At 63.3% G+C, this 51,443-nt stretch carries 46 protein-coding genes, 1 tRNA gene, 1 rRNA gene and 1 pseudogene; 23 read left to right on the top strand and 26 right to left on the bottom strand.

The genetic code is table 11. The annotated features are described in order from the left end of the window. Positions 1 to 115 precede the first annotated feature (115 nt). From ACB033_RS21920 to ACB033_RS21910, 3 genes are all read right to left on the bottom strand, one after another. Positions 116 to 1,603 carry a diguanylate cyclase domain-containing protein gene (locus ACB033_RS21920; RefSeq protein WP_139726233.1) on the bottom strand — a complete coding sequence of 496 codons (1,488 nt, stop codon included), beginning with the start codon at positions 1,601 to 1,603 and terminating at the stop codon, positions 116 to 118. A 102-nt stretch (positions 1,604 to 1,705) separates the two neighbouring features. Then, positions 1,706 to 3,091: an ATP-binding protein gene (locus tag ACB033_RS21915; protein ID WP_005306091.1), complete on the bottom strand. Its 1,386-nt coding sequence runs from the start codon at positions 3,089 to 3,091 to the stop codon at positions 1,706 to 1,708. Positions 3,092 to 3,101: 10 nt separating this feature from the next. Then, positions 3,102 to 3,824 carry a response regulator gene (locus ACB033_RS21910; RefSeq protein ID WP_139726232.1) on the bottom strand — a complete coding sequence of 241 codons (723 nt, stop codon included), beginning with the start codon at positions 3,822 to 3,824 and terminating at the stop codon, positions 3,102 to 3,104. A 179-nt stretch (positions 3,825 to 4,003) separates the two neighbouring features. On the opposite strand from ACB033_RS21910, the gene ACB033_RS21905 reads away from it, so the two are divergent. From ACB033_RS21905 to ACB033_RS21895, 3 genes are all read left to right on the top strand, one after another. Continuing rightward, positions 4,004 to 4,177, top strand: coding sequence for a hypothetical protein (locus ACB033_RS21905; RefSeq protein ID WP_017765550.1), 174 nt, complete (start codon positions 4,004 to 4,006; stop codon positions 4,175 to 4,177). A gap of 70 nt (positions 4,178 to 4,247) precedes the next feature. Beyond that, positions 4,248 to 4,574: a hypothetical protein gene (locus ACB033_RS21900; RefSeq protein WP_139726231.1), complete on the top strand. Its 327-nt coding sequence runs from the start codon at positions 4,248 to 4,250 to the stop codon at positions 4,572 to 4,574. A 220-nt stretch (positions 4,575 to 4,794) separates the two neighbouring features. After that, on the top strand, positions 4,795 to 5,145 hold the full coding sequence (locus ACB033_RS21895; RefSeq protein ID WP_005306105.1) for a hypothetical protein: 351 nt from the start codon (positions 4,795 to 4,797) through the stop codon (positions 5,143 to 5,145). Between the two features lie 57 nt (positions 5,146 to 5,202). On the opposite strand, the pseudogene ACB033_RS21890 reads toward ACB033_RS21895, so the two are convergent. The 3 genes and pseudogenes from ACB033_RS21890 to ACB033_RS21880 form a co-directional block, all read right to left on the bottom strand. Continuing rightward, positions 5,203 to 5,496, bottom strand: a pseudogene (locus tag ACB033_RS21890) (hypothetical protein); the annotation flags it as partial. Between the two features lie 11 nt (positions 5,497 to 5,507). Beyond that, positions 5,508 to 6,509: a diguanylate cyclase gene (locus ACB033_RS21885; protein ID WP_019838612.1), complete on the bottom strand. Its 1,002-nt coding sequence runs from the start codon at positions 6,507 to 6,509 to the stop codon at positions 5,508 to 5,510. A 182-nt stretch (positions 6,510 to 6,691) separates the two neighbouring features. Then, positions 6,692 to 7,627 carry a helix-turn-helix transcriptional regulator gene (locus ACB033_RS21880; RefSeq protein WP_371140757.1) on the bottom strand — a complete coding sequence of 312 codons (936 nt, stop codon included), beginning with the start codon at positions 7,625 to 7,627 and terminating at the stop codon, positions 6,692 to 6,694. Between the two features lie 75 nt (positions 7,628 to 7,702). Here ACB033_RS21880 and ACB033_RS21875 point away from each other — a divergent pair, with 75 nt between their 5' ends. Continuing rightward, a complete protein-coding gene (locus ACB033_RS21875) occupies positions 7,703 to 8,101 on the top strand; it encodes a VOC family protein (RefSeq protein WP_371140756.1) in 399 nt (132 codons plus the stop codon). A 428-nt stretch (positions 8,102 to 8,529) separates the two neighbouring features. Here ACB033_RS21875 and ACB033_RS21870 read toward each other — a convergent pair whose 3' ends face one another. Beyond that, positions 8,530 to 8,706, bottom strand: coding sequence for a hypothetical protein (locus ACB033_RS21870; RefSeq protein WP_371140755.1), 177 nt, complete (start codon positions 8,704 to 8,706; stop codon positions 8,530 to 8,532). 71 nt (positions 8,707 to 8,777) lie between these two features. Here ACB033_RS21870 and ACB033_RS21865 point away from each other — a divergent pair, with 71 nt between their 5' ends. Both ACB033_RS21865 and drt2 read left to right on the top strand, forming a co-directional pair. Next, positions 8,778 to 9,722 (top strand): LysR substrate-binding domain-containing protein, encoded by a 945-nt coding sequence (locus ACB033_RS21865; protein ID WP_371140754.1) that lies wholly within the window; start codon positions 8,778 to 8,780, stop codon positions 9,720 to 9,722. A 754-nt stretch (positions 9,723 to 10,476) separates the two neighbouring features. Next, a complete protein-coding gene (gene drt2 / locus ACB033_RS21860; RefSeq protein WP_371140753.1) occupies positions 10,477 to 11,751 on the top strand; it encodes an antiviral reverse transcriptase Drt2 in 1,275 nt (424 codons plus the stop codon). 60 nt (positions 11,752 to 11,811) lie between these two features. Here drt2 and recD read toward each other — a convergent pair whose 3' ends face one another. The 6 genes from recD to ACB033_RS21830 all read right to left on the bottom strand — a co-directional run bounded on the left by recD (position 11,812) and on the right by ACB033_RS21830 (position 22,507). Next, positions 11,812 to 13,851: an exodeoxyribonuclease V subunit alpha gene (recD, locus tag ACB033_RS21855; RefSeq protein WP_371140752.1), complete on the bottom strand. Its 2,040-nt coding sequence runs from the start codon at positions 13,849 to 13,851 to the stop codon at positions 11,812 to 11,814. Next, the gene (gene recB, locus ACB033_RS21850; RefSeq protein ID WP_371140751.1) at positions 13,848 to 17,453 is read right to left on the bottom strand and encodes an exodeoxyribonuclease V subunit beta; all 3,606 of its coding nucleotides are present in this window, start codon (positions 17,451 to 17,453) and stop codon (positions 13,848 to 13,850) included. Before recB ends, recD begins: the two co-directional genes overlap by 4 nt. Then, on the bottom strand, positions 17,453 to 20,800 hold the full coding sequence (gene recC / locus ACB033_RS21845) for an exodeoxyribonuclease V subunit gamma (RefSeq protein WP_371140750.1): 3,348 nt from the start codon (positions 20,798 to 20,800) through the stop codon (positions 17,453 to 17,455). The genes recB and recC overlap by 1 nt, the downstream gene beginning before the upstream one ends. A 224-nt stretch (positions 20,801 to 21,024) precedes the next feature. Beyond that, positions 21,025 to 21,417: a DoxX family protein gene (locus tag ACB033_RS21840; RefSeq protein WP_024941255.1), complete on the bottom strand. Its 393-nt coding sequence runs from the start codon at positions 21,415 to 21,417 to the stop codon at positions 21,025 to 21,027. A 40-nt stretch (positions 21,418 to 21,457) separates the two neighbouring features. Further along, entirely contained in the window at positions 21,458 to 22,144 is a 687-nt protein-coding gene (locus ACB033_RS21835) for a pirin family protein (RefSeq protein WP_005306141.1), read from the bottom strand. A gap of 30 nt (positions 22,145 to 22,174) precedes the next feature. Continuing rightward, positions 22,175 to 22,507 (bottom strand): hypothetical protein, encoded by a 333-nt coding sequence (locus ACB033_RS21830; protein ID WP_011707661.1) that lies wholly within the window; start codon positions 22,505 to 22,507, stop codon positions 22,175 to 22,177. A 257-nt stretch (positions 22,508 to 22,764) separates the two neighbouring features. On the opposite strand from ACB033_RS21830, the gene ACB033_RS21825 reads away from it, so the two are divergent. Next, positions 22,765 to 23,679, top strand: coding sequence for a LysR family transcriptional regulator (locus ACB033_RS21825; protein ID WP_010635876.1), 915 nt, complete (start codon positions 22,765 to 22,767; stop codon positions 23,677 to 23,679). Between the two features lie 445 nt (positions 23,680 to 24,124). Then, positions 24,125 to 24,889: a helix-turn-helix transcriptional regulator gene (locus tag ACB033_RS21820; RefSeq protein WP_336290147.1), complete on the top strand. Its 765-nt coding sequence runs from the start codon at positions 24,125 to 24,127 to the stop codon at positions 24,887 to 24,889. Between the two features lie 58 nt (positions 24,890 to 24,947). Here ACB033_RS21820 and ACB033_RS21815 read toward each other — a convergent pair whose 3' ends face one another. Further along, entirely contained in the window at positions 24,948 to 25,766 is an 819-nt protein-coding gene (locus ACB033_RS21815; RefSeq protein WP_024941253.1) for a UTRA domain-containing protein, read from the bottom strand. Between the two features lie 197 nt (positions 25,767 to 25,963). On the opposite strand from ACB033_RS21815, the gene ACB033_RS21810 reads away from it, so the two are divergent. The 6 genes from ACB033_RS21810 to ACB033_RS21785 are packed head-to-tail and all read left to right on the top strand — an operon-like array spanning position 25,964 to position 31,235. Then, positions 25,964 to 27,010, top strand: coding sequence for an ABC transporter substrate-binding protein (locus tag ACB033_RS21810; RefSeq protein WP_005306158.1), 1,047 nt, complete (start codon positions 25,964 to 25,966; stop codon positions 27,008 to 27,010). 10 nt (positions 27,011 to 27,020) lie between these two features. Continuing rightward, entirely contained in the window at positions 27,021 to 27,854 is an 834-nt protein-coding gene (locus ACB033_RS21805) for an alkaline phosphatase family protein (RefSeq protein WP_042070970.1), read from the top strand. Continuing rightward, positions 27,854 to 28,753 (top strand): ABC transporter permease subunit, encoded by a 900-nt coding sequence (locus ACB033_RS21800; protein ID WP_005306164.1) that lies wholly within the window; start codon positions 27,854 to 27,856, stop codon positions 28,751 to 28,753. The genes ACB033_RS21805 and ACB033_RS21800 overlap by 1 nt, the downstream gene beginning before the upstream one ends. Beyond that, a complete protein-coding gene (locus ACB033_RS21795; RefSeq protein ID WP_010635871.1) occupies positions 28,746 to 29,522 on the top strand; it encodes an ABC transporter permease in 777 nt (258 codons plus the stop codon). Before ACB033_RS21800 ends, ACB033_RS21795 begins: the two co-directional genes overlap by 8 nt. Before the next feature lie 6 nt (positions 29,523 to 29,528). After that, complete coding sequence (locus ACB033_RS21790; RefSeq protein ID WP_336290148.1) at positions 29,529 to 30,536, top strand: ABC transporter ATP-binding protein; 1,008 nt, start codon at positions 29,529 to 29,531, stop codon at positions 30,534 to 30,536. Positions 30,537 to 30,575: 39 nt separating this feature from the next. Next, positions 30,576 to 31,235, top strand: a complete 660-nt coding sequence (locus ACB033_RS21785; RefSeq protein WP_017785516.1) for an HAD family phosphatase — start codon at positions 30,576 to 30,578, stop codon at positions 31,233 to 31,235. Between the two features lie 15 nt (positions 31,236 to 31,250). On the opposite strand, the gene ACB033_RS21780 is transcribed toward ACB033_RS21785, so the two are convergent. Then, positions 31,251 to 32,861: a diguanylate cyclase gene (locus ACB033_RS21780; protein ID WP_336290149.1), complete on the bottom strand. Its 1,611-nt coding sequence runs from the start codon at positions 32,859 to 32,861 to the stop codon at positions 31,251 to 31,253. Between the two features lie 109 nt (positions 32,862 to 32,970). Here ACB033_RS21780 and ACB033_RS21775 point away from each other — a divergent pair, with 109 nt between their 5' ends. Both ACB033_RS21775 and ACB033_RS21770 read left to right on the top strand, forming a co-directional pair. Further along, positions 32,971 to 33,411, top strand: coding sequence for a DUF2214 family protein (locus ACB033_RS21775; RefSeq protein ID WP_005306181.1), 441 nt, complete (start codon positions 32,971 to 32,973; stop codon positions 33,409 to 33,411). Positions 33,412 to 33,559: 148 nt separating this feature from the next. After that, complete coding sequence (locus tag ACB033_RS21770) at positions 33,560 to 34,459, top strand: DMT family transporter (protein ID WP_206221140.1); 900 nt, start codon at positions 33,560 to 33,562, stop codon at positions 34,457 to 34,459. 71 nt (positions 34,460 to 34,530) lie between these two features. Here the strand turns inward: ACB033_RS21770 and ACB033_RS21765 are convergent, their stop codons facing one another. From ACB033_RS21765 to ACB033_RS21755, 3 genes are all read right to left on the bottom strand, one after another. Next, positions 34,531 to 35,388 (bottom strand): GyrI-like domain-containing protein, encoded by an 858-nt coding sequence (locus ACB033_RS21765; protein ID WP_010635866.1) that lies wholly within the window; start codon positions 35,386 to 35,388, stop codon positions 34,531 to 34,533. Next, positions 35,385 to 35,870 carry a GNAT family N-acetyltransferase gene (locus ACB033_RS21760; protein WP_005306188.1) on the bottom strand — a complete coding sequence of 162 codons (486 nt, stop codon included), beginning with the start codon at positions 35,868 to 35,870 and terminating at the stop codon, positions 35,385 to 35,387. Before ACB033_RS21760 ends, ACB033_RS21765 begins: the two co-directional genes overlap by 4 nt. Before the next feature lie 446 nt (positions 35,871 to 36,316). Next, positions 36,317 to 36,643 (bottom strand): YnjH family protein, encoded by a 327-nt coding sequence (locus ACB033_RS21755; RefSeq protein WP_095591585.1) that lies wholly within the window; start codon positions 36,641 to 36,643, stop codon positions 36,317 to 36,319. 214 nt (positions 36,644 to 36,857) lie between these two features. Between ACB033_RS21755 and ACB033_RS21750 the strand changes: the two genes are divergently transcribed. Further along, positions 36,858 to 38,087 carry a hypothetical protein gene (locus ACB033_RS21750; RefSeq protein ID WP_336290150.1) on the top strand — a complete coding sequence of 410 codons (1,230 nt, stop codon included), beginning with the start codon at positions 36,858 to 36,860 and terminating at the stop codon, positions 38,085 to 38,087. Positions 38,088 to 38,232: 145 nt separating this feature from the next. After that, complete coding sequence (locus ACB033_RS21745) at positions 38,233 to 39,006, top strand: ABC transporter substrate-binding protein (RefSeq protein WP_258119195.1); 774 nt, start codon at positions 38,233 to 38,235, stop codon at positions 39,004 to 39,006. Positions 39,007 to 39,060: 54 nt separating this feature from the next. Here ACB033_RS21745 and ACB033_RS21740 read toward each other — a convergent pair whose 3' ends face one another. Next, positions 39,061 to 39,441 carry a hypothetical protein gene (locus ACB033_RS21740; protein ID WP_021469736.1) on the bottom strand — a complete coding sequence of 127 codons (381 nt, stop codon included), beginning with the start codon at positions 39,439 to 39,441 and terminating at the stop codon, positions 39,061 to 39,063. 196 nt (positions 39,442 to 39,637) lie between these two features. Here ACB033_RS21740 and ACB033_RS21735 point away from each other — a divergent pair, with 196 nt between their 5' ends. From ACB033_RS21735 to dhaR, 4 genes are all read left to right on the top strand, one after another. After that, a complete protein-coding gene (locus ACB033_RS21735; protein WP_371140749.1) occupies positions 39,638 to 41,017 on the top strand; it encodes a phosphatase PAP2 family protein in 1,380 nt (459 codons plus the stop codon). Continuing rightward, a complete protein-coding gene (ydiK, locus tag ACB033_RS21730) occupies positions 41,014 to 42,111 on the top strand; it encodes an AI-2E family transporter YdiK (protein ID WP_017785510.1) in 1,098 nt (365 codons plus the stop codon). Before ACB033_RS21735 ends, ydiK begins: the two co-directional genes overlap by 4 nt. Positions 42,112 to 42,308: 197 nt before the next feature. Beyond that, positions 42,309 to 43,013 carry an SDR family oxidoreductase gene (locus ACB033_RS21725; RefSeq protein WP_139726218.1) on the top strand — a complete coding sequence of 235 codons (705 nt, stop codon included), beginning with the start codon at positions 42,309 to 42,311 and terminating at the stop codon, positions 43,011 to 43,013. 242 nt (positions 43,014 to 43,255) lie between these two features. Beyond that, on the top strand, positions 43,256 to 45,166 hold the full coding sequence (gene dhaR / locus ACB033_RS21720; RefSeq protein WP_371140748.1) for a dihydroxyacetone kinase operon transcriptional regulator DhaR: 1,911 nt from the start codon (positions 43,256 to 43,258) through the stop codon (positions 45,164 to 45,166). A gap of 89 nt (positions 45,167 to 45,255) precedes the next feature. Here the strand turns inward: dhaR and ACB033_RS21715 are convergent, their stop codons facing one another. The 5 genes from ACB033_RS21715 to ACB033_RS21695 all read right to left on the bottom strand — a co-directional run bounded on the left by ACB033_RS21715 (position 45,256) and on the right by ACB033_RS21695 (position 50,518). Beyond that, positions 45,256 to 46,338, bottom strand: coding sequence for a glycerol dehydrogenase (locus ACB033_RS21715; RefSeq protein WP_279462514.1), 1,083 nt, complete (start codon positions 46,336 to 46,338; stop codon positions 45,256 to 45,258). A 152-nt stretch (positions 46,339 to 46,490) separates the two neighbouring features. Continuing rightward, positions 46,491 to 47,207: a dihydroxyacetone kinase phosphoryl donor subunit DhaM gene (gene dhaM / locus ACB033_RS21710; RefSeq protein WP_208201385.1), complete on the bottom strand. Its 717-nt coding sequence runs from the start codon at positions 47,205 to 47,207 to the stop codon at positions 46,491 to 46,493. Between the two features lie 2 nt (positions 47,208 to 47,209). Further along, complete coding sequence (dhaL, locus tag ACB033_RS21705; protein ID WP_005306235.1) at positions 47,210 to 47,839, bottom strand: dihydroxyacetone kinase subunit DhaL; 630 nt, start codon at positions 47,837 to 47,839, stop codon at positions 47,210 to 47,212. 9 nt (positions 47,840 to 47,848) lie between these two features. Next, entirely contained in the window at positions 47,849 to 48,919 is a 1,071-nt protein-coding gene (dhaK, locus tag ACB033_RS21700) for a dihydroxyacetone kinase subunit DhaK (RefSeq protein WP_371140747.1), read from the bottom strand. 240 nt (positions 48,920 to 49,159) lie between these two features. Continuing rightward, positions 49,160 to 50,518 carry an NCS2 family permease gene (locus tag ACB033_RS21695; RefSeq protein WP_162519967.1) on the bottom strand — a complete coding sequence of 453 codons (1,359 nt, stop codon included), beginning with the start codon at positions 50,516 to 50,518 and terminating at the stop codon, positions 49,160 to 49,162. A 226-nt stretch (positions 50,519 to 50,744) separates the two neighbouring features. Between ACB033_RS21695 and ACB033_RS21690 the strand changes: the two genes are divergently transcribed. Then, positions 50,745 to 51,077, top strand: a complete 333-nt coding sequence (locus ACB033_RS21690; protein ID WP_005306245.1) for a cupin domain-containing protein — start codon at positions 50,745 to 50,747, stop codon at positions 51,075 to 51,077. Between the two features lie 92 nt (positions 51,078 to 51,169). Here the strand turns inward: ACB033_RS21690 and ACB033_RS21685 are convergent. After that, positions 51,170 to 51,246: transfer RNA gene (locus tag ACB033_RS21685), tRNA-Asp, on the bottom strand. 98 nt (positions 51,247 to 51,344) lie between these two features. Beyond that, a 5S ribosomal RNA gene (gene rrf / locus ACB033_RS21680) occupies positions 51,345 to 51,443 on the bottom strand; the annotation flags it as partial.

Raw genomic sequence — 51,443 nt, 5'->3', positions numbered from 1 at the left:
AATGGAAAGAGGGACAACAGGTGTTGGAAGGCTGGGGTATCCATGATGGAGGTCCTCATGGTGATGACCTACTTCCAGATTAGCCTTCCAACACATAATTGGGACAGCGCCTTTTTTATTGCCCCGCCTCGTCTGCCATCTCTTTCACATAGCTTGCCGCCTGCCAGGTGTTGCGCCCCAGCGACTTGGCGCCATACATCAGCTGATCCGCCTGCAGCAGCACTCGTCGGCCCTCTGCCCTCACCTCGGCCGGCACCCACACCGCCCCCGTGCTGATGGAGATGCCAAGCTCCCCGGCGCTGGTCGACAGCTTGCGGCCATTGACCTCCCGCCCGATCCGCTCGGCCCACTGCTGCAGCGTTGCCATGTCGACCACCAGCAGACTGATGCAGAACTCCTCGCCGCCGATGCGGGCGAACAGGGCGCTGGCGGGCAACACCCCCTGCACGCACTCCACCATGGCCGACAGTACCTCGTCGCCGACCCCGTGCCCGAAGTGATCGTTGATCCCCTTGAAGCGATCGAGATCGAACAGCAGCAGGGCACACGGCTCGCCGCTGCTCAGCCGTTGTTCCAGCAGCGGCAAGAAGGCGCGCCGATTGAGGATGCCGGTCATGGAGTCGGTGCTGGCGAGGCGCTCCAGCCTGGCGTTGGCCTGGATAAGCTCGGCGGTACGGCTCGCCACCGCCCGCCGCAATTGGATGATGTAGGCCATCAGCACCAGGCCGCCGACGGCCAGCAGCCAGGGCCAGAGATGAGCCGGGTAGACGGTCTCGATATGCATCCACTTGCGGATGATCCGTTCCCGATCCGCCTCGCCGATGCGGGCGAAGCCTTGCTCCAGCTCCTGCAGCAGCGCCTGATTGCCCTTGGCGACGGCAAAGCGGACGTCATCGCTGTAGAGGTGGCGCACCGGGATGAAGCGGGTGGGATCCGCCGCGGTGTAGATGTAGAAGTTGGCCACCTGCAGGTCGGCGATGAAGGCTTCCAGTTCGCCGTTCAAGGCAGCCCGCAGCATGGCGTCGTTGTCATCGAAGGTGCGCAGCCGGGTGCGCGGGAAGTTCTTGCGGGCGTAGTACTCCTCGAATCCTCCCGCCACCACGCCCACGCTCTCGTGCAGCAGGTAGTAGTTCACGTCCGAACCGCGCAGAGAGTTGGCGAAGAAGAGCTGGGCGTCGAGGTGGGAGAGGGCCTGGCCATAGTCGTAGACCCTATTGCGCTCCGGCGACCAGAGCAGGCCACCATGGACATCGGCCTGGCCGTTGCGGACCAGATCCAGCGAGCTCTGCCAGTCCACCAGCTTGAACTGGATGGGGCGACCGGTGACGCGGCCATACTCGCGCCACAGATCGATCAACAGGCCATCGGGCTGACCCGCTTCATTGAGATAGGAGAAGGGCTGCCAGGCCTTGGAGTTGGCCACGATGAGCGGTTTGGGCGCTGTGTTCGCCCATACCGGCAATACCAGCGCACAGAGCAGCAGCAACCACCCGTATCCGACTCGCCACCAGACTCCCGACTCACCTGCCATCCCTGTACCGACCCTGCTGTTTGGCCGTCTGCGCGGCCATCGATTATCACCATCTTCAGCATAGGAGAACAAGCATGAGCGAGTATGAAACGAGCGTGATGCCGGCCGGACCAGTACAAGACCAAAAACGAACAGGGCGCCCGCAGGCGCCCTTTCCATCGACTCGTTCGCCCCTCACAGCGGCAGGCTGATGCGAGCCTCCAGCCCGCCCTGCTCCCGGTTGTGCAAGGTCAGCTCGCCCCCGTGCTGGTGCACCAGGGTGCGGGCGATGGAGAGCCCCAGCCCCACGCTGCCGGATTCGGTGTTGCGGGCCTCGTCGAGGCGCACGAACGGCTTGAATACATCTTCCAGCCGTGCCGGATCGATGCCGGGCCCCTGATCGCAGACCCGGATCACCAGCTCGCTGTCGGTGCGTTCCAGCGACACCTCGGCACTGCCGGCGTACTTGATGGCGTTGCCGATGAGGTTTTGCAGCACCCGGCGCAGGGTGTTGGCGCGGCAGGCATAGACCTGCTTGCCCTCTGCCAGACAGGTAACCGGCTGACCGGTGTCGGCATAGTCGTCGCACAGGCTCTCCAGCAGGCTGACCAGGTCCAGCTCCCGGGTCGCCTCCTGCTGCCCCTCCTCCCGGGCGAAGCTGAGGGTGGCCGCCAGCATCTGTTCCATCTGTTGCAGGGTCTGCTGGATCCGCTCCTTGTCCTCCCCCTCGTCCAGAAACTCGGTGCGCAGCCGCAGGCTGGTGATGGGGGTACGCAGATCGTGGGAGATGGCCGCCAGCATACGGGTACGGTCCTGCACGAAGCGATCGAGCCGGGTGTGCATGCGGTTGAAGGCCTGGATGGATTCGCGTACCTCGGTCGGCCCCTCTTCCCGCAGCGGCTCTATGTCCTCGCCGCGGCCGAGCCGGTCCGCGTTGGCGGCCAGCTGCTTGAGCGGCCGAGTGGCACGACGGAACAGCCAGATCATCATGCCGATCACCAGGCTCGCCACCAGCATCAGGTTGAAGGTGGTCTGCCAGGACCAGCTGGCCGACTCCTTGTCCACCAGCGAGCTGAACTGCAGCCAGCCGCCGCGCGGCAGCTGGATGGAGCCATACAGCCGCATGTCCTGCGGTGGCGGCACCCCCTTGCGGTCCTTCATCATCCGGTTGTGGTGCTGCCAGGCCCGGCTGCGCTGGGCATCCTGCTTGAGCTCGGCGCTGATCTCCACCATCAGGGTCGAGGGGTAACCCAGTCGGGAGCGCACCAACTGCTCGAAGCGGGGGCTGCGGTTGTCCGGCTGCAGCGGCTCGTCGGCGATGCGCAGCAGCAGGGTCTCGCTGCGGCTCGCCTTGAGGATCTCGTCATAGAGGGAGGGGGGCGAGAGGGCCAGCAGCCGCACCACCGAGACGATGCGCTGCATGGCGTTGCGGCTGTTGACGTAGCCGAGCGCCTCCTCCCGATCGGTACGATAGATCTGGATGCTGAGCAGCTGGATCAGCACCAGCCCGGCCAGCGCCACCAGGATGATCTGGCCGGTCAGCCCCTTGGGCCACAGCTTCGACCAGCCGCGTCTTAACATCCCCACCGCCTTATACCTGGGTCACATCGGCAGCAAACAGATAACCGCCGCCCCAGATGGTCTTGATAAGCTCCGGATTCTTGGGATCCCGCTCCAGCTTGCGCCGCAGCCGGCTCACCAGGGTGTCGATGGCACGGTCGAACGCCACCGCCTCGCGGCCGCGGGCCAGATCCAGCAGCTGATCCCGGCTCAGCACCCGCTGCGGGCGCTCCAGAAAGACCCGCAGCAGGTCGAATTCGGCGGTAGAGAGGCTCAGGCCCACCCCTTCCTCATCCACCAGCTCGCGCCGGTTGATGTCGAGCAGCCAGCGATCGAAGCGCAGATCCCGGGTCAAGGACTCGGCCACCGGCTGCGGCTCGACCTGGGTGCGGCGCATCACCGCCTTGATGCGGGCCAGCAGCTCGCGCGGATTGAACGGCTTGGCGAGGTAGTCGTCGGCCCCCATCTCCAGCCCTATGATGCGGTCGGTCTCCTCCCCCATGGCGGTAAGCATGATGATGGGCAGGCTGGACTTGGCCCGCAGCTCGCGGCACAGGGTCAGGCCGTCTTCTCCCGGCATCATCAGATCCAGCACCAGCAGATCGAACTCCCGCTCCTCCAGCAGCCGCTTCATCTCCTTGCCATCGCGGGCACAGCTGACCCGCAGGCCGTGCTGTTCCAGAAAACGTTTCAGCAGATCGCGGATCTCGCTGTGATCGTCGACCACCAGAATGTGGGTGCTGTTTTGATTCATGGGGACCTCCTGTTAGAGCTGGCACGAGTATACGAAAATCCGCCGGGCGGTTTGTGTCAAAGTGTGCCAGATCAGCAAGATGCCACACTCTGCTACAAAAAAGCGGCCGCTCGGCAAAGTTGAGACACAGACCGGCTGTTTACTGTGACCACCCCATCGGTTGCAGGAGCAGACAGGCCATGCTGGCCCTCACCACCCCCTTGCTGCTGGCCTTTGCCGCCAGCGAAGCCCTTGCCAGACAGGCAAGGCGCACATCCGGCCAGACCGACCCGGTGCAAGCCGGCGCCGTCGACGCGGCAGCAGACGATACCGGCGTGCCCCCCGACCAGGCGACCGAGCCCCCTTCGTCATGATGCGCCCCCTCCGGTGCGCACCTTGACCTTCCCGCCGCCCCTGCGGCATCTCATCAAGGAGAATCGACTCATGATCAACAAGACCATGGCCCTGTTCATGCTGGCCGGACTGGCCCACACCGGGCTGGTCCAAGCCGCCCTGCCAGCCGACGTCAGCGTTGCCCCCGGCCTGCTGTTCGTCAACTGGCACGACACCGCCAGCAGCAGCGATGCCCATCCGACCCTGGAGGTCCACAATGCCGCCGGCGACCTGATCAAGCGGGTCCCTGCCCGGCTGAACGGCATGCAGCAGGTACGCCTGCCAATGCGGGCCCAGGGTGACCTGACCCTCAGCCTGGATGGCGAGAACAGCAGCTATCGGATGCCCTACAACGTCGGTAGCGGTCGCCAGCGCTAAGCCCGCCCATCCGGAAAAATACCCCGCCAGCGACCAACGCTGACGGGGTATTTTTATTGCCCATCCAGCATGGACCCGGTCAATGTCCGGTACAGGGTCATGGTGTCACACTCTGCTACAAAATAGGCTTCAACTGGCAAAGTTCAGACACCTGTCTGGTGTGTAATCAGGGTCAAGGCGAGCAAGCCGACCCCGAACTCAATCCGCAAGGAGATAGACCATGAAAAAACTGACCAAGACTCTGCTGACCGCCACCCTGATCCTTGGCCTGCCGCTTGGCGCCTATGCCGCCAGCGAAGCCGTCAGCACGGCCCAGCCTGGCATGATGACCGACTGCCCGATGGACGGCAGCGGCATGATGGGCGGCAAGCACCATGGCGGCCGCCACGACAAGATGGCCCGCATGCAGAACATGACCCCGGAGCAAATCCAGGCGAACCTGCAGCAGCGTTACGACAAGATCGAAGATCCGGCCAAGAAGGCCGAGTTCGTGAAAAACCTGAATCTGCGTGCCGACGGCATGACCAAGCACGCCGAAGCGATGAAGCAGTTCGCCGAAGCGCACCAGTAATTCGAAAGCAGCAAAAAGGGGCCCGCGGGCCCCTTTTTTCATGCACGTCGTTCAGACTCAGGCCTTGGTCTTGTCGGCCAGGTTCAGGGTCTTGATGGTTTCGCCTTCGAACTTGATGAGCACGGTTTTCTGGGCCACTTCGGACTCCTTGAACAGGCTCTTGGAGGTCTCTGCCAGCATGGGGGAGACCTTGTTCAGGGCGCCCAGATCATAGGTCCACACTTCCAGACCGGCTTCGGTCTTGGTGCTGGCCGGTGCACCCAGCTTCTCTTTGATGGCCTGCTTGTTGGAGCCGCCTTCCTTGATGTCCAGCGCCTTCTTGATCGCCTCGTTGGAGGCGCTGTCCATGGCGGGGCAGCCAGCTACTGGCAGATCTGGTTCTTGCCCGTCTGCTTGGCCTGATAGAGGGCCCGATCCATTCTGACCATCAGCTGACCCATGCTCTCGTCCGGCCGGTACTCGGCCAGCCCGAAGCTCATGGTGATGGGAAAGTGCTCGCACACCGGCGTATCCATCAGCAACTGCCGCAGCTTGTCGGCCACCCGCCAGCCATCGGCCAGGCCGGTATTGGGCAGCACCACCATGAACTCGTCCCCGCCCCAGCGGGCAATCAGGTCTATTTCGCGAATGTGGCTGCGCACCAGCGCCACTATGTTGATCAGGGTCTGATCCCCCGCCTGGTGGCCGTGGCTGTCGTTGATCTGCTTGAAGTCGTCCACGTCCATGGCGATGACGGAGAAGGGTTGCTGAAAACGCTTGGCCCGCTCGCACTCCTGCCGAATGGTGCGCTCCAGCCGGTAGCGGCTGGCGGCACCGGTCAGGGCGTCGGTCTCCGCCAGCTGGCGATTCTCCTCCGCCTTCTGCTGCAGCGCCTCGTTGAGCCGCACCAGCTCGGCGGTGCGCAAGGCGATCTGCTGCTCCAGGGTGTGATTGCGCCGCTCCAGCTGCTCCAGCAGCAGCTTCTGGGCGTGGATGTTGCGGTGGGCGCCGATCATCCGGGCCACAGAACCGTCCGGGTTGCGGGCTATGATGCGGCCGCAATCCTCGATCCAGATGTAGTCGCCGCCGCGGCTGCGGCAGCGATACTCGACCCGGTAGTCGGGGGCGGCGCCGCTCAGGTAGGCGTCGAAGCAGGCCATCACCTGCTCCATGTCGTCGGGATGGATCACGCTCTCCCAGGTGAAGACCGTGTTGCCGAGGGTGTGGGGCTCGTAGCCCAGCATCCGGTACCAGCCGGGATTGCGATAGACGAACCCGGTGTTGGCGTTCCAGTCCCAGATACCGTCGCTCACCACCGCCAGGATGCCGTGCACCACGGCTTCGCTGACGTCCGAGATCCTGATCGTGTCACTGTCTTGCAGCATAGAGACCATCCTTGCCCTCTCACCCCCAACTGCGGGAAATTCACTCTGATTGAAGAAATATGGGGAGACGACTCCCATGAAACCCAACTCTGTCGCGGCCAGCCGGCTCATGGCCCGTCTCCGGTTATCGGCCGCAATCAGGTTCGTCTGAACAACAGTAGCAACCAGTGTGACTCAATACACTAGCCTTTTCCGGTTTTAAAGGCGGGATGATGCCGGTGGCGATAGTGGCTGGGCGCCAGGCCATGCTGGCGTTTGAAGGCGGTGGAGAAGTGGTACTCGTTGCGAAAGCCGCACTGCTCGGCCAGCAGCTTTACCGAATCGGCCCGGCTGGCCAGCAACAACGCCGCCCGTTGCAGCCGCAGCCGTTGCAGCAGCGCCATGGGCGCCAGCGCGAAGTGCTGCTGGCAGAGCCGGTAGAGCTGGCGCTCGGAGAGATGCAGGGCGCCGGCCATGCGCGCTATGTCCCAGGGCTCGGCCAGCGCCTCCTTGAGCAGCAGTTCGAGGCGCAGCGCCAGCCGCTCGCCGCGCCGCTGCCCCTCTCCTTTCTGCAACAGACGGCGCAGATAGAAGCCGAGCTGCTCCACCAGCAGGGCGCTGAGCAGCGGGTCCTGGTGGCGCTCCTGCTCCGCATAGAGATTCTCGATGGTGCGCAGCAGAGTGGCCTGCTGGGAGGTGCAACCCAACCGGGATTGGCTGGCGAAGGCATCCCAGGGGGAGTCCTTGTGCAGCAGCAGCCACACCAGCTCCCACTCGCTCGACTGCTGGCTCAACAGCTCGCTCGGTGGCTCACTAATCGGCTCACTCAGCTGCTCACTAAGCTGCTCTCTCAACTGATAGCAGAGCGGCTCCCCGGCCGGGATCAGCGCCCACTCCCCGACCTGCAGCCGCGCCATGCGATCGCCCACCAGCACCTCCCCCCCTCCCCCCAGGGTCAGCAAAAAGCAGTGCATATCGGCAAAGCGGCGCGCGATACGGTAGCGGGTCTTGAGGCGAGAGAACCCCGCCAACCACACCTGCTCCTGCGCGAGGGCCGGCAGCAGGCTGTCACAGCAGATCTGCTCGCGGCAGTCGGGGGAGACATCGATAAGCTCGGTGTTGGCAGTTTCAGACATCATCAGGACGGACTCAGCCATGTCGAAGGGGCAGGCCCCAGCATAGCATTAAGGGCATCAAGTCACAGGAGACCAGCCATGCATATCCATCACGTCGCCATCTGGGCGCAGGATCTGGAGGCGCTCACAACATTCTACTGCACCCTGTTTGGCGGGCAGGCCAATGAGCGCTACCACAATCAAGCCAAACAGTTCAGCTCCTACTTCGTGCGCTTCGAGGGGGGCGCCAGCCTGGAGCTGATGCACACCCCCATACTATTTCCGGCGGATCTGCGCCTGCCGCACCCGCTGCAGGGGCTGGCTCACCTCGCCTTCTCCCTCGGCAGTGTGGAGGAGGTGGACAAGATGACCGCCCGCCTCAAGCTGCTCAAGGGGGCCGAGGTGAAACACCTGGACGGCCCCCGCTGGACCGGCGACGGCTATTACGAGAGCACCTTCCTCGACCCGGAAGGCAATCGGCTGGAGCTCACCATCTAATACCTGAATGCTCCCCTCACCCTGCCCTCTCCCAACGGGAGAGGGGATCAAGCAGCATCGAAGATATGATCGCCAGCCATGTTGATTCGGTTGATGGCAAAAATAGCCAGCCAAGTAGGTTCGATTAGCGAAGCGTAATCGGACAGCGTATTTGCTCCCTTCTCCCCTTGCGGGAGAAGGGTCGGGGATGAGGGGGGAGGAAAAAGAGATTACACGGTAAACGTTGGGCTTCGCTACGCTCAGCCACCACCTTCGCACCAGATTGATTGATGCGGGTCTCGAGCAGAAATATATACGGGACTACCAATCGCCAGATCATATCACCTGAGGCGCAATACCATATCTCAGACAGGGTGACACCAGCGCCGCTCAATATCATATTCAGAAAAATAAATATTAATTTTGCCCGCGGTACAAAAAACAGCGTCTCAATATTTAATCCTGTCTCTGGCGTGATGCTGCTTTTGATTGTCATCGTTGTGCAGCCCCATATCGTGTCGCAACCAGTCTGGCATATTCTCCTGCTTGAATGTGCGGGTCTTGTCGGCACTTCTGGTCAATATTTTCATGATCGCTTCGATCAGATTGCTTCCTGCCGTTTCCATGATAACCTCGCCTTGATTTCGCCGTTTGATTGGACGTCGAGTGTTATTAATCCGGGCCAGGAAGGCCAACGATGAAAGCTAACCAGACACATAAGCGCAAGTTATACATCGCCCAGATCGGCGCCCTGCACACCTTTGAGGCGGCAGCCCGCCACGGCAGCTATTCCCGCGCTGCCGAGGAGCTGTTCATCACCCAGGCGGCGGTCAGCCAGCAGATCCGGGGGCTGGAGCAGAGTCTGGGGGTCAAGCTGTTTGTTCGCGAGGGGCGCAACATGCGCCTGACCGAGCGGGGTGCACGCCTGCTCCCCTGGGTCAGCCAGGGCATGGCGGCGTTCGAGCAGGGCATGGCCTCCCTCGAGTGTGAACCGCTGGCAGGGGTGCTGAACGTCACCGTCATTCCCTCCTTCGCCAGCCGCTGGCTGATGCCGAGGCTCTGGCGCTTCGTCGAACGCCACCCCGAGGTCGAAGTGCGCCTCAACGCCAATCCCCAGGTGCAACCCATAGGCCGGGGTGGCATGGATCTGGCGATCCGCTACTGCAACCGGGTCGACCCCGAGCTGAGCTCCTGCCTGCTGATCCGGGAGTGCGTCTTTCCGGTCTGCTCGCCGGCCCTGGCCGAGCGGCTGCAGCGTATCGAGGATCTCTACGACACCGTCATCGTCTCCGGGCCCGACTACGCCGGAGTCTCGTGGGAGAAGTGGCTGCAGGAGTCGGGCTATCGGCTCGACCTGAGCCGGATCAAGCGCTTCGAGGTCAACAACAACAGCCTGGCGATCGACATGGTGCTCTCCGGCAAGGGGGTCGCCCTGAGCCGCAACGTGCTGGCGGGGGATCTGATCGCCAGCGGCCTGTTGACCCGCCTCTTCACCAAGAGCTACAACCCCGACAACGACTACCACCTGATCTGGGATCCCGACTCTCCCCGACTGACCCGGATCCGCTGCTTTATAGACTGGCTCAAGGAGGAGGTCGCCCAGGGCCCCGGCTGCCAGCCGGATATGCAGGCCGAACCATAAGACAGAGGCGGTTGGGGAGTGTGGATATCCGACACTCGAATCTCTGGTCTGTCGAAACAGCCTCCAATTAGGTGATCGTCGGATTACGCGACCATCCGGTTACGCTATTGTCCGATTACGCGACCGTCCGATTACGCGACCGTCCGATTACGCGACCGTCCGATTACGCTTCGCTAATCGAACCTACAAGTCCCCAATAAACCAATCATCCGAATCAGATCAAAGGAGGCCAAATCTCCCTTCTCCCTTGCGGGAGAAGGGGTAGGAATGAACGGTTGGTAAAAGAGATTTTCAGAAAAATTGGGCTTCATTATGCGGAACCACAACCCACGCAACTTGTAGACTAGCACTAAACCAACGAAGCCCAACTTACCATTTTTTAAAATATAAAAAATAGTTTTGGCAGATAGATTTAAAATCCCTATCAATATAAAAACTTCTTATTGAGTTTACTCTCACCGTTCTTTATCATGGTTTCGCTTACTTATTTAGGAAGTAAGGTGTATCACAAGCTGTCAAGTAGAACGCTCACCAGTACACTGGCTAGCAGACGACTTGCATGGCCGCAGATGGCTAGTAGACTCACGTCGAACACTCCTGCGATGATGGTATCATATATCATATCTGACATTCGTGGCCGACATCATATCGGTGTTGTGAATGCGTATTTAAGTACGTTTGTTAAGCCCGGATTGGGAATCGGATGGCCACAGTCCTTTACCTTTCCGGGTTTTGCAATTTAAGGCTCAATATGATGAACTCAGAAAATCAATGGTTTCGGAGTCGTGGTTACTTACATTTTGATTCTCCAGTAAAATTACGAAAAGCATGTCAAATTGTAAAATCGCCCCTCAATGTTGCCCACCATGCTTTCCTCCCGCTAATAAGTTACGATATACACAGCTTTAAAATATCAATAGACAAAGATGGTAATGTTCAAAAGAAAATAAAAGAAAGGCCAATTTCATATGCATCACATATCGACTCTCACATTTACTCTTACTATGCAGAGTTATTGTCTAATGTATATGAGAAGGCTCTCCACGAATTGCAATTAAAAGAATCCGTACTTGCTTTCAGATCTCTTGGAAAAAGTAATATTGATTTTGCTAACACGGCCTTTGAAAAAATAAAGGCTCATGGTGATTGCACTGCAATCGCGATGGATATCTCTGGTTTCTTTGATAATTTAGATCATGTAATACTCAAATCAATGTGGTGCAAATTACTCCAAGAAAACTCATTACCAAATGACCATTTCAATATATACAGATCTCTAACCAAATCGTCTACAGTCAATAGAGACCTATTGTATGCAGCACTTAAAATATCGAGAAACAATCCAAAATCTACAGGGGCAAGGCTTTGCGATATAAAAACCTTCAGAGATAAAATACGAGGCCTAGGGCTAATAAAAACCAACTCGACTGGAAAAGGTATACCACAAGGAACATCTATAAGTGCTCTTCTGTCTAATATATACATGCTAGATTTCGACAAGAAAATAAAAGACATAGTGGTATCTATTTCAGGAGAATACTATCGTTACTGTGACGATATGCTTTTTATCATCGATAGTGATAAAACCAGCGAGTTAATATCTATAGTGACAAAAAGCATCTCCGAGCTAAAGATAGAAATAAATGATAAGAAAACAGAGGTTAGAAACTTCCACGTATACAGCGGAGTTCAAAAATGCGACAAGCCGCTACAGTATTTAGGGTTCATTTTTGATGGCGAAAGAAAACTAATTAGATCAGCAGCCCTAGCTAGGTTTTCAGGCAGAATGAAAGCTGGGGTTAGGTTAGCTAAAAAGACGCATCAAAAAGCCAACCTTATTGAAGAGAAAAATGGTGTAGCGAAAACACCACTATTTAAGAAGAAAATTTATGAGCGTTACTCGCATTTAAGCAAGCGAAACTTCATCACATATGGCCATAAAGCGGCAAATATAATGGGTTCTAATGCGATCAAAAAGCAATTAAAACCCCTTTGGGGGCGACTACTCAAAGAGATGAATGAGCAATAATTTTTCACTCCTAAAAACATACGTTGACGGCGGCAACTCCCTTCACCGCCGTCCAACCCATCACTCCCCCAACCTCTGTGCCAATCCAGAATAACGCTCGGTCTTTTTCCTTACCGCCTGTGCCAGCAGGGCGCGATCGCCGTAGAGATCGAGGCGCGCCTTGGCGCGGGTGATGCCGGTATAGACCAGCTCGCGGGTCAACAGCGGGCTGGGGCTGTCGGGCAGCACCAGCACGGTATGGGCAAACTCCGAGCCCTGGGATTTGTGGATGGTCATGGCATAGACCGTCTCGTGGGGCGGTAGGCGGCTGGGCAAGAGGGCCCGCAGGGTGCCGTCCGGCTGCTCGAACCAGACCTTTAAGCGGCCTGTTTCATCGGGCAGGCAGAGCCCCATATCGCCGTTGTAGAGGCCGACCCCGTGGTCGTTGCGCACTACCATCACCGGGCGACCGGCATACCAGTCGCCATCGCGGGCAATCAGGCCAGCCCGTGACAGGGCCAGTTCCAGCCGCTCGTTAAGCCCCTCGACGCCGAACGGGCCGTCCCGCAGGGCGCAGAGGATCTGAAAGCCGTTGAACGCCTTGAACACGGCGGCGGGCGCTTCCCCCGCGCGGGCCGCCTTCAGATAGCTGCCGTAACCGACCACCCCCAGGGCAATCAACTCGTCGTAGGCCTCCCCCGCCCAGGGATGCAGGCTGATATCCATAAATCCTGCGCCCCAGACCGCCTCCACCGCCGCCGCATCGCCGCAGTTGCAAGCGCGCGCCAGCTGGCCGATGCCGGAGTGCTGATCAAAGCGCCAGCTTTTGGAGAGTAAACAGAGGCTGTCGCGCACCGGGGCCCCCGCGGGCGTGCCCTGCAAGCGGTAGCCGGTCTGGCGGGAGAGCCAATCCGCCTGGGCGGGGCTGATGCCCTGTTCGATAAAGCTGCAGATATCGCCGAGCACGGCCCCCGCCTCCACCGAGGCGAGCTGATCCTTGTCACCGAGCAGGATCAGGCGAGCGTGGCTTGGCAGCGCGTCCAGCAGGCGCGCCATCATCGGCAGGTCCACCATGGAGGCCTCATCCACCACCAGCAAGTCCAGGTGCAGCGGGTTGCCTTTGTGGTGGCGGAACTGGCTGCGCCCCGGGATCACCCCGAGCAGCCGGTGCAGGGTGCCCGCCTCGGTGGGGATGGCTTCCACCCACTCAGGGGGCAAGTCCAGCGCCTGCAGGGCAGAGCCGATACTCTCGGTCAGACGCGCCGCCGCCTTGCCGGTGGGGGCCACCAGCCGGATCGCCGGGGCCTTGCCCGCTTGCAGACCGGTCTCCACCAGAATGGCCAAGAGCTTGGCGACCGTGGTGGTCTTGCCGGTGCCGGGACCGCCGGAGATCACCGCAAAGGGGCGTGCCGCCGCCGTGGCCGCCGCCAGCTTCTGGCCGTTGCAGCAGAGCGCCTCGGGCACCAGCGCATCCAGTTTGCCAAGATCGCTGGCCGCCTGGGCACCGGCCAGCAGCGCCTCGATGGCGGGCCAATCCACCTCGTTCGGACACACCAGATCCAGGTACTTCTCGATAAAGTGGCGGGCCGAGAAATCCGGCGCGAGGCGGGCCTTGAGCAGGGCCGCGAACACCAGGCCGTAGTCGCGGGCAAAGAGGCGCGACAGGGCCGGGGCTATCTCCGGCCATTCGGCGCGCTCACTCAAGGCACGCAGATGGCGGGCCACCCCTTGCTCGTGATCGTGGTAGCGGGTGAGGTAGAGGCGGCCGTGCCAGAGCCGCAGCGGCCAGCGCGGGGCTTCCCCCTCATCCTGTTCGCCGCCAACCAAGGGGCTTGCCGCAAACAGGGCGGGCCAGCTCGCCGGATCCGCCAGATCGGCCAGCAGATCCCGGCCCTGATCCGGATCCAGCCCGAACGGGCGCAAGGATCCGGCAGATAACATCTCCAGCGGCAGACAGACATGGCCGCGCCCCAGCTCGAAGCAGGCGAGCGACGCCCCCAGCACCAGCTCGGGGCCGCCGCCAAGGTCGGCCACCAGCTTGGCAAATTGCAGATCCAGCTGGCGGATGCGCCCCGCCAGCGCCAGGGCCTTGAGCCGTTCGATCATCATTGCGCTCTTCATGCTTCTACCCCGTTATCCGAAACTTGTGCGAGGGCTGGCGCCGCCCCCTCGCTAAACAGCCGATCCAGCCCCAGCACCAGCTCACGGCTGGGCCGGGTATGGAAGATCCCCCCCTGTGGCATGCCACGCAGGAACAGATAGAAAACCCCGCCAAAGTGCTGGTCGAAGTCGTAGCCCGGCAGACGCAGGGCGAGCAGCCGGTGCAGCGCCAGGGAGTAGAGCTGGTATTGCAGGTCGTAGCGATGCTCCACCATGGCCTGCTCCAGCGCCGGCCGGCTGTAGTCCGCCGGGCTCATGCCGAGGTGGTTGGATTTGTAGTCGAGCAGATACCAGCGCCCCTGCCAATCGAACACCAGGTCGATAAAGCCCTTGAGCATCCCCTGCACAGTGGCGAAGCTCAGCGGCTTGTTGCCCCGCGACAGCGGGTCGTGCTGCTGGCAGAGAGCGGTCAGCGCCGGGGCCGTCACCCGCCCCATGGGCAGGAAGAACTCCAGCTCCACCTGCTTGCGCTCGGGGGCCAGATCCCGCAGCCGCACCGGCTCGCCAAAGCCAGTTTCAAGCGGGGTCTCCAGCACCGCCTCCACCTGCTGTTGCAGCACTTGGGCCCAGCTCTCGTCGAAGCCGTCCTGCGCCAGCAGGGTGGCGATATGCTGTGCCAGCGGCTCGCCTGCGGCACTCTCAAAGTCGATGGTCTCGAACAGGCTGTGCAGCAAGGTGCCGGGGCGCGCCCCCTTGGGGAAGGTGAAGATGGAGGGCTGGGGCGCCTGCACTGGCTCTTCGGCAGCCAGCGCGGCTGCCTCGGTGGCCACCTCGTCATCGAAGCCGGGATTGGCCAGCACCCCCTTGCTGTGGCCGTGGCCCTGGGCCGCGAGACCAGAGTAGGAGCTGATCCACCAGTCCCGCTCAAGGGTGCCGCCAAAGCGGCGCACCCGGGGCTCGCCCAGTTGCTCCTCTTCTGGCGGCAGCGGGGCCGGGCGGGTGAGCGAGGGCTCACCGACGGCCACCCCGGGCAGATCTTCAGCAAGCGCACTGAGGGCGGTGGCCAGGGTCGCGGCGTCCCCCTCTTCGCCCTTTTGCAGCAGGTAGCCGATGGCGGTCTGGTGCAGGTCGGTCTTCTCCGACTTGCCGTTACCGGAGCGCACCGGCGCCAGCCCCAGCCAGGTGGCGTAGACGCCCCGAGTCAGCGCCACGTAGAGCAGGCGCAGATCCTCGGCGAGGCGCTCCTTGTCGGCCTCTGCCAGGGAATCCTCGGCGCCGGTGAGATCGAGGATGGTGCGATTGCCCGCCTCATCGGCCTCGTGATAAAGCGGCGTGTCGGCGCTGCGGTGGCTGCAGATAAAAGGGAGGAACACCAGCGGGTACTCCAGCCCCTTGGATTTGTGGATGGTCACGATCTGCACCAGCTTGCGCTCGGACTCCAGGCGAAGTATCTGCTCAGCATCCTGGCCGCTCTGGCGGTTTACCGCCTCCCCCAGCCAGCGCAGCAGGGCGTATTCACCGTCCAGCTCGCTGCTCACTTGCTGGAGCAGCTCCCCCAGATGGAGGAAATTGGTCAGCCGCCGCTCCCCGTAGGGGCTCGCCAAGAGGGAAGAGGCGAGATTGCGCCGGTGCAGCAGGGCCCGCAGCATGGCCAGCACGCCGCGCTTGTGCCAGACCTTGCGATACTCCATAAACTCCTGCACCGCGTTCTCCCACGCCCGCTCATCCGAGGCAAGCTCGTCGAGGGCCTTGGCGTCCAGATCGAACAGGCCGGTGGCAAGCGCCGCCCGCAAACTTCTCTCCTCGCTCGGGTTCTGGCAGGCGTGCAGGATCAGCAGGATCTCCCGCGCCTCCACCTGCTCCAGCACGCTCTCGCGGTTCGACAGATAAACCGAGGCGATGGCGAGCCGTGCCAGCTCCTGCTGCACCAGCTTGCCCTCGGCGCCGGTGCGCACCAGCACGGCGATATCCCCGGCTTTCACCGGCTCGCTGCCGATCAGCGCCTTGCCCTCCCGGGCCAACATCAGCAGCCGGTGGATCTCCACCGCCGTGGCGCGGGCCATCTTGCTCTGGTAATCCCCCCGGTTGAAGGTGGGCTGGCCGGTGAGCTGCCAGCAGTGCAGCACGGGGGCGGCTTCGCCGTCGAGGCGCAGCGCCTTGCTCTTGCCCTGCGCCTCCACCGGCAGGAAGGGGATATCCGCCTCGTAGATAAAGGGATCCTTGGCCCGCTCGAACAGGCCGTTGACCGCCGCCACCAGGGCGCCGCTGGAACGCCAGTTGCGCCCCAGGGTGTAGTGGGCGCTCACATTTCGCCGCGCCTGAATGTAGGTGAAGATGTCGGCGCCGCGAAAGCCGTAGATGGCCTGCTTGGGGTCACCGATCATCAACAGCGCCGTGTCCTGGTGGCCGCCGTAAAGACGATGGAAGATGCGGTACTGCTGGGGGTCGGTATCCTGAAATTCATCGATCATGGCGACCCGGTAGGTGGCGCGAATGCGCTCGCAGAGCCGCTCGCCAAGGCTAGAACCCAGCGCACCGTCGAGGTCTTTGAGCAGGTCATCGAACGAGAGCTGATGAGCCTGCCGCTTGCTGGCCTGCATCCGGCTGCGCACTACCTTGGCCGCCCGTTGCAGGATCAGATCCCGAATGCCGGGGCGGCTCGCCAACAGCTGATCTATCTCGCTGAACAGCGGCAGGGTGGGCACTGCGCCCCCCTTCTTGAGGTTCTCCTCCAGCACCGTCTGGCCGAAGCGCTCCAGTTCCTTGGGAATGGCGTAGCCGCTGGCCTCGTCTTGCGCCCAGTCGGCTATCTTGGCGAGCCACCCCTCGTAGTTCTTGCCGGTGTAGCGGCTAATATGGCCATCGGTCTGACGGCGGATCTCGTCCACCTGCGCCAGCCAGACCTCCTTCACCGCCGCGATGCGACTCATGGCCGCCTGATGGCGGGCGGCCAGGGTCTCGTCCCCCGTCGGCGGGCGCATCTCCAGCTCGCTGTTGTCGAGCCAGCCGTTCATCTCCCGCAGCAGGGCGGCGGGGCTTGGCCAGAGCGCGCGAACCGCGCTCGCCAGGGTTTTATCCACCGGATAGAACTCGGCGCGCCAGTAGTCGCTCACCGCCTGCAGCCTGAGCTGGCTGTCGTCGGTGAGAAATTCGGTTTCGAAGAGGGCGCCCGACTCGAAGGCGTTCTGTTTCAGCATCCGCTGGCAGAAGCCGTGGATGGTGAAGACGGCCGCCTCGTCCATCTGCCGCTCGGCGGCCAGCAGGCGGCGGGCCGCCAGCTCGTGATCCGCCACCTCCTCCAGCAACTGGGCCAGCAGGGCATCGCCACTTTGCCCGCGCATAAAGGCGAGACGCGCTTCGTGGATGCGGCCACGGATCCGCCCGCGCAGCTCGGCAGTGGCCGCCTCGGTAAAGGTCACCACCAGGATCTCGGTCACCGACAGGGGCCGCTCGTGGGCGCTCGCCTGACCAGCATCGGCGCCTTCTTCAATGAGCGGACCATGACCCAACAAGAGGCGCAGGTAGAGACCGGCGATGGTGTAGGTCTTGCCGGTGCCGGCGGAGGCCTCGATCAGCCGCTCGCCATGGAGGGGAAAACGCAGGGTATTGAGCGGATTGGCCATTATTGCAACTCCTCCAGCGCCTTGATCAGCGGGGTCAGGTGTTCACGGGCCAGCGCCTGCAGCTGGGCCAGCACCTCGTCATCGAGTTCCGGGAAGCAGCGGGCGACGTAGACGTCCTGCCCCTCCCCCGTCACCATGTAGCCGCCGTTGAAGCGGGCGAGCGCCGCCTTGTCGGCGGCCTCCGGTTTCTCCGGATCCTTCTCGATCCCCTTGATCCACTCCCAGGCAGTGCTCGGGAAAAACGGCAGCGGCCGCTTCATCCCCTGCATCCAGAGCGCCACCAGCGCCGCCAACTTGGGCCGCGCCTCGTCAGCAGCGAGTACAGGCAGGCGCAGGCTCTGCTTGGCGTCAAACAGCAGGGTGTCACCGGGGGCATCGCTCAGGGAGAGGCAAAGGTGCTGGATCCAGCCCAGCAGCAGATCCTTGCCGTTGAAGCTGCCGGGTTTGATCACCAGCAAGCGCCCCTTCTGGGTGTCGATCCACCCCTGCAGCTGGCCCTGGGTCAGGGAGATATCGATCTCCACCGCCTGTTTGTCTGCCTCATTGGTCGCCACCCAGGGACGCAGCCGATCCGCCAGCTTGCCCATCTCGGCGTCCAGATCGTCCAGCAGCAGGCTGCCGAACCAGCCCTGGGGCAGCAGGCCGGAGAGCTGCAGGCGCTGGCGACGCTCCTCGCTTTCCCCCTGTGCCAGATGGGCATCGAGCAGCAACGCCTTGAGCTGGTAGTGCTGCAGGCCGTCCAGCTCGAACGGTTCGCTGTCCTCGATCTCGGCCTCGTCCAGCTCGAACCACACCTTGAGGCGGCGGTTGAGGAAATACTTGGCAGGCTGGCGATAGAAGCGCAGCAGCTCCGCCAGCTCCAGCCCCTGCTCTTTCCCCCATTCGGGGGGCAGCGGCAGCTCGCCGCTCTGGAAGTTGGCGGCCCCACGCTGCGGGCTCAGGGCCGGCAGCCAGTCGGCGGCATAGGTGAAGAGGCCGGAATGTGCCGCTGGATAGAAGTAGCTGCGGCTGTAGGGGGTGAGCGGGTGTTCGACGATCAGGTGTTCGAGCAGCCGCTTGCCTGAGGTCTCGTCAGCGAGCTTCTCATCCCCCGCCAGCACGAAGCCCTGGCGCACATAGTCGATGAGCTCCGCCAGCAACACGGAAGGCACCTTCTCGCTGTTGTCCTGGGCACTGAAACCCTGATAGCTGATGTAGAGCCCCTGCTGGGCGCTCAGCAGCGCCTCGAGGAAGAGGTAGCGGTCGTCGTCGCGACGCGAGCGATCCCCGCGCCGGCCCGCCACCGCCATCAGGTCAAACCCCATGGGGGGCAGGGTGCGCGGGTAGACGCCGTCGTTCATGCCGAGCAGGCAGACCTGTTTGAAGGGGATGGAGCGCATCGGCATCAGGGTACAGAAGTTGACCTGACCGGCGAGGAAGCGCTGGCTGGAGCGGGACTCCCCCAGCACGCTGCCGAGGTAATCCTGCAGCAAATCGGCACTGATGTGCTGCTCGAAGCGGGCCTCGCCGAGCTGGGCGAGCCAGTCCGCCAGCTGGCTGCGAATAAGCTGCAGCTGGCGCTCTTCATCCTCGTCGGCCTGATAGAAGCGCTCCAGCAGTTCGTTGAGGCAGGCGATCCACTCGGGCAGCGACTGCGCCTGTTGCAGGCGGGGCAAAAATTCCGCCAGGGAGTCGACGAACCAGGCGAGCTTGCCGAGCGCCAGCCCCTGCTGCCCCTCGATATCGGCGTAGGGCAGGATGCCTGCCACCGGCTCGCCATCCCCCATGGCAAAGCCGAGCAGCATGCGGCGCAGGCCGAACAGCCAGCTGTTGCCAGAAAGGCGCGGCAGATCGAAGCGCTCCGGGTAACCGTCATCCAGCCCCCAGCGAATGCCGGTCTCCTGCACCCAGCGCCGCAACTGGTTGAACTCGTCGTCATCGAGCTCGAAGCGGCGCAGCACGGCGGGCACCTCGAGGATGGCGAGCAGCTCGCCAGCCCCCAGCCGAGCGTTGGGGAGTCTCAGCAGGGCGAGGAAGCTCTGCAGCAGCGGGCTCTCCTGACTGGCCGCCCGATCCGACACCGCGAAGGGGATCTGGCCCCGCGCGCCAAACACCGCCTGGATATAGGGGCCGTAGCTGTTCACATCCGGCATCATCACCACCACGTCTTTCGGGGTGAGGGAGGGATCCTGCTCGAACAGCGCCAGCAGCCGGTCGTGCAGCACCTCAAGCTCGCGCATCGGGCCGTGGCAGGCATGGATCTGCAGGGATCCATCCGCCGGACTGATGGGGCTCTTGTGGTGGCTGGCATCGAGGCTGAATTCGCCAGCCCCCCGTTCGGCCAGCTCCAGCACGTCTTTCTGGATGGCATGCAGCAAGCTGGTGTCGTCGATATCGACAAAGGCCTCGATTTGCGGCACCTCCAGCTCCATCAGCTGGTGCAGGTAGTCGCGCCCCAGCTTGCCCATGGAGGCGAGCAGCGGGTTGGCGGGGCCCTGCAGGGTGTCGAGATCGGTACCGGGCTTGAGCTTGTTTTGAAGGCGCGCCAGGGTCTTGCGATCGAGCAGGTCCCCCCAGTAGTAGCGGCAGGGGTTGGTGACGAAGAGGTGCACCTCCACCTCATCCCGGCTGCCGAGGGCCAGCAGCGCCTCCACGTAGCGCGGCGGCAGCGCCGAGATGCCGAACACGAACACCCGCCGGGGCAGCGTGCCCGGCAGCTCGGCGGTGCGCTCCAGCTCGTGGATGAACTCCTCGTAGAGGTTGGCGCGGTGGTAGCCGCTGGGGGCCAGCGCCAGGGTGCGAGCCACCAGCTCACGCCACAGCTCCGGCTGCCAATCCTGACCGCTCACCCCGGCCAGCTCCTGACTCAATCCCTCCCCCTGTTCCCAGCGGGCGATCCAGTCCGGCCGATAGACCAGATACTGGTCGAACAGATCCGCCACCTTCTGGCAGAGCTGCCACAACCTTACCTGCTCGGGATCCTGGGCAGGATCCGAGGCAGGATCCGCGTAATCCCCACTCCCCAGATAAGCGGCCAGCGGCGCAAAGGCGGGGCGGTCGAGCAGGGCGGGCAGGATGGTCATCAGCTGCCAGCTCATGGAACCCTTGTTGTAGGGACTCTGGCGCGGCACGTCCGCCAGCACCCGGGTGAACATCTCCCAGATAAAGCTGGCGGGCAGCGGAAAGTCGATATTGGCGGCAATGCCGAAGGCCTTGGCCAGCTCCAGCTTGAGCCACTGGGCCATGCCCGGGCTCTGCACCAGGATCTGCTCGCGCTCGAAGGGGTGAGCGAGGGGGGTCTGCCGGATGCGGCTCACCAGCAACTCTTTGAGCAGATCCAGCTGATTGGAGTGGTAGAGGGTAAACATGGGCAATTCCCGCCAGTGCAAAAGAGGGGTCAGCGCGGGAAAACCTCAAGGATCCCCGTCACGTCACAGGTATCGGGATTGTCGGGGATCGGGGGATAAGATGCAAAAGGCGCTTGTTGTCGCCGATCACATCGCCCATCTGCCGCAGGCAAATGTGGCGGGCATAAAAAAGCCGGTGCAACTGCACCGGCCAAAAGGCGTTGGAAAACTCGAGCCTGCGGGGTTTACCAGTTCTTGCCGAGGCGGGCATCCAGGCTGAAGGCCCCTGCACCGGCCGCCGCCAGGGCCAGGAAACCACCGGCCACGGAGACGTTTTTCATGAACATCAGCATCTGCATCTGGTCGGCAGGCTGATAGTGGAAAATAAAGGCGGCCATCAGGGTGAAACCGGCCATCAGCACGGAGAGGCTGCGGGTAAACAGGCCCAGCATGATGGCGAGGCCACCGCCCAGCTCCAGCAGGATCACCAGCGGCAGGATGAAACCGGGCACGCCCATGGCTTCCATATACCCCTGAGTACCGGCGTAACCGCCGATCTTGCCCCAGCCCGCAATCACAAACATCAGAGCCAGCAGTACGCGACCCACCAGCAGTGCCAAATCTTTCATCTTGTCCATTTCAATATCCTCGTTTTGCGTCACATCACCGCTGACTGCTTCAGGGTAGGTCAAATAACAGGGCTTGGCTGGCACTCATGGCCACCAGATCCCATTTGGGCTCATCACGACTGAGTACCCCGTCGCCGGGTCGGGCAGCCAGACCGTTGGCGGCAAGCTCCCCTGAAATCATCTGCAGGTAACCGTGTCGGCCGGCCAGCTCCCAGGTGAGGCTCTCACCCGGTTCAAGCTGCAACCGCCATACGCGGGCCTGCTGGCGGATCCTGAAGGATCCTGCTTCGCCATCCGGTGACGCCACCAGCGTCATGCCCGGGTTGGCTTCAATCTTCTTCTGCTGATAGCCGGGTGTCGTGCCGTGTTCGTTCGGCTCGATCCAAATTTGCAGCAGGGAGAGCGGCTCGGTCTGCGAGGGGTTGTACTCGCTGTGCCGGATGCCGGAACCTGCGCTCATCAGCTGGAAATCCCCCGCCGGGATCTGCTCGGCATGGCCGAGGCTGTCCTTGTGCTCTATGGTGCCTTGCAGCACGCAGGTCAGGATTTCCATGTTGGCGTGAGGGTGGGTCGCGAAACCGCCACCCGGCGCCACCAGATCCTGATTGATGACCCGCAGCACTGAATGCCCCATCCAGTCCGGGTCGTAGTAGTGCCCGAAGGAAAAGCTGTGGCGCGCATCCAGCCAGCCGAAGTTGGCTTTGCCGCGCGCTTCTGCGGCTCTCAATTTCATCATGGTGTGCTCCTCACGTACCGATACGGTTGATTAACGCTGTTTGCCGCTACCGATGCCGAACGGAATGCGGTAGTCGCTGCTCTGCTCACCCAGGCTCACGGTCAGGTTGCCCTGGGTGCGGCTCGGGATCTGGACCTGCTGGCTGCCCATCAAGTTGGCGTGGACGGAGGCAACCAGGTCGCCAGACTCGTCACGCACTTCCAGCATGGGGTTGCCCTTGCCTTCCACCGCGGCGGTGGCGTGCCAGTTTACAAACAGCACACCCGGGGCGGCGTTGAGGTCGGCCGGGACGGAAGCCTGAGCAAAACCTGCGGTCATCAGGCCTGCAACGGCCAGCATCTTGATTACGTTTTTCATGTTCATTCATTCTCTTGGTTTTATGTCATTGCCAAGGCCGCTGTGGCCAGAATCAATGCATCCATGCAAGAGGTCATTCAAATAGTGTGTTGTTCTTTCACCGAAGTCAGACGCCCTGATTGAGGGGGTCACAGTCTGGAACTACCCGTTTATTTGGCTGCTTGGCGCTCCTGCCTAAGCGTTGATTGAATATTAAAGACACTTGGCCTAACTTGTTAGCGAGATAAACTGGCAAACATGTTCAAAAAAATTGAAGGCAATTTATGGCCAAGGAACTGAACAAGGAACGGGCGCTGACCCTGGAAGCCATCCGGGTGCTGGATGCCATCGACCGCCGCGGCAGCTTCGCGGCGGCGGCCGACGAACTGGGCAAGGTGCCCTCGGCGCTGAGCTACACGGTACAGAAGCTGGAAGACGAGCTGGACGCCATGCTGTTCGATCGCAGCGGCCACAGAACCAAGTTCACCCCGGCCGGCCGCATGCTGCTGGAGCGCGGCCGGATTCTGCTGGAGGCGGCCGAGCATCTGGTGGGCGAGACCCGGGCGCTGGCCCGCGGCTGGGAGACCGACATCACCATCGCCGTCGATGCGCTGGTGCCGCTGCAGGCGCTCTACCCGCTGGTGGAACGGCTGGCCGAGCTGACCGATACCCGGCTGCGGCTGCGGGCCGAAGTACTGGCGGGCAGCTGGGAGTGTCTGGAGGATGGCCGGGCCGACCTGCTCATCTCCTCCCTCAATCCCGACATCATGATGACCGGCATCAAGCACCAGCCGCTGCAGGAGGAGGTGATGCTCTACGTCGCCCACCCGGATCATCCCCTGCATCAGGAACCCGAGCCCCTGGCGGACGATACCCTGCGCCGCTACCGGGCCATCGCGGTGGCCGACACGGCGCTGCGCAAACCGGTGCTCACCTATCGCCTGCTCGACAAGCAGCCGCGGCTGACCGTCAGCACCATGGGCGAGAAGCGCGACGCCCTGCTGGCGGGGATCGGGGTCGGCACCATGCCGCTGAGCTGGATTGAAGAGGACATCCGGGCCGGACGGCTCAAGGTGATCGGCCCCGAGTATCGCCACCAGATCCAGGTGGTACTGGCCTGGCGGCGCGACACCATGGGCAAGGCCAAGAGCTGGCTGATCCGGGAGATACCCAAGCTGTTTCCCTGCAAGGGGGAATAAATGTCTGCCACGCGAGGGCGGCGGCGCAGGAAGTGCCGAAACTGAGCCCCTGTCTTGACGGCGGGCTCAGATTCTAGGAAAAGAAAAAAGCGGCCCTCTTGCGAGTTCCGCTCAATGCCAGGAAAGAATAAAAAACCTTGCGGTTTAAAAAACCCTTAAATTGGAAGCAAACAATCGATTTCTCAACCAGGAAGGTCTTGAATCCGATTCGTTTTGAATTATGCGCGATGTTTTATGCGCCACCAGCAAAATGTTGAACGGTTGAAGGATATGCACCGCAGAGTATCACTATCTGCAACCTTCGAGCGCGACTGGTCTGGCCATTTCAATCGATTAGGTCGGGTTTGTTTCCTCTGGTTTTTTAAAGTGTCAGTATCTGAGCCCACAACGACAAAAGAACTCAATTTCTGACACAACATAAAAATGCAGATAAAGGAATAGTTGCATGACCTACAGCCAGACCCTGGCCAACAATATTCTCGACACCCTGAAGAAGACCCTGACCGACAAGGGGATCCGCTATCAGACCCTGGCAGAAGCCATGGGGGTCTCCATCGCCACCGTCAAACGGATGATGAACAAGCCCTCCCTGCCGTTCGACACCCTGCTGGAGGTGTGCCACCTGGTGGGGCTCTCATTCGAGGAGCTGCTGGACCGCACCCAGGACGCCCAGAGCCGGCGCGCCGTCTTCACCCAGGAGCAGGACGAGGCGTTCCACAGGGAGCCCGGCCTCTACGCTTTTCTCGCCAACATCTTCTGGCGCGACAAGACCCTGATCGATCTCAAGCGGGAGTACGGCCTGACCGATGCCTCCTGCTACCTCTACCTGCGCAAGCTGGAGAAGCTCGGCATCCTGCAGCTCGGCATCGACAACAGTTACCACTTCCTCATCAGCGAGCGGATCAGCTTCGAGCAGCACAGCCGCTTCGCCCGCCAGCAGGCGCGCCAGGCGATGTCGGTGCTGGGGGACTATCTGGTGGAGAACATGCACAAGTCCAACAACTACATGGCGCTGTGCCAGCTACACCTCAACGAGAGCGAAGCGATGGCGCTGATCGAGCGGATGAAGGAGTACTGGCACCAGGAGCTCAAGCTCAACCGTCCCGCCATCGGCCATCAGGAACACAGCAAGACCTACACCATGTCGCTGCAACTGGCCGACTGCGGCTACCAGAGCTTCGACGACCTGATCCCCAATATCGACAACTGATCCCGGCGGATCCCGCGGGATCCGCCACCCCCTTTCCAGGCTGGCGTTGCTTGCCAACTCACCCCTGATCCACGAGCCGGGTTTGCTGCAGCTTGCCTGCGAGGGGCTGCAATGCTCGCGTATCGAGACAGATGCGGATGGCATCCGGCCGCCAGTGTTCAATATCGCAATCCACCAGCGCTCCCCGCTCGTCGTAGTTGACCCGCACCAGCCGCAGCACGGCGCTCCCCTCCGCCAGATTGAGGGCGCGGGCAATGGCGCCGCGCGCCGCCGAGGGGGTGATCTCGAGGCTCGCTCCACCCTGGCCTATGCCATAGCGCTCCCGATAGAGCTCGGTGAGGGAGCTGGCCAGCGGCGCGCTGGCGATATCGGGAAAGCGGCTGGCCAGCAGATGGTGGCTGACGTGCAGCACGGGGCGGCCGTCGATGAGACGCAGGCGGCGGATTTCATAGAGCGGGGTGAAAGGCTCCAGCCCCATCCAGCGGCAGAGCTCGCTGCTGGCCAGCTCGCCACCGTGGGCCAGCACCCGGGTCTCGGCGGTGCGCTGCTGCTCGCCGATCCACTGGTGAAAGTGGGTATGGATGGCGGGGTCGTAGGTGAGGCGGGGCGGTGCCACGAACCAGCCGCGCCGCTCGGCCCGGTAGATGAGGCCGTCAGCCTCGAGGCTGGAGAGCGCCTCCTTGATGGTGATGCGGGTGGTGGCGAATCGCTCGCTCAGGGCCCGCTCGGCGGGCAGCTGCTGTCCCGCACCCAGCTGGCCGCTGCCGATATAGCGGCGCAGGGTCTGGCAAATCTGTTCACACTTGGAGGCGCGGCCATCGGCCACTGCCCGCTCGCTCAATCTCGGTTCGATCACGCTCATCTTCCTGTCGCTCATCCTGGCTGCCGTGGCTGGTTCACCCCTCGCTGGAGTAGTCCAGCCTCACTCGGATTGAGAGTTGTAACCGTGCAGGATGACAGCGCCATGACAGGACGATTGTCATCAAACTGCCATCAAAGCGCCCCGCCACCGTCATATTTCCCCTCTAGCATCCCTCTCGAACCTTAACTGACCTAGTCCAGAGGGATGGAATGATGAAAAGCGTGATCGCAAGTGCACTGGCCCTGGTGGCCATCAGTCAGCCACTGTTTGCAGCCGAGAACATCGCGGATCTCGAAAAGGCCGCCCGCGGTGAAGGCCAGCTCAGCAGCGTCGGCATGCCGGACAGCTGGGCCAACTGGAAGGATACCTGGCAGCAGCTCGGCAGCATCTACGGCATCAAGCATCAGGACACCGACATGAGCTCGGCCCAGGAGATCGCCAAGTTCGCCGCCGAGAAGGGCAACGCCACCGCCGACATCGGCGACGTGGGCGGCGCCTTCGGCCCGGTGGCGGTCAAGCAGGGAGTCACCCAGCCCTACAAGCCCTCCACCTGGGCCGACATTCCGAACTGGGCCAAGGATGCGGACGGTCACTGGATGCTGGCCTATACCGGCACCATCGCCTTCCTGATCAACAAGGATCTGGTCAAGGCGGCCCCCACCAGCTGGCAATCCCTGCTGGGCGGCGACTACAAGGTGACCCTGGGTGACGTGGGTGTCGCCTCCCAGGCCAACAACGGCGTGCTGGCGGCGGCCTATGCCACCGGCGGCAGCGAGAAGAACCTCAAGCCTGCGCTGGAGCTGTTCGGCAAGCTGGCCCAGCAGGGCCGTCTGTCGCTGAACGACCCCACCATCGCCAACATCGAGAAGGGCGAAGTGGAAGTGGGGGTGCTGTGGGACTTCAACGCGCTCAACTACCGCGACCAGATCGACCCCAAGAAGTTTGATGTGGTGATCCCGAGCGACGGTTCCGTCATCGCCGGCTACACCACCATCATCAACAAGTGGGCCAAAAACCCCAACGCCGCCAAGCTGGCGCGGGAATACATCCTCTCCGACGCCGGCCAGATCAACCTGGCGCGCGGCTACGCCCGCCCCATCCGCAGCAACGTGACCCTGCCGGATGACGTCAAGGCCAAGCTGCTGCCGGCCGAGCAGTACGCCAATGCCAAGCCGGTCCAGGATCACGCCGCCTGGGAGCAGAGCTCCAAGGCCCTGCCGCGCCAGTGGCAGGAAACCGTCATGATCAACATGCAGTAAGGAGCGGCCAGTGCAACACAAGGTGATAGTGGTACTTGTGGATGGCCTCTCTGCCGAGGTAGCCCATTGCATGGGCTACCTCGCGGGCATGGTGGAGGCGGGACAGGGGTTGCAGGCCACCCTGAGCTGCGCCCTGCCCTCCCTCTCCCGGCCCCTCTACGAGTGCATCCTGACCGGAGCGACGCCGGTGGAGAGCGGCATCACCCACAACGGGGTGAGCCGTCTGAGCCGGCAGGAGTCCATCTTCCATCTGGCCCGCGCGGGCGGCAAACGCACCGCGGCCGCGGCCTATCACTGGGTGAGCGAGCTCTACAACCAGAGCCCCTGGCAAGCGGCGCGGGATCGCTTCACCCATGACGAGCGACTGCCCATCCAGCACGGCTGTTTCTACTGGGATGACGGCTACCCCGACAGCCATCTGCTGATGGATGGCGAGTGGCTGCGCAGCCAGTACGACCCCGATTTTCTCTTGATCCACCCGATGGGGGTGGATGACGCGGGCCACCAGTTCGGCCTCGACTCCCGTCAGTACCGCAATCAGGCGCGCCGGATGGACAGCCTGCTGGCCGACCTGCTGCCCCAGTGGCTGGCGGAGGGATATCAGGTGGTGATCACCTCGGATCACGGTATGAACAACGACTTGAGCCACGGCGGCACCCTGACCGAAGAGCGCCGGGTACCGCTCTGGCTGTTTGGCGATGCGTTCGTGGCCCAGTGGCCGGCCGGTCCCGCCATGCAGCAGACCCAGCTCTGCGCCCTGATGGCCGACCTGCTGGGAGTTTCCCACGACAAGCCGGGCTGCCCGCCGCTGCTCAAGGCCGGCAACCTGCCGGAGGTACACTGATGATGCCTGCCACCACCGAGATCCTCGCGGATCAACCGACCGTCACCCGGCGCCGGCTGCGCCGCCACTGGCTGCCCGCGCTGGTGCTGCTGCCGTTCGTTCTCCTGATGATCCTGTTCCAGCTCGCCCCCATGGTGTGGGTGCTGGTGGGCAGCTTTCAGACCCCGGACGGCTGGGGCCTCGACTACTACCGGGAGATTTTGAGCTCCCCCTTTTATCTGCAATCGTTCGGCAACTCCTTGCGCATCGCCGGCATCGCCAGTCTGGCGGGGCTCGCCATCGGCACGCTGGGGGCGGCGGCGCTGCGCCACAGCGGTGAGCGGGTGAAACGGCTGCTGCTGGCCTTTGTCACCATGACCGGCAACTTCAGCGGGGTGCCGCTGGCGTTCGCCTTCATCATCATTCTCGGCATCAATGGCGCCGTGACCCTGCTGCTGAAATCCTGGGGCCTCATCGACGGCTTCAACCTCTACTCCGGCAGCGGTCTCATCCTCATCTACACCTACTTCCAGATCCCGCTCGCCCTGCTGCTGCTCTATCCGGCGTTCGACGCGCTGCAGGATGAGTGGCCGCAGGCCGCCGCCCTGCTGGGGGCGAGCAAGAGCCAATATGTGTGGCACGTGGCGCTACCGGTGCTGACTCCCGCCCTGCTCGGCACCCTGATCATCCTGTTTGCCAACGCGGTGGGGGCCTATGCCTCTGCCTATGCCCTCACCACCGGCAACTTCAACCTGGTGACCATCCGGGTGGCCAGCCTGGTCTCCGGCGACATCTTCCTCGAGCCCAATATGGCGGCGGCGCTGGCGGTGATCCTGATGGTGCTGCTGGGGGTGGTGACGGCCGCCAACCAGTGGCTGCTGAAAAAGAGCTACGTGAACAAGGGGCAATCCCATGCATGATTTGAAACCTGGCTGGCCGCGCTGGGTGCTGGGGGCCCTGGTGGCCACCCTGCTGTTGCCGCTGCTGGCTACCTTTCTCTACTCCATCTCCACCCGCTGGGGGGCCACCCTGCTGCCAGACGGCTTCACCCTCGACTGGTATCTCAAACTCTGGGGCGATCCGCGCTTTCTGGCAGCGTTTGGCCGAAGCCTGCTGGTCTGCTTCGCCACCCTGCTGCTCGGCACGCTAGTGCTGGTGCCCACCGTGCTGGTGGTGGCCTACTACTTCCCAAAGCTGGATCCCTGGATGAACCTGTTGATCCTGCTCCCCTTCGCGGTGCCGCCCGTGGTCTCCTCGGTAGGGCTGCTGCAGATCTACGCCGACGGCGTTCTGCCCATTATCGGCACGCCGTGGATCCTGATCGGCACCTGGTTCACCGTGGTACTCCCCTTCATGTACCGGGCGCTGGCCAACAGCCTGCAGGGGGTACCGCTGAAAGATCTGATGGATGCCGCCCACCTGCTGGGGGCGAGCAGCCGGCGCGCCTTCCTGCTGGTGGTGATCCCCTGCCTGCGCAAGGGGCTGCTGGCGGCGCTGTTTCTGTCGCTCTCCTTCCTGCTCGGCGAGTTCGTGTTCGCCAACATGCTGGTGGGCACCCGTTACGAGACCCTGCAGGTCTACCTCTACAACATGCGTTCGACCTCGGGCCACTTCACCAGCGCGCTGGTGATGAGCTACTTCCTGCTGACCCTGCTGCTCACCTGGGCGGCGAACAGATTTCATAGGTGAATCAAGATGTTCCATCTAGAAGTGAATCAACTGCACAAATCCTACGGCGACACCAGAGTGTTCGAGGGGATCGAATTCGGCATCCGCAAGGGGGAGCTGGTGACCCTGCTCGGTCCCTCCGGCTGCGGCAAGTCCACCCTGCTGCGGGCGCTGGCCGGGCTCACCCCGGTGGATGGCGGTCAGGTGCGGGTGGCCGGTGAGGAGATCACCTGGCAGGAACCCCAGAAGCGGGGCATCGGCATGGTATTCCAGAGCTATGCCCTGTTCCCCAACATGACGGTGCGGGACAACGTCGCCTTCGGCCTCAAGATGAAGCCCCAGCCGGGACGGGATCTGGCCGCCAGCGTGCAGGAGGCGCTGGCGCTGGTGGAGCTGACCGGCTTCGAGCGCCGCTATCCGGCCGAGCTTTCCGGTGGCCAGCGCCAGCGGGTGGCCCTGGCCCGGGCCCTGGTGGTGCAACCGCGGATCCTGCTGCTGGACGAGCCGCTCTCGGCGCTGGATGCCCGCATCCGCCGCAGCCTGCGCCAGCAGATCCGCGAGATCCAGCAGCGCCTCGAGCTCACCACCATCTTCGTCACCCACGATCAGGAGGAGGCGCTCACCATGTCGGACCGGATCTTCCTGATGAACAAGGGATCCATCGTCCAGAGCGGCACGCCGGAGGAGATCTACACCCGCCCCGCCGACGCCTTCGTGGCAGGCTTTATCGGCAACTACAACCTGCTCGATGGCGAGCAGGCCAAGGCCCTGTTCGGCCAGCACTGCAGTGGCAAGCTGGCGCTGCGACCGGAGTCCCTCTCCCTGCTGCCGGCCGGCGCCCGCAGCGACGAGCCGCACCTGCCGGGGGTTATCAGCGGGCAGCAGCTGCTCGGCAACGTGATCCGCTATCAGGTGAGCTGCGCGGCGGGCCTGCTGACGGTGGACTGCCTCAACCGCTCGGCCCGGGATCTGCTGCCGGTGGGCAGTGCCGTGACCCTGGCGGTGGCCCGGGATCAACTCTGTGAGGTAGCATGACGCCCCATTACATTTCCATTTTCACTGCGAGGAGCACCCATGGCACTGGCACTGTTTGATCTGGACGAGACCCTGATTGCGGGGGATTCCGCCAGCCTCTGGCTGGAGTACATGGTGACCGAGGAGCTGGCGCCAGCCGGCATGATTGCCGAGGAGCAGGCCATGATGTCCCTCTACCATCAGGGCAAGATGGACATGCACCAGTACATGGCCTTCACCCTGCAGCCGCTGGCAGGCAAGTCGCGCCAGTGGCTCGACCCGCTCTGTGCCCGCTTTGCCGAGCAGGTGCTGCGCGAGCGCATCTACCCTGAGGGGGTGGAGCGCATCGAATGGCACCGCAAGCGGGGCGACGAGCTGGTGCTCATCTCCGCCTCCGGCGAGCATCTGGTGGCTCCCATGGCGCAGATGCTGGGGATGGATCACTGCGTGGCCATCCTGCTGGATGAAGAGGCCGGCATGCTGACCGGCCAAACCCGCGGCACCCTCAGTTTTCGCGAGGGCAAGGTGGCCCGCATCAACCAGCTGTTTGCCGCAAGCGCCGACCCCTGGCGGGAGAGCCACGGCTACAGCGACTCCCACAACGACCTGCCGCTGCTGCAGGCGGTGACCCACCCCCACGCGGTCAACCCCGCTCCGGGGCTGCGCCAGATCGCCACCGAGCAGGCCTGGCCCACCCTCGACTGGCAGCTGGCCTCCTGAATGAAGAAGAGGCCCTCAGGCCTCTTCGTTGCTCAGCAGTGCATCGTCGGCAGGGGGCGTCTCCTCCTGCCCCTTCGCCTCTGCTCGGCCCAGATGGATGCAGTTCTTGCCGTCGCGTTTGGCGCGATACACCTCGGCATCGACCGCCGCCAGCAGCGCCTTGCCATCCATCCCCGCCCGGCTGGCCACCAGCCCGCCACTCAAGGTGATCCTGAGCCCCGGCTCGCGCCAGTCCAGTGACTCCACCCCCTTGCGGAACTGCTCCAGCAGCATCTGGCAGAAGTGGATGTCCGGGTTGACCAGCAACACCACCAGCTCTTCGCCACCGTAACGGCAGACCCAGCCGTGATCCCCCAGCAGGGCCCGGCCGAGCTGGCTCACCCGCTTGAGCACCACATCCCCGGTCTGATGGCCGAAGGTGTCGTTGACCCGCTTGAAGTCGTCCAGATCCACCATGGCCAGGCAGAACGGCTGCTGATCCTGCAGCAGTCGGTTGAAACGTTCATCGAAGAAGCGGCGATTGTAGAGACCGGTCAGCTTGTCGAGGTTGGCCTGCTGGCGCGCCTCGTGATAATCCTTGCTCACCTCGGCCAGCTCGGCATAGACGTGCCTGAGCTCGCGCATCCCCCCCTGGGGTACCCCGTCAGGCTCCATCCGGCTGGCCCGGATCATGCTCGAGATCTCGTCGAGCATGCGGCGAAAATAGCGGGACCAGATCAGTGCCAGCATCAGGTAGAGCACACAGGCCAGTGCCACCATCAGCAACACGTTGAGGGAGACCCTGTCCACCACCGCCATCACGCTGGCCGCCGGCTGCACGCTGATCAGCACCCAGTTGCGCTCCTGCAGCCTGCTGTAGGCCACGAACTGGCGGGAGTCCTTGTCCAGGAAGATGCCGTCCTCCTGAGTGAAGCGAGCGAGCCATTCTGGGTGGGTCATGGGCTTGAGCAGCTGGGCCGCGTCAGGATGGGCCAGCACCTTGCCGGACTGGTTGACGATCATCTGGTAGCCCTCATCCAGATGACGATTCAGCTGGGCGGAGAAGGGAGCCAGGATGGCATCAACCGCAAGGACCCCGCGCACCTTGCCCTCCCTGTCGGTCAGGGCCCGCGCCAGGGCGATCACCAGGTTACCGTTGGTGTAGTCGTAATAGGGTTCAGTCCAGACCATCTTGCCCACGTGCTGGCTGGCCAGCTGATACCAGGGACGTACCCTGGGATCGAAGTTGGCATCCGCCTGCCAATCGGGGTAGATCAGCATCTGGCGCTCGGCGGTGCCGACATAGATGTAAACCAGATCGGCCATGATCCCCTTGTAGAGCTGCCACTCCTTCAGATAGGTCTCGGTGTTGAGCAGGCGGGGGCCGCTGATGTCCTCAACCTTGACCCTGTCGTAGATGAGGGTGAACTGGCGCTCCATCTCGTGCAGATAGGGCTCGATGAAGACGTGACGAAGCTGGTGGTTGGTGGCGAGCAGGCGTTGCTGCAGCTCGCTTTGCAGACTCCGCTCCATGTGCAGGTAGTAGATACCACCCAGCATCAGCACCGGAATGAACAGCAAAAGCAGGCCCAGACGCATCCTGGTTACCAGGGACCAGGTTTTTTTGGCGACCGCTCGTTTAACCAATCCTGACTCCTGCTATTGCCAGACCACGCGTAGTGTCAGAATATCAGCAGCGCGAGATGGCGTCCAAAAGGAAGCTGTTTATCTGCTCAATTAGAGGTAATCGACACGGATGCTGAACCCGGACCTGTTGATGGCGCTGCACTACTGCGCCGTGATCACCCTGACCGGGGCGATCACCTCCGAATATTTCCTGTTCCGCCGCGGCATGTCCATCGAGCAGGTGCGCAAACTGCTGCTGGCCGACGGCCTGGCGGCGCTGGCCCTGTTGCTCATCTTCATCACCGGGGTGCTGCAGGTGCTCGCCCACCCCGACGAACCGGCCGTGCTGCTTGCCAATCCGGGCTACCGCACCAAGCTGCTGCTGTTCTTCGTGATGGCCATCAGCTTTGGCTACCCCAGCCGCCTCTTCTATCGCTGGCGCCGCTCCCTGCGTCAGGGACGCGCCCCCATGGTCTCCATTCAACAGCAGTTCTGGGTGATCTGGATCCTGCGCGGCAACCTCTTGCTGCTCGCCCTCATTCCCCTGCTGGCCAGAATCGCCAACGGCTAAGTCCCCCGGCCTGCGGCAGTGCAGCGGGATAACCACTCACGCCGCCAACCTCACCGACAGCGCAAGACAAATCCCCCCGCTCACGGTTATCTTGGAGACTGGAGCTTTGCGGCACGGCCCTGCCCGTCCGTCTTTCAGGGATGAATCTATGCGTTCGAACATGATGTTATTGATGGCCGCCGCCATCTGGGGGCTGGGCTTCGTCGCCCAGCGGCTCGGGATGGACCACATGGGGCCTTACACCTTCAACGGCCTGCGCTTTCTGCTGGGGGCCCTCTCCCTGCTGCCGCTCTTGTGGTGGCTCAAATCCCGCCAGCCGGGCGGGCAGGCCGGAGATCGCCGCCTGCTGCTGACCGGCGGCCTCATCGCCGGTACCGTGCTGTTCAGCGCCGCATCGCTACAACAGGTGGGGCTGCTCTACACCACGGCCGCCAAGGCGGGCTTCATCACCGGCCTCTACATCATACTGGTGCCCGTCATCGGCCTGGCCCTGCGCCACAAGACGGGGGCCAACACCTGGGTTGGCGCCCTCATCGCCATGGCGGGACTCTACTACCTCAGCGTCACCGAGGATTTCACCATCGGCTACGGCGACCTGCTGCAGGTGGTGGGGGCCCTGTTCTGGGCGGTGCACCTGCTGGTGCTGGATCACTACTCGAGCCGGGTCGCCCCCATTCGCCTCGCCGGGGTGCAGTTCGTGGTCTGTGGCCTGCTTAGTCTGGCCACCGCCTTCTTCATCGAGACCCCCTCGGTGGCCGGTGCCGTCGCCGGCTGGCAGGCGCTGCTCTACGCCGGCCTGGTGTCGGTGGGGGTGGGTTACACCTTGCAGGTGGTCGGCCAACGCGGCGCCCACCCGGCCCATGCCGCCATCATCCTCAGCCTGGAGACGGTGTTTGCCGCCATCGGCGGCGTCCTGCTGCTGGGGGAAACCCTGGACGAGCGCGCCTTCGTCGGCTGCGCCCTGATGCTGGCAGGCATGCTGATCTCCCAGATCCGCCTGCGCTGGTGGTGGAAATCCCGGCGGAACAAGGTGCCCAGCCAGCCATGATGAGGTAACGGTCAGCCTTCATCCCAAATAAAACGAGGCGCCCACAGGCGCCGCGTTTTATTGCCGCACGTCTAGCGCACGCTGGAGCAGAAGCTCACGTCATCGCGCAGGGGATCGTTGCTCACGCTGTGGTAGAGCTCGAAGCAGGGACCGCTGCCGAACTCCAGCCCGGCCGCCACTATGTCGCCCACATGCTCCTGCCAGCGCGGCCCGTACTGGCTGCGATCGGTGATGAGGTAGCGGGACTGGGCATAACGGCCGGCCGGAATGAGCTGGGTCTCCACCTCCCCCTCGCCCCGGGTCTGGGGCGGCACAGTGATGCCGATATCGGTGCGGCACTGGGCTGGCGGCGTCACCTCCGGGTTGTCGTGGTAGATGAAGATCCACTCCCCGCCCTCCAGCCCGCGGGCGGCGGCCCACTGGTACAGGCGGCCGCAGACGGCGTCATAGCCTTCGCCATAGGGACCGGTGACCCGCACATAGGCCAGGGTACGGGCATCCATCTCGACGGTTTTCATGGTGTTGCTCCTTGCTGATGAGTGGCCTTCAGCATAAGGGGACAGACCATCCCATGCGTGTCCATCCTTGCTCTCCAGGTGTCCATTCTTGCCCTTGTCGCGGCGAAACTCCCCCGGGGTACAGCCATAGTAGCGACGAAACGCCTTGGCGAACGCCTGGGAGCTGCCGAGCCCCGCCCCCAGCGCGATGGCGGTGACGCTGGCATCTGTGTAGCAGAGCTGCCAGGCGGCACGCTGCATGCGCAGGCGCCGGCACATCTCGCCCGGGGCTTCCCCCGCCACGGCGGTGAACACCCGGTGAAAATGGTAGAGGGAGAGACAGGCCCGCTCCGCCAGCGCCTCGATGGAGAGATCCGGATCCTGCTCCAGCGCCCGCAGCACCGGGATGAGCCGGCGGCGGTAGTCGATCATGGCCGGATCCTCGCCATATAGAGTGCGTCCACATACTCACCCTGGCGAAAGGCGAAACCACGGGCCAGCCCCTCCTCGATGAAGCCGAACTTGCGATAGAGCGCCAGCGCCGCTGCATTGTCGGCATAGACGGTCAGCTCGATGCGGCGCAGGTTGAGCCAGTTGTCGGCCATCTCCAGCGCGGCCCCCAACAGGGCAGAGCCCACTCCCTTGCCCGCCCAGTCATCCCGCACCCCCATGCCGATACAGGCCACGTGTTTGCGCCTCGGGTTGGGCTCGATATGGAGTGAAATATTCCCCACCAGCAGACCGTCGACCTCAGCCACCAGCGCCACCACGCTGCCGCTCTCCAGTCGCTTCTGCCAGACCCCCAGGGTCGGATAGGGCAGTTGCAGGGTGCCCGCCTGGGCATTGGGCATGGCATAGAGATCCCGCAAGGCGGGGGCATCGGCCGGTTCGGCGTGACGAATGGTGATCTGCATCTGAGGCTCCTTCTCGAAAACTTCATCATGCAGTATCAGAAGGGTCCGGTCATCCCCCTGCCACGGTTATTTGCGCAGACGATCCGGCAACTATCGTCATGGGTCAGCGCCGCGAGCCGGACCAAGTGAACGGCCCCGTCCGCTGGCTGCACCGGGCGGCGGACAAACAAAACGGGGGCCCAAGGGCCCCCGCATCATCACGGCGCATGATGAATAAAAAACGGAGCCAGAGGCTCCGTGTTTCACTGCAGTATCAATCTCGAACGGAACGCGCTTCGCGCTCTGCACGTTCCCGTACCAACAGGCGTTTGTACCACCAGCTGTTGCGACGACGTTGAGTGTTGGAAGAGCGACGAGCCATTTCTGAAGTCCCAGTCAAGAGAGGAAAAGAGCCGCATTATGCGATAGAGGTCACGTCCATGTCTTTAGCTGGATCAAGAAAAGCCTCACTGGCCCACGGTGATGGTGCCGCTCTGCGTCGCCTTGCCAGCCGCATCCGACGCCCTTTGTGGCTCGCGCCAGACCAGAGGCCCGTTGCTCTCCTGTTCGTTTTGCGCAGCGCACTCCAGCCAGTCATCACCCTGCCGGATCCGGGCCCCTGCCGAATACTTCTGATCCTGATACCAGCAGACCCGCTCCGGCAGCGATCCCAGCGGCAACACCAGCTCGCCGCCCACTTCCGTCCGCTTCGGTTCTGCCGCCACGCCGATACCGGTCGCACCGCCCAGCAGTGCCAGCAGCAGCCAGCCGCCTGCCCTCTTGCCTGAATTCATGATGTCACTCCTCGCTTGATGAAGAATGGAAGCGACCGGCAGCCGCACAAACTTGATTAATAAGCGGTGCCCTCTCTGGCATTCCCAAGCCAATATGGTAGCCTGCCAGCGCCTGCCCGCCCGTCTCAGAACCGGGCCAGGAGAACCCGTTGAATTTGTCGGCCCCAGACAAATATAACCTTATTAATCAAATCGTTATTTGGATATTATCCCAATGCGTATCATGCCGTTGCTCCAGGCGGCCTGCCTGAGCCTGATGTTGTCCGCCTGCGTTGCCCCCCTGCTGATGATGAGCCCCACCAGCCAGCTGATGTGGGCCCTGCTCAAACCCCTGGTCGGCTTCGATCCCAACCAGGCCAACCTGTTTGAACAGCCCCTGATCAAGGACCGGATGACCGCCATCCTCGGCCCCAACTACGACAGCACCATGCAGCTGCTCAAGACCGCCAACGAGCTGCAGCAGGAGGGGCCGCTGTTCTACGTGGTCTCCCGCTATGCCCCCATGCCCGAGGTGGCCAAGCAGGCAGGCATGGTCTGGAACTCGCAGACCAACCAGATGTCCGTGATGCTGCTCAAGGGCGACGGCACGCCCCAGGTCTTTGGCGAAAACCTGGCGGCCAGCGCTCCGAGCTGGCCCAGCGAGATGCAGAACTGGCAGGCGCAGGGCAATCCGGCAGCCAGTGCGCTCTCCGGTGCCACCAACAACCTGAGCGGCGCCGCCACCGGTGGCTCGCTCTTCGGCAGCGTGCTGGGTTCCCTGCAGCAGGGCGCCAGCAAGACCATGGCTGACACCACCCAGCAGGTCGTGAACGGCGCCGCCACCTCGGCCCAGCAACAAGCAGGCAAGGCAGCCAGCAGTGCCACTGCTACCGTACAACAGCAGACCACCAAGGCCGTGACCGAGCCTGCCAAGCAGGCGGTCAGCAACGCCACGACCACCGTGCAGCAACAGGCCGCCAAGGCCGTGACCGAACCTGCCAAACAGGCGGTCAGCAGCGCCACGACCACCGTGCAGCAACAAGCTGCCAAGACAGTGACCGAACCCGCCAAGCAGGCGGTCAGCAACGCCGCTGCCACCGTGCAGCAGCAGGCCACCAAGACGGTGACCGAACCCGCCAAGCAGGCGGTCAGCAACGCCACGGCCACCGTGCAACAGCAGGCCGCCAAGGCCGTGACCGAGCCTGCCAAACAGGCGGTCAGCAACGCCACGGCCACCGCGCAGCAGCAGGCCGCCAAGACGGTGGCAGAGCCTGCCAAGCAGGCAGTCAGCAGTGCCGCTTCCACCGTGCAGCAGCAGGCCACCAAGGCCGTGACCGAACCGGCCAAGCAGGCGGTCAGCAGCGCGGATGCCACCACCGCCGGCAAGGCGGTCGCCGATGCGGCTGCCAAGGCCGAAGCCGCGCGCGCCGCCGCCGAAGCCGAGATGGAAGCCCTGCTCAAGTAACCCCTCTCCAGGCCATCGCAAGATGGCCTGGCTGTTTTCCCCTCCCGCACTCCCCTCCAACCCGCTCCCTGGCAGCGGAAATCATGAACTTCTCGGCATAACTCCCTAAACTGGATGAAGACGACTTTTCGCAAGGAGTGCTGCCATGTCGCGTCTGCTCGGTCTGTTTGTCTGCTGCTGTCTGGGGGCCGCCCTGCCCGCCTCGGCGTTCACCTATTACTCCGAGCAGAACATGCCGCTCAACGGCCAGGATGCAGCGGGCAACAGCACCGGCCTGGCGGTGGAGCTGCTGAGATTGATGTGGCAAGAGATGGGGGAACCGGAGCAACCCATCCACTTCATGCCCTGGGCCAAGGCCTGGTACCTGCTGACCCAGCAGCCGGATGCCGTGCTGTTCACCACGGCCCACACCCGGGCGCGGGATCCCCACTTCCTCTGGGTCTGCCCCATCAGCCACTCGCGGGTCTCGCTGGTCGGCCGCAAGCGGGATGCCCCCAAGGTGACCGGCAAGGACGATTTGACCAAACTGCAGATAGGGGTGATGCAGGCGGACGTGGGGGAGCAGCTGCTGCTCAACCGGGGCATCAGCCCTGCCAACCTGATGTCGGTGGAACGCATGGATCAGGTGGTGCGCCAGCTCATCATGGCCCGCACCGATCTGGTGGCCGGCAACGAGGCCATGCTGTTTCATCAGGCCAGGCAGCTGGGCTTTGCCCCCGAAACCTTCGTCACCGTCGCCACCCTGGCGGATCAGGACAACTGCTTCGCCTTCAACCCAGCGGCGGACAAACAGCAGGTCGCCCGCCTGCAGCAGGCGCTCGACAAGGTCAGACAGGGGGAAGCCTTCAAGCAGCTCATCGCCCGCTACCAGGATGTGGTGCAGCCACCTCCGGCCGATCACCTGCCGCGAATAGAGTAAGTACCAGATGCAAACAGGCCACCCGAAGGTGGCCTGTTTCATGGTGCGAGCCGTTCACTGGAAGTGATGGTCGTGCTCGGACTTCTTGCTCTGGGCGCCCTCGCTGTGCTCGATGGCGGTGCGGATGAGGTCCACCCCGGCCCGGATGATCAGCACCCCCATGTTGACCAGCTTGACGCAGACCCACATGAAGGTGATGAGCAGGATCAGCTTAAGCACTGTCTGGAACGCCTCCAGGAAGTTCTGCTCCAGCTGGCCGGTCAGGCCGCTGGCACTGGTCATCAGCCAAGTGTACACCTCGCGCACGAAGGGGATGCGACTCGGCATCTCCAGCACGTCCAGCGCGGCAGGCAGGGCCTGGAAGATGACGATGCTGCCGAACAGGATCAGGATGACACCGATGGCGATGCCCAGAAAAAAACCAAACTGTTTCATGGAAGGTCCCAAGGTTTGCTGCATGGAAATAACATAGCTGCCAATACTAGGGACTGCCTTACCCCACGGCAATCCTTGCGCGCCGGGTCGCCAGCTTGCCACGCCGGCCCGGCCCCGGCGTCCGGCCACAAACCATTGCCCAACTATCTGATTTCTGTGACGCTTGTGCCCATCACCCCCTATCGGTCAGGCCTTCATGTTGCGCCACTGTTTTTTGCTGCTCTGCCTCCTGCTGTCGTCACCGCCCCTCCTTGCCGCCCCGACGGCGGCCGTCTGCGTGGTCAAGCACCAGCAGCAGCTGTTGCTGGTGCAGGACAGAGTCTCCTCCCGCTACAGCCTGACCGGTGGCTACATAGATGAAGGAGAGACGCCGCAGCAGGCGGCGCTGCGGGAGCTGTATGAAGAGACCGGTCTGCGGGGCCGGGTCATCGCCGAGCTGGGGCCATGGCAGCGCGCCCTGTTGTTTGCCTGTGAGACTCTGGAGCCCATCCGCGCACAGGCCGGCTCTGGCTTCGTCTCCCTGCTGCAGGCCCCCAATCTGGGCGGCGAGATCCTCAACGCCAGGCTGATCGCGCCGGCCCGGTTGTCGGATGATCAGCGCCGCTTCCCGGCCCAGCTAGACTGGCTGGCCCCCCAACTGGCCGCCATGCCCGACAGCCCAGTGCTCTGGCTGCCCGATTTTCGTGGCGAGGGCAATGCACTGCACCAAATGGAAGTCCCGCTGATCCACCAGCTGCAGACCTGGCTCGGTGCCCAGGTGCGCTGGCTCCAGGTCAGCAACCTGTTCGGTTCAGCCGCCTTTCAGCTTGCCCTGCTACCCTTGCTGCTGCCCTGGCTGGGCTGGCCCCGGGTGCGCCAGCTGCTGCTGGCCATGCTGACCCTCACCCTGCTGGTGCAGCTGGCCAAGGAGGGGATTGGCTGGCCCAGACCCTTCCACCTCGACCCCGCCCTAGCACAGGGCAGCGCCCAGGGCTTCGGCATGCCGAGCGGCCACGCCGCCTCTGCGCTGCTGTTCTGGGGCGTGTTGCTCAGAGGGTGCTGGCCCGCCAGCCCCTGGCGCAGTGCCACCCTGGCCCTGCTGCTGGCCACCCTGACCGGACTGGCCCGGGTCTGGCTCGGGGTGCACTTCCTGTCGGACGTGGCGGCCGGTTTGCTGCTTGGCGCCTTGCTGCTGGCCCTGTATCCCCGCCTCGCCGGCCTGGCAGCCAGTCGCCGGGGCTGGGCCGGGCTCACCCTCGCCTGCGCGCTGGCCGCCGGGTGGAGCCAATCTTCGGCGCTGGCGGGCCTGGCCACCTTCAGCCTGGGGCTGACCCTCGGCATGATGTTGCCGCTGCCGCGCACGGCCCCGGCCGGCTGGCGTCTCCCCTTGCTGGCCCTGCTCGGTGGCCTGCCGCTGGGGGCATTGTGGTGGGCGCTGCCGCTCTGGCTGACCAGCTCCTGGCTCATTCTGCTCGGCCAGTGGCTGCTTTATTGTTGCCTGGGGCTCTGGTTGAGCGCCGGTCTCTGGTGGATACTCTCTCTCGTGAATAATGACCCGCTACCCAAGGGCCCAGGCCCTGACAAGGGATTGCTATGAATATGAAAAAAGTGGATTTAGCCAAGATAACCCTGGGAGTGCTGTTTATCAGCCTCCTCATCGTCTCCTGCTTCATGGTGCTGCGCCCCTTCCTGCCCGCGCTGGTGTGGGCCACCATGATCACCATCGCCACCTGGCCGCTGATGTTGATGGTGCAGCGCCTGCTGTGGGGCAAGCGCGCCCTGGCGGCCCTTTTCATGACCCTGGTACTGCTGCTGATGTTCGTCATTCCGCTCTTTATGGCACTGGCCAACGTGGCAGAGAAGGCGCCCATGCTGATCGAGCTGGGCACCACCATCAGCCACTCCCCGCCCCCCGAGCTGCTCTGGCTGCAGCAGGTGCCGCTGGTGGGCGGCAAGCTTTACGACTTCTGGCAGCAGATCCTGGCGAGCGGTGGTCAGGTGCTGTTTGCCAAGCTGGCCCCCTACTTCGGCCAGACTGCCCGCTGGCTCGCCTCCCAGGCGGGTAACCTGGGGCTGCTGTTCGTCCACTTCCTGCTGACCGTCGGTATCTGCGGCCTGCTCTACCACTCCGGTGAGGTGGTGGCGACCGGCATTCGCCGTTTCGCCCACCGGCTGGCTGGCGAGCGCGGCGACAACGCCACCGTGCTCGCTTCACAGGCGATCCGCGCCGTAGCCATGGGGGTCGTGGTGACCGCCCTGGTGCAATCCTCGGTGGCCGGTATCGGTCTGCTGATTGCCGGCATCCCCTACACCATGATCCTGGTGGTGGTGATGTTCCTGCTGATCGTCGCCCAGATTGGCCCCTTCCCGGTGCTGCTGGCCTGCGTCGGCTACCTCTACTGGAGCGGCGACACCACCTGGGGCACCTTCCTGCTGGTCTGGTCGCTGCTGGCGGGCACCATGGACAACTTCCTGCGTCCCTTCCTGATCAAGCGCGGCGCCGACCTGCCGCTGATCCTCATTCTGGTGGGGGTTATCGGCGGCTTGCTGGCGATGGGGATCATCGGCCTCTTTATCGGCCCGGTGGTGCTGGCAGTGGGCTACACCCTGCTGGATGCCTGGATCAAGGAGGGTGACCACCCTACCGGTGACAAGGTAGACGCCCTACCTCATGACAAGGCACTGTCATAAGGTCAAACGCCGCCCGAGAGGGCGGCGTTGTTGTTTTACAGACAAGAGCCAAAGAGCAAGGCCTTGTGCCGGCACAGAACCAAAGTTCGAACGTTTTCAGCCAAATCCGAACCAAGGTTCGAGCCAACCCCTTTCTCCCCCTGTTCCCTCTCGCTGCCGCCCACCACAATGGCGCCACCATTCAGGAGGAACAACAGATGAACGAACTGAGAGCAACCCGCGCCCTGATCAGCGGCGGCGCAAGCGGAATTGGGCTGGCCATCGCCGAGGCGCTGGCTCGGGAAGGGGTGGAGCTGGTGCTGGCCTCCCGTCGCCACGCCCTGCTGGAGCAAGAGGCTACCCGCCTCTCGACGCAATACGGGGTAAGAGTCCTGCCTCTGGTGCTGGATGTCTGCGATGCTCCCCAGGTTCGAGCCCAGCATGCCCGGGCCAGCGCACTGCTCGGCCCCATCGATCTGCTGGTCAACAACAGCGGGGTCGGCAGCGATTATCTGGTGCAGGATCTGCCGGAATCGGAGTGGGACAGAGTGATGGACACCTGCGCCAAGGGCTGCTTCCTGCTGACCCAGGCTTGCCTGCCGGACATGCTGTCTCGACGCCACGGCACCATCATCAACATCGCCTCCCAGGCCGCCAAAAACGGCTATGCGAGGGCCAGCGTCTACTGCGCCGCCAAATTTGCCGTCTTGGGGTTTGCCAAGGCGCTGCGGGAAGAAGTCCAGCATCAGGGCATTCGGGTTCACACCCTCTGTCCCGGCCTGGTCCAGGTGCCGCCACCGGCCTGTGCTGATGAGCGCAAACCCGGTTGGTTGCAGGTCGGGGATCTGGCCGAGGCCGTGCTCTACACCCTGCGTCAACCCGCCCATGTGCAGTTGGACGAGATCGGCATGACAGGGATTTGAGGACTGCTGAGAGGAAAACAGGGGCGCCAAAGCGCCCCCGTCAGTTCATGGCAAGGGAGTATAGGCCGGCTGGTGCAGGGTGATGCAGTGAATGCCACCGCCACCGGCGGCGACCTTGTCGCCAAATTCGGGGGCGAATCCGATCGGAGGGATGACGGGGTTGCCATCCCTCTGAGGCAGGTCACTGAATCGGGTCGGCAAGGGTGGTTAAATGGGCGTTCGTCTCTTTGCCGGATCTTGTCGTGACCATCCTGTCCGCCTCCATGCCGCCAGCCCGGGACTGGCCTGACTATCTGCAGGCCTCCTGGCTGCGCTGCGCCCACCAGACCAGCGCCACCCTCTGGCATCCGCCCCACAGCGCCAAGGGGCAGACCTTGCAGAGCCTGCGCCAGCGCAAGCGCGACCTGCTCACCACCGGCGAAATGGCGCTCGAGGATCTCTACGAATTCATGGAGGGGCGCCCCTGCGCCCTGCTGCTCACCGACGAGAGTGGCTGCCTGCTGGCCCAGACCGGTCACCCCGACACCCTGCGCGAACTGGCGGCGCTGGGGTTTGGCCCCGGCGCCTTCTTCAGCGAGGGGCGCATCGGCACCAATGCCATCAATCTGGCGGCGCTGGAGGGGATGCCGCTCTGCGTCAGCGGCCCTCAGCACTTCAACCAGACCCTGCACCCCTGGCACTGCTGCGCCAGCCCGGTCTACAACAGCAACGGCCGTCAGGTCGCCATCATGGCGCTGACCTGCAAGGTGGAGGAGGCGAGCGCCGGCGATCTGGCGCTCACCGTCAGCGCGGGACGCGAGCTGGCCCACCTGCTGCAGATGGAGACCCTGATGCAGGAGTCCCAGCACCACCTGAGCGAGCTCTACGCCCTGCTGGACGGCGTGGATGACGGCGTGCTGGCCTGGGATCCGCAGGGCCGGTTGCGCTACCTCAACGCGCTGGCGGCCAATCGGCTGCGGCTCGACCCGGATCTCTGCCTCGGCCAGCCGCTGGAGCAGCACCTGCTGCTGCCCCAGCGGTTGCAGCTCGCCATCAAGGGGCAGACTCCACTCAGCCATGTGGAGGTGACACTGGAGAAGCTCGGCGCGCAGGAGGGGGAGTTCATCAATGCGCTGGTGAGCCTCAAGCCGCTACCCGGGCCGGACGGGGTCAGTTTTATCGCCCTGCTGCACCCGATCGATCGGCTGCGGGCCATCAGTCAGCTGCGCCAGACGGTACCCGAGCTGTCGGCGCTGGTGGGCGAATCGAGCGCCATGCGCAAGCTGCTGCGTTACGCCCGGCAGGCAGCCCAAAGCCAGGGCCCCATCCTGCTGCGCGGCGAGGAGGAGGTGGGCAAGGCCCAGCTGGCGGAGGCGATCCACTTCGGCAGCGAGCGGGCCGCCGGGCCGCTCATCACCCTCAACTGCCAGGCGCTGCCGAGCGAGCGGATGGCGCTGGAGCTGATGGGCTCTGACGAAGCGGGACAGGAGCGGGCCGGCAAGTTCGAACTGGCCCACGGCGGCACGCTAGTGCTGGAGCAGGTGGAGTGCCTCTCTGCCCCCATGCAGGCGGCGCTGCTGCAACTGCTCAAGACCGGTCGCCTCCAGCGCTTCGACTCGGCCCGTATCCTGCCGCTCAAGGTGCGGATCATCGCCACCAGCAGCGCCCCGCTGGAGCAGAAGGTGCAGGAGGGGCACTTCGGCCGCCAGCTGCTCTATGCCCTGCAGGCGTGCGAGCTGTGGCTGCCAGGCCTGCGCGAGCGCAGCGCCGATCTGCCCGGCCTCATCAGCCAGCAGCTGGCTGCGCAGGGGCGCGAGCTGGGGCGCCAGTTCAGCCCGGCAGCTCTCGACTGCCTGCTCGCCTACCCCTGGCCCGGCAATCTGGGGGAGCTGCGCAGCGCCATCGAGCATGCCCTGCTTCACGCCGGTCAGGGGCCAATCCCGCCGGAGGCGCTGCCAGCCGCCATTCGGCACGGCTATCAGCGGGTAGAGGACGAGGTGGTGGGGCAGCCGCTGCTCACCCTGGCCGAGCTGGAACGCCAGGCCATTTTGCGCTGCGCCCACGCCTGCAAGGGGCAGGTGAGCCAGATGGCCCTGCATCTTGGCATCAGCCGCACCACCCTCTGGCGGCGGCTCAAACTGCTCGAGATCGATCCCGCCGACTACCACGGCTGACGCCGGCCTGAACCATTGCATACCGGTTCGCAGAAAATGAAAAAGGCCCCGCAGATGCGGGGCCTTTTCTATGGCAAGCTGGCTGGTCGTTACAGCCCCAGCTGGTGAGCAGTGACGATGGCCGCCAGCACATCCTCGGCGGTGACCTTGAACGGCATGTTGTGGATGGTCTCCCCTTCCGCGGTAGAGGCCTTGGCCACCTCCATCAGGCGCGCCATGTCCAGCTCCTTGACCCCCATCATATGCAGGTTGGTCGGCAGGCCGATAGAGCGGCAGAAACCCAGCACTGTCTCGATCTCCGCCATCGGCGCGTTCTCCAGCACCAGCTGCACCAGAGTACCGAACGCCACTTTCTCACCGTGATAGAGGTGATGACACTCGGCCAGCTGGGTCAGGCCGTTGTGAACCGCGTGGGCGGCGGCCAGACCGCTGCTCTCGAAGCCGATACCACTCAGATAGGTGTTGGCCTCGATGATGTTCTCCACCGCCTTGGTGCAGAGCCCCTGCTCCACCGCCAGCTTGGCCTTGTAGCCATCGGCCAGCAAGGTCTGGTAGCAGAGCTCGGCGATGGCCTGCGCCGCCAGGGTGGAGGCACCACCGGCCATGGTCTGGCAACCGGACACCTTGTTGGCACGCGCCTCGAAGTAGGTGGAGAGCGCATCCCCCATGCCGGAGACCAAGAGCCGCACCGGGGCGCGGGCGACCACGCCGGTATCCATGATGACCATGTTGGGGTTGGTCGGGATCATCAGGTATTCGCTGAACTGCCCTTCCGGGGTGTAGATGACCGCCAGCGCGCTGGTGGGGGCATCGGTGGAGGCGATGGTCGGCACTATGACCACCGGCACCTGCTGGTAGAAGGCGACCGACTTGGCGGTATCCAGCGTCTTGCCGCCACCGATGCCGATGATGACATCAAACGGCGTCTGCTTGCAGCGGGCCAGCAGGCGGTCGATCTCGGGGCGGGAGCACTCGCCGTTGAAGCAGTCGAACTCGGGCTTGATACCGGCGCCGTGGAAGCTGGTGGCCACGGTATCGCCAACCAGCTTGGTGACGAAGGCGTCGGCCAGAATAAGGGGCTTGCTGCCGAGCGCTTTGACGTAGTTGCCGATATTGGCGAGGGCCCCGTTGCCTTGTACGTATTTGCTGGGGCTGATGATGATGCGGTCCATATTTTATCCCTCTCTCTTTATTTCGTAAGACTTCTTTTGAAACTAAAGGAGGCGAAGGGGCGGCAGTGCCGGGGACTCCTTCGTCTTTTACTTGCATGACCGTGGCGCTGCGCAGGCTCAGCGAGCGGGTGCAGCGCCTTGAAACAGTGGCGTCAGTCGCCGAAGCGCTCCGCTGCCAGTTGCTGGAAGCAGGCCAAGGCGGCCTCGGCATCCTCCCCGCGCGCCAGCAGGGTGAGCCGGTCCCCCTGGCGCACATCGAGCATGGTGAGCCGGGTCAGGCTGCGGGGATTGGCCTCTTTCTCCCCTTTCTGCAGCTTGAGTTCGGCGGCAAAGGGCTTGAGGGCGGCCACCAGGCGGGCGGCGGGGCGTACGTGCAGGCCGTGGGGATTGTCTACCACCACCTCGCAGCGCAGCCAGCCGTCGTCAGGGGCAGGAGCGGCTTCAACGGTCTGCGGCTCCGCCTTGCCCGGCAGCATCGCCTGTTTCGGGCCCAGCGCGCCGAGCGCCTCGGCGGCGACCTCATCCAGCGTCAGGCCAGAACCGGCCGCCACCACGGCAGCCAGAGTGCCCTCGACCAGCGGGGCCGGGCAGAGCCGCACCCGGGCACTCAACTCAGGGGGCAGCAACTCGAGGGCGGTCTCGGCGCTGAGCAAGGCGCTGCCAAGATCCATCAGCACCAGCACGCCGCTGCCGTCATCCGCTTCTTCAATCGCACTCATCACGGCGATGGCGTCGGTGCCGATGGGGTGATCGGGGTCATCGACCCCGGCCGCCAGCAACAGTTTCGCCGGGCTGCCCAGCTGATCGGCCAGCGCTTTCAAGCCGGCCGCCAGCATGGCGCTGTGAGAGACCACTACGATTCCGATCATGTTTACAACCTCGCTCTGTCACGCAGGGCGGTCAGCAGCAGCAGGGTCGAGGTAGCCCCTGCATCCTGATGGCCGATGCTGCGCTCGCCAAGATAGCTGGCGCGCCCCTTGCGGGCCTGCATCTGGATGGTGGCCTCGGTGCCGGCGGCAGCGGCCGCGACCGCCTTGTCCAGCGCCTCGGGCAGCGGCAAGCCTTGTTGCTCCGCCTGCTGCAGGGCGGCCAGGGCCGGCCACCAGGCATCGCACATGGTCTTGTCACCCGGCTCGGCGCGACCGCGCGAGACGATCCCCTCCACCCCGTCGCTCAGCATCTTGCCGAGCTGGCCAAGGGTCAGGCTCTGGCAGGCATCGCTGCTGGCCGCGGCCCGGATGAAGAAGGTGCCGTAGAGTGGGCCGCTGGCGCCGCCGACCGAGGAGAGCAGCGTCATGCCGGTGGTTTTCAGCACCTGGCCGATGTCTTTGTCTGCTACCGCCGGCAGCTTCTCGGCCACCTTGGCAAAACCGCGCTGCATGTTGAGGCCGTGGTCGCCGTCGCCGATGTCGGTATCCAGCGCAGTGAGGTAGTCACGCTGCTCGGTGAAGATGTGCTCGCAGTCGAGCAGCCAGTTGACGATTTGATGCTTGCTTAACATGAATATTCCTCAGCAGCCGCGACGCAAGGCGGGGGTGTGAACGGGGGCATCCCACAGGGTCATCAGCTCGTCATCCACCTTGAGCAAGGTGATGGAGATGCCGGTCATGTCGAGGGAGGTGCAGTAGGGGCCGATCAGATTGCGCACCAGATGGATGCCTGCCTCTTCGCACAGGGCGGCAAGGCGGCCATAGACACCGTAGAGCTCGGAGATCGGGGTGCCGCCGAGGCTGTTGACCAGTGCGATGACCCGGTCGCCCTTGTTGAACGGCTCGATGAAGGTGTGCTCCTCCTGCCAGCTGCCGGAGGCTCTGTCCCAGTGACGCAGGGTGCGGCCATAGGGGGTGTTGTCGACCAGCTCCTTGAACATGTCGTCCACCAGGGCGTTGAGGTCGGTGAAGGGGCGGCGTTCGATGCCCGGCTCGCCGTGGATGCCGACGCCGAACTCCATCTCGTTGTCCGCCAGGGTGAAGGAGGGCTTGCCGGCGGCTGGCACGGTGCAGGCATGCATGGCCACCCCTATGGTGCGGCTCTGGTTGTTGACGCGGCGGGCCAGCGCTTCGCAGCGCGCCAGATCATAGCCCGCCTCGGCAGCGGCACCGACCAGCTTCTCGCACAGCACGGTAGTGGCAACACCACGGCGACCGGCGGTATAGAGGCTGTCCTTCACCGCCACGTCGTCATCGATGAGGGCGAACCCCACCTTGACACCATCACCGTGCAGCAGCTCGACCGCAGTCTCGAAGTTGAGCACGTCGCCGGTGTAGTTCTTCACCAGAAACAGCACGCCAGCGCCGCCATCGACCGCCTGGCCGCACTCGTACATCTGATCCGGCGTAGGCGAGGTGAAGATCTCGCCCGGGCAGGCACCATCCAGCATCCCCTTGCCCACCAGGCCACCGTGCATCGGCTCGTGGCCGCTGCCACCGCCGGAGACCAGCGCCACCTTGCCCATCACGGGAGCATCGGCACGGGTGATGAAGTGGGGCTCGATACGCACCTTGAGCTCGGGGTGGGCGGCGGCCATCCCCATCAGCTGTTCACGGACCACGGCATCGACGGCATTGATCAGTTTCTTCATGGCTCACTCCTTGGCTTGCCACCGCTCGGGTGGGCAAATGGTTGATGGAGCCAGTCTAACGGCAGAAAAGAGGATAAAAATGACGGGAGGTTTGGTTCGGATTTGAAACAACAGAAGAGGGGTTGGCGTTTCAATCTGAAACAGCGCAGAGCAAATAAGAGGAAAACTGTTAGCTGTCTCACAGCCAACAAAAAAGGGCCCTGCAGGGGCCCTTCGCTACAACCGCAATAACCGGACGGGTTAGATGGCCCAGCCACCGGCATAGAAAACGACCAGCGCCACGGCGATGATGACGGTGCCGATGTTGAGCTTCTTCCACTCGGCGGCAAACAGGCGACCGATCACCAGCGCCACGAAGCCCAGCATGATGCCGGTGACTATGTTGCAGGTGAGCACGATGAAGACGGCGCACAGCATGCCGGAGTGCGCATCGACCGAGTCGTTGAAGTCCAGCTTGGTGACGTTGCCCAGCATCAGCAGGCCCACGTACATCAGCGCAGGCGCGGTGGCGTAGGCCGGTACCAGATAGCTCAGCGGGGAGAGGAAGATCATCAGCAGGAACAGCACGCCGACCAGGGTGGCGGTCAGACCCGTCTTGCCACCGGCGGCAGTGCCTGCGGCAGACTCGATGTAGACGGCAGCCGGTGCACCACCGACGGCGCCTGCCACCATGCTGCTGACGGAGTCCGCGGTCAGGGCCTTGCCGCCACTGATGATATGGCCACGTTCGTTGATGAGGCCCGCCTGACCAGCCACGGCACGGATGGTGCCGGTGGCGTCAAATACCGCGGTCATCACCAGTGCTAAGACGGTGGGGATCACCACCGGATTGAGGGCACCCAGCAGATCCATGCTGCCTACCAGAGAGCCCTTCTCGCCAGTCAGGCTCGGCATGGCGAAGAAGCCCTGCCAGGTCACTTTCGGGTCGAAGATGAGGCCGAGGATAGAGATGGCGATGATCACCATCAGGATGCCGCCCGGCACCTTGCGACGCTCCAGCCCGAAGATGGCGGCCAGACCCAGCACCGTCATGATGACCGGGAAGGCGGTGACTTCACCCAGTTGTACCGGCAGACCGGCACCTTCGTTCTTGATCACCATGCCGACGCCGTTGGTGGCGATCAGCAGCAGGAACAGGCCGATACCGATGCCGGTGCCGTGGGCGATGCCGGAGGGGAGGTTGTCCAGGATCCACTGGCGCACACCGGTGACACTGATCAGGGTGAACAGCACCCCCATCAGGAAGATGGCGCCCAGCGCCACCGGAATGCTCAGCCCCTGCCCCAGCACCAGGCTGAAGGCGGTAAAGGCGGTGAGGGAGATGGCGCAACCGATGGCCATCGGCAGCTTGGCCCACAGCCCCATCAGCAGGGAGCCGAAAGCGGCGATCAAACAGGTCGCCACAAACACCGGCCCCTGCTCAAAGCCAGCAGCACCCAACATGTTCGGCACCACTATGATGCTGTAGACCATCGCCAGGAAGGTGGTCAGCCCTGCGACCAGCTCCTGACGCACGCTGCTGCCGCGCGCAGAAATGGAAAAATAAGAGTCCAGAAAGCCGCCATTCCCTGATTGGGCGGCCATATCTTGCTTTGCCATAACTAATCCTGAAAGTGTGAAGGAAATCGTTTGCGTGAATGGCGCGCAAAATAGCAAGAATTTATCCGGATTGCAGCGATTTCCCTGATTTTTTCATCAAAATGACAGGGAACGTTCTCGTTCGGGCACAGATATGACGGGTTCAGGCTGCCCCTCTTCCCCTGCGAGAGTGAACGACCCACCTATACTGCAGGTAACCATTCACGCCGCCAGACGGGAGATACCCATGCACACCCGCAATTTGCTGAACGATATCCCCTCGCCACTCCCTACCGAACTCTTTCAGGATCTGGTCAGTACCAATCACCTGAGGATCGAGCGCATTCTCTCCCACGGCCATCAGACGGCCCCCGGCGAATGGTACGATCAGGACGAACATGAGTGGATCCTGGTGGTGCAGGGCGAAGCCAGCCTGCTGTTCATCGATCCGCAAACCCAACAACAACAGCTGGTCCAGCTGGGGCCGGGCGATCACATCAATATCCCTGCCCGCCAGAAGCACAGGGTCGAGTGGACCCATCCCGACATGACCACTGTCTGGCTCTGCGTGTTTTACTGAGTCGCTTGAGGAAAAAGAGGCAATTCGGGGGAAATGAGGACGGTGTCGGAAACGAAAAAAAGCCCAGTCTTTCGACTGGGCTTCTTAAGTAGTGGCGGAGCGGACGGGACTCGAACCCGCGACCCCCGGCGTGACAGGCCGGTATTCTAACCGACTGAACTACCGCTCCGCATTCGGTTAGCTTTCGCTAAATCTTTTGCTGCTTCTTGATGAGGTGTCATCCTCGCAGCCAGTAACGTGATTTTGCACATCACTGTTTAATTGGGTGCCTGGCAGTGTCCTACTCTCGCATGGCGAATGCCACACTACCATCGGCGCTACAGCGTTTCACTTCTGAGTTCGGCATGGGGTCAGGTGGTTCCACTG

Source organism: Aeromonas sp. S15(2024), assembly GCF_041402265.1.
Lineage (GTDB): Bacteria > Pseudomonadota > Gammaproteobacteria > Enterobacterales > Aeromonadaceae > Aeromonas > Aeromonas dhakensis.
The sequence above is the reverse complement of the archived record's forward strand: the minus strand, read 5'-3'. Positions and strand labels throughout refer to the sequence as shown.

What these genes read in the sequence shown, in the direction of transcription:
- ACB033_RS21915 (WP_005306091.1), bottom strand. Translation starts at nt 3,091, where the DNA reads ATGTTAAGACGCGGCTGGTCGAAGCTGTGGCCCAAGGGGCTGACCGGC.
- ACB033_RS21910 (WP_139726232.1), bottom strand. Translation starts at nt 3,824, where the DNA reads ATGAATCAAAACAGCACCCACATTCTGGTGGTCGACGATCACAGCGAG.
- ACB033_RS21905 (WP_017765550.1), top strand. Translation starts at nt 4,004, where the DNA reads ATGCTGGCCCTCACCACCCCCTTGCTGCTGGCCTTTGCCGCCAGCGAA.
- ACB033_RS21900 (WP_139726231.1), top strand. Translation starts at nt 4,248, where the DNA reads ATGATCAACAAGACCATGGCCCTGTTCATGCTGGCCGGACTGGCCCAC.
- ACB033_RS21895 (WP_005306105.1), top strand. Translation starts at nt 4,795, where the DNA reads ATGAAAAAACTGACCAAGACTCTGCTGACCGCCACCCTGATCCTTGGC.
- ACB033_RS21885 (WP_019838612.1), bottom strand. Translation starts at nt 6,509, where the DNA reads ATGCTGCAAGACAGTGACACGATCAGGATCTCGGACGTCAGCGAAGCC.
- ACB033_RS21880 (WP_371140757.1), bottom strand. Translation starts at nt 7,627, where the DNA reads ATGATGTCTGAAACTGCCAACACCGAGCTTATCGATGTCTCCCCCGAC.
- ACB033_RS21875 (WP_371140756.1), top strand. Translation starts at nt 7,703, where the DNA reads ATGCATATCCATCACGTCGCCATCTGGGCGCAGGATCTGGAGGCGCTC.
- ACB033_RS21870 (WP_371140755.1), bottom strand. Translation starts at nt 8,706, where the DNA reads ATGGAAACGGCAGGAAGCAATCTGATCGAAGCGATCATGAAAATATTG.
- ACB033_RS21865 (WP_371140754.1), top strand. Translation starts at nt 8,778, where the DNA reads ATGAAAGCTAACCAGACACATAAGCGCAAGTTATACATCGCCCAGATC.
- drt2 (WP_371140753.1), top strand. Translation starts at nt 10,477, where the DNA reads ATGAACTCAGAAAATCAATGGTTTCGGAGTCGTGGTTACTTACATTTT.
- recD (WP_371140752.1), bottom strand. Translation starts at nt 13,851, where the DNA reads ATGAAGAGCGCAATGATGATCGAACGGCTCAAGGCCCTGGCGCTGGCG.
- recB (WP_371140751.1), bottom strand. Translation starts at nt 17,453, where the DNA reads ATGGCCAATCCGCTCAATACCCTGCGTTTTCCCCTCCATGGCGAGCGG.
- recC (WP_371140750.1), bottom strand. Translation starts at nt 20,800, where the DNA reads ATGTTTACCCTCTACCACTCCAATCAGCTGGATCTGCTCAAAGAGTTG.
- ACB033_RS21840 (WP_024941255.1), bottom strand. Translation starts at nt 21,417, where the DNA reads ATGGACAAGATGAAAGATTTGGCACTGCTGGTGGGTCGCGTACTGCTG.
- ACB033_RS21835 (WP_005306141.1), bottom strand. Translation starts at nt 22,144, where the DNA reads ATGATGAAATTGAGAGCCGCAGAAGCGCGCGGCAAAGCCAACTTCGGC.
- ACB033_RS21830 (WP_011707661.1), bottom strand. Translation starts at nt 22,507, where the DNA reads ATGAACATGAAAAACGTAATCAAGATGCTGGCCGTTGCAGGCCTGATG.
- ACB033_RS21825 (WP_010635876.1), top strand. Translation starts at nt 22,765, where the DNA reads ATGGCCAAGGAACTGAACAAGGAACGGGCGCTGACCCTGGAAGCCATC.
- ACB033_RS21820 (WP_336290147.1), top strand. Translation starts at nt 24,125, where the DNA reads ATGACCTACAGCCAGACCCTGGCCAACAATATTCTCGACACCCTGAAG.
- ACB033_RS21815 (WP_024941253.1), bottom strand. Translation starts at nt 25,766, where the DNA reads ATGAGCGACAGGAAGATGAGCGTGATCGAACCGAGATTGAGCGAGCGG.
- ACB033_RS21810 (WP_005306158.1), top strand. Translation starts at nt 25,964, where the DNA reads ATGAAAAGCGTGATCGCAAGTGCACTGGCCCTGGTGGCCATCAGTCAG.
- ACB033_RS21800 (WP_005306164.1), top strand. Translation starts at nt 27,854, where the DNA reads ATGATGCCTGCCACCACCGAGATCCTCGCGGATCAACCGACCGTCACC.
- ACB033_RS21795 (WP_010635871.1), top strand. Translation starts at nt 28,746, where the DNA reads ATGCATGATTTGAAACCTGGCTGGCCGCGCTGGGTGCTGGGGGCCCTG.
- ACB033_RS21790 (WP_336290148.1), top strand. Translation starts at nt 29,529, where the DNA reads ATGTTCCATCTAGAAGTGAATCAACTGCACAAATCCTACGGCGACACC.
- ACB033_RS21785 (WP_017785516.1), top strand. Translation starts at nt 30,576, where the DNA reads ATGGCACTGGCACTGTTTGATCTGGACGAGACCCTGATTGCGGGGGAT.
- ACB033_RS21775 (WP_005306181.1), top strand. Translation starts at nt 32,971, where the DNA reads ATGCTGAACCCGGACCTGTTGATGGCGCTGCACTACTGCGCCGTGATC.
- ACB033_RS21770 (WP_206221140.1), top strand. Translation starts at nt 33,560, where the DNA reads ATGCGTTCGAACATGATGTTATTGATGGCCGCCGCCATCTGGGGGCTG.
- ACB033_RS21765 (WP_010635866.1), bottom strand. Translation starts at nt 35,388, where the DNA reads ATGATCGACTACCGCCGCCGGCTCATCCCGGTGCTGCGGGCGCTGGAG.
- ACB033_RS21760 (WP_005306188.1), bottom strand. Translation starts at nt 35,870, where the DNA reads ATGCAGATCACCATTCGTCACGCCGAACCGGCCGATGCCCCCGCCTTG.
- ACB033_RS21755 (WP_095591585.1), bottom strand. Translation starts at nt 36,643, where the DNA reads ATGAATTCAGGCAAGAGGGCAGGCGGCTGGCTGCTGCTGGCACTGCTG.
- ACB033_RS21750 (WP_336290150.1), top strand. Translation starts at nt 36,858, where the DNA reads ATGCGTATCATGCCGTTGCTCCAGGCGGCCTGCCTGAGCCTGATGTTG.
- ACB033_RS21745 (WP_258119195.1), top strand. Translation starts at nt 38,233, where the DNA reads ATGTCGCGTCTGCTCGGTCTGTTTGTCTGCTGCTGTCTGGGGGCCGCC.
- ACB033_RS21740 (WP_021469736.1), bottom strand. Translation starts at nt 39,441, where the DNA reads ATGAAACAGTTTGGTTTTTTTCTGGGCATCGCCATCGGTGTCATCCTG.
- ACB033_RS21735 (WP_371140749.1), top strand. Translation starts at nt 39,638, where the DNA reads ATGTTGCGCCACTGTTTTTTGCTGCTCTGCCTCCTGCTGTCGTCACCG.
- ydiK (WP_017785510.1), top strand. Translation starts at nt 41,014, where the DNA reads ATGAATATGAAAAAAGTGGATTTAGCCAAGATAACCCTGGGAGTGCTG.
- ACB033_RS21725 (WP_139726218.1), top strand. Translation starts at nt 42,309, where the DNA reads ATGAACGAACTGAGAGCAACCCGCGCCCTGATCAGCGGCGGCGCAAGC.
- ACB033_RS21715 (WP_279462514.1), bottom strand. Translation starts at nt 46,338, where the DNA reads ATGGACCGCATCATCATCAGCCCCAGCAAATACGTACAAGGCAACGGG.
- dhaM (WP_208201385.1), bottom strand. Translation starts at nt 47,207, where the DNA reads ATGATCGGAATCGTAGTGGTCTCTCACAGCGCCATGCTGGCGGCCGGC.
- dhaL (WP_005306235.1), bottom strand. Translation starts at nt 47,839, where the DNA reads ATGTTAAGCAAGCATCAAATCGTCAACTGGCTGCTCGACTGCGAGCAC.
- dhaK (WP_371140747.1), bottom strand. Translation starts at nt 48,919, where the DNA reads ATGAAGAAACTGATCAATGCCGTCGATGCCGTGGTCCGTGAACAGCTG.
- ACB033_RS21695 (WP_162519967.1), bottom strand. Translation starts at nt 50,518, where the DNA reads ATGGCAAAGCAAGATATGGCCGCCCAATCAGGGAATGGCGGCTTTCTG.
- ACB033_RS21690 (WP_005306245.1), top strand. Translation starts at nt 50,745, where the DNA reads ATGCACACCCGCAATTTGCTGAACGATATCCCCTCGCCACTCCCTACC.